The 54,625-nt window shown below is 66.0% G+C and carries 54 protein-coding genes, 1 other RNA gene and 1 pseudogene (1 of these 56 cut by a window edge); 36 read left to right on the forward strand and 20 right to left on the reverse strand.

All coding sequences use genetic code 11. The features are described 5' to 3' along the window. The 3 genes and pseudogenes from KBW98_RS03150 to KBW98_RS03160 all read right to left on the reverse strand — a co-directional run. Nucleotides 1-474, reverse strand: a pseudogene (locus tag KBW98_RS03150) (peptidase S8 and S53 subtilisin kexin sedolisin); the annotation flags it as partial. After that, complete coding sequence (locus KBW98_RS03155; RefSeq protein WP_211518642.1) at nt 471-1,136, reverse strand: zf-HC2 domain-containing protein; 666 nt, start codon at nt 1,134-1,136, stop codon at nt 471-473. The gene KBW98_RS03155 and the pseudogene KBW98_RS03150, both read right to left, overlap by 4 nt. Continuing rightward, nucleotides 1,133-1,711 (reverse strand): sigma-70 family RNA polymerase sigma factor, encoded by a 579-nt coding sequence (locus KBW98_RS03160; RefSeq protein WP_211518643.1) that lies wholly within the window; start codon nt 1,709-1,711, stop codon nt 1,133-1,135. The genes KBW98_RS03155 and KBW98_RS03160 overlap by 4 nt, the downstream gene beginning before the upstream one ends. Nucleotides 1,712-2,032: 321 nt before the next feature. Between KBW98_RS03160 and KBW98_RS03165 the strand changes: the two genes are divergently transcribed. Then, nucleotides 2,033-3,115: a S41 family peptidase gene (locus KBW98_RS03165; protein WP_211518644.1), complete on the forward strand. Its 1,083-nt coding sequence runs from the start codon at nt 2,033-2,035 to the stop codon at nt 3,113-3,115. An 81-nt stretch (nt 3,116-3,196) separates the two neighbouring features. On the opposite strand, the gene arfB is transcribed toward KBW98_RS03165, so the two are convergent. Then, nucleotides 3,197-3,595: an alternative ribosome rescue aminoacyl-tRNA hydrolase ArfB gene (arfB, locus tag KBW98_RS03170; RefSeq protein WP_211518645.1), complete on the reverse strand. Its 399-nt coding sequence runs from the start codon at nt 3,593-3,595 to the stop codon at nt 3,197-3,199. Nucleotides 3,596-3,690: 95 nt separating this feature from the next. On the opposite strand from arfB, the gene KBW98_RS03175 reads away from it, so the two are divergent. Continuing rightward, entirely contained in the window at nt 3,691-4,122 is a 432-nt protein-coding gene (locus KBW98_RS03175) for a hypothetical protein (RefSeq protein ID WP_211518646.1), read from the forward strand. A 142-nt stretch (nt 4,123-4,264) separates the two neighbouring features. On the opposite strand, the gene rpoH is transcribed toward KBW98_RS03175, so the two are convergent. The 4 genes from rpoH to ftsY form a co-directional block, all read right to left on the reverse strand. Continuing rightward, nucleotides 4,265-5,155: an RNA polymerase sigma factor RpoH gene (gene rpoH, locus KBW98_RS03180; RefSeq protein WP_211518647.1), complete on the reverse strand. Its 891-nt coding sequence runs from the start codon at nt 5,153-5,155 to the stop codon at nt 4,265-4,267. 515 nt (nt 5,156-5,670) lie between these two features. After that, nucleotides 5,671-6,591, reverse strand: coding sequence for a permease-like cell division protein FtsX (ftsX, locus tag KBW98_RS03185; RefSeq protein WP_211518648.1), 921 nt, complete (start codon nt 6,589-6,591; stop codon nt 5,671-5,673). Beyond that, nucleotides 6,588-7,262, reverse strand: a complete 675-nt coding sequence (locus KBW98_RS03190) for a cell division ATP-binding protein FtsE (RefSeq protein ID WP_211518649.1) — start codon at nt 7,260-7,262, stop codon at nt 6,588-6,590. The genes ftsX and KBW98_RS03190 overlap by 4 nt, the downstream gene beginning before the upstream one ends. An 11-nt stretch (nt 7,263-7,273) precedes the next feature. Then, a complete protein-coding gene (gene ftsY / locus KBW98_RS03195; RefSeq protein WP_211518650.1) occupies nt 7,274-8,371 on the reverse strand; it encodes a signal recognition particle-docking protein FtsY in 1,098 nt (365 codons plus the stop codon). 243 nt (nt 8,372-8,614) lie between these two features. Between ftsY and KBW98_RS03200 the strand changes: the two genes are divergently transcribed. After that, complete coding sequence (locus tag KBW98_RS03200; RefSeq protein WP_211518651.1) at nt 8,615-8,809, forward strand: hypothetical protein; 195 nt, start codon at nt 8,615-8,617, stop codon at nt 8,807-8,809. Between the two features lie 63 nt (nt 8,810-8,872). On the opposite strand, the gene KBW98_RS03205 is transcribed toward KBW98_RS03200, so the two are convergent. Next, nucleotides 8,873-10,576 (reverse strand): thiamine pyrophosphate-binding protein, encoded by a 1,704-nt coding sequence (locus tag KBW98_RS03205; RefSeq protein WP_211518652.1) that lies wholly within the window; start codon nt 10,574-10,576, stop codon nt 8,873-8,875. A 205-nt stretch (nt 10,577-10,781) separates the two neighbouring features. Between KBW98_RS03205 and KBW98_RS03210 the strand changes: the two genes are divergently transcribed. From KBW98_RS03210 to glpK, 4 genes are all read left to right on the forward strand, one after another. Beyond that, on the forward strand, nt 10,782-11,459 hold the full coding sequence (locus KBW98_RS03210) for a hypothetical protein (protein WP_211518653.1): 678 nt from the start codon (nt 10,782-10,784) through the stop codon (nt 11,457-11,459). 6 nt (nt 11,460-11,465) lie between these two features. After that, an RNA gene (gene rnpB, locus KBW98_RS03215) (RNase P RNA component class A) lies at nt 11,466-11,804 on the forward strand. A gap of 78 nt (nt 11,805-11,882) precedes the next feature. After that, nucleotides 11,883-12,473, forward strand: a complete 591-nt coding sequence (locus KBW98_RS03220) for a YdcF family protein (RefSeq protein ID WP_211518654.1) — start codon at nt 11,883-11,885, stop codon at nt 12,471-12,473. Nucleotides 12,474-12,487: 14 nt separating this feature from the next. Next, on the forward strand, nt 12,488-13,975 hold the full coding sequence (gene glpK / locus KBW98_RS03225) for a glycerol kinase GlpK (RefSeq protein WP_211518655.1): 1,488 nt from the start codon (nt 12,488-12,490) through the stop codon (nt 13,973-13,975). Nucleotides 13,976-14,008: 33 nt separating this feature from the next. Here glpK and KBW98_RS03230 read toward each other — a convergent pair whose 3' ends face one another. The 3 genes from KBW98_RS03230 to KBW98_RS03240 form a co-directional block, all read right to left on the reverse strand. Continuing rightward, a complete protein-coding gene (locus tag KBW98_RS03230) occupies nt 14,009-14,749 on the reverse strand; it encodes a PEP-CTERM sorting domain-containing protein (RefSeq protein ID WP_211518656.1) in 741 nt (246 codons plus the stop codon). Nucleotides 14,750-14,751: 2 nt separating this feature from the next. Further along, nucleotides 14,752-16,290: a sorbosone dehydrogenase family protein gene (locus tag KBW98_RS03235; protein ID WP_211518657.1), complete on the reverse strand. Its 1,539-nt coding sequence runs from the start codon at nt 16,288-16,290 to the stop codon at nt 14,752-14,754. 214 nt (nt 16,291-16,504) lie between these two features. Continuing rightward, nucleotides 16,505-17,263: a PEP-CTERM sorting domain-containing protein gene (locus tag KBW98_RS03240; protein ID WP_229428952.1), complete on the reverse strand. Its 759-nt coding sequence runs from the start codon at nt 17,261-17,263 to the stop codon at nt 16,505-16,507. A 372-nt stretch (nt 17,264-17,635) separates the two neighbouring features. On the opposite strand from KBW98_RS03240, the gene KBW98_RS03245 reads away from it, so the two are divergent. Further along, the gene (locus tag KBW98_RS03245; RefSeq protein WP_211518658.1) at nt 17,636-18,193 is read left to right on the forward strand and encodes a PH domain-containing protein; all 558 of its coding nucleotides are present in this window, start codon (nt 17,636-17,638) and stop codon (nt 18,191-18,193) included. A gap of 14 nt (nt 18,194-18,207) precedes the next feature. Here KBW98_RS03245 and KBW98_RS03250 read toward each other — a convergent pair whose 3' ends face one another. Beyond that, nucleotides 18,208-19,158 (reverse strand): AAA family ATPase, encoded by a 951-nt coding sequence (locus tag KBW98_RS03250; protein WP_211518659.1) that lies wholly within the window; start codon nt 19,156-19,158, stop codon nt 18,208-18,210. Between the two features lie 492 nt (nt 19,159-19,650). Here KBW98_RS03250 and mraZ point away from each other — a divergent pair, with 492 nt between their 5' ends. The 19 genes from mraZ to lpxC all read left to right on the forward strand — a co-directional run bounded on the left by mraZ (nt 19,651) and on the right by lpxC (nt 39,927). Then, entirely contained in the window at nt 19,651-20,079 is a 429-nt protein-coding gene (mraZ, locus tag KBW98_RS03255) for a division/cell wall cluster transcriptional repressor MraZ (RefSeq protein WP_211518660.1), read from the forward strand. Nucleotides 20,080-20,086: 7 nt separating this feature from the next. Then, the gene (gene rsmH, locus KBW98_RS03260; RefSeq protein WP_211518780.1) at nt 20,087-21,049 is read left to right on the forward strand and encodes a 16S rRNA (cytosine(1402)-N(4))-methyltransferase RsmH; all 963 of its coding nucleotides are present in this window, start codon (nt 20,087-20,089) and stop codon (nt 21,047-21,049) included. Further along, the gene (ftsL, locus tag KBW98_RS03265; RefSeq protein WP_211518661.1) at nt 21,046-21,318 is read left to right on the forward strand and encodes a cell division protein FtsL; all 273 of its coding nucleotides are present in this window, start codon (nt 21,046-21,048) and stop codon (nt 21,316-21,318) included. The genes rsmH and ftsL overlap by 4 nt, the downstream gene beginning before the upstream one ends. Further along, nucleotides 21,315-23,093: a penicillin-binding protein 2 gene (locus tag KBW98_RS03270; protein ID WP_211518662.1), complete on the forward strand. Its 1,779-nt coding sequence runs from the start codon at nt 21,315-21,317 to the stop codon at nt 23,091-23,093. The genes ftsL and KBW98_RS03270 overlap by 4 nt, the downstream gene beginning before the upstream one ends. After that, nucleotides 23,093-24,628 (forward strand): UDP-N-acetylmuramoyl-L-alanyl-D-glutamate--2,6-diaminopimelate ligase, encoded by a 1,536-nt coding sequence (locus KBW98_RS03275; protein ID WP_211518663.1) that lies wholly within the window; start codon nt 23,093-23,095, stop codon nt 24,626-24,628. The genes KBW98_RS03270 and KBW98_RS03275 overlap by 1 nt, the downstream gene beginning before the upstream one ends. Further along, nucleotides 24,628-25,998 carry a UDP-N-acetylmuramoyl-tripeptide--D-alanyl-D-alanine ligase gene (gene murF / locus KBW98_RS03280; protein ID WP_211518664.1) on the forward strand — a complete coding sequence of 457 codons (1,371 nt, stop codon included), beginning with the start codon at nt 24,628-24,630 and terminating at the stop codon, nt 25,996-25,998. Before KBW98_RS03275 ends, murF begins: the two co-directional genes overlap by 1 nt. A 1-nt stretch (nt 25,999) precedes the next feature. Further along, nucleotides 26,000-27,169 (forward strand): phospho-N-acetylmuramoyl-pentapeptide-transferase, encoded by a 1,170-nt coding sequence (mraY, locus tag KBW98_RS03285; protein WP_211518665.1) that lies wholly within the window; start codon nt 26,000-26,002, stop codon nt 27,167-27,169. Continuing rightward, nucleotides 27,169-28,668, forward strand: coding sequence for a UDP-N-acetylmuramoyl-L-alanine--D-glutamate ligase (gene murD / locus KBW98_RS03290; protein WP_211518666.1), 1,500 nt, complete (start codon nt 27,169-27,171; stop codon nt 28,666-28,668). The genes mraY and murD overlap by 1 nt, the downstream gene beginning before the upstream one ends. Further along, entirely contained in the window at nt 28,668-29,885 is a 1,218-nt protein-coding gene (gene ftsW, locus KBW98_RS03295; RefSeq protein ID WP_211518667.1) for a putative lipid II flippase FtsW, read from the forward strand. The genes murD and ftsW overlap by 1 nt, the downstream gene beginning before the upstream one ends. Further along, nucleotides 29,882-30,952 carry an undecaprenyldiphospho-muramoylpentapeptide beta-N-acetylglucosaminyltransferase gene (gene murG, locus KBW98_RS03300; RefSeq protein ID WP_229428954.1) on the forward strand — a complete coding sequence of 357 codons (1,071 nt, stop codon included), beginning with the start codon at nt 29,882-29,884 and terminating at the stop codon, nt 30,950-30,952. The genes ftsW and murG overlap by 4 nt, the downstream gene beginning before the upstream one ends. Nucleotides 30,953-30,959: 7 nt before the next feature. Then, on the forward strand, nt 30,960-32,348 hold the full coding sequence (gene murC, locus KBW98_RS03305; protein WP_211518668.1) for a UDP-N-acetylmuramate--L-alanine ligase: 1,389 nt from the start codon (nt 30,960-30,962) through the stop codon (nt 32,346-32,348). A gap of 6 nt (nt 32,349-32,354) precedes the next feature. Continuing rightward, entirely contained in the window at nt 32,355-33,323 is a 969-nt protein-coding gene (locus KBW98_RS03310) for a D-alanine--D-alanine ligase (RefSeq protein WP_211518669.1), read from the forward strand. Nucleotides 33,324-33,329: 6 nt separating this feature from the next. Beyond that, nucleotides 33,330-34,154 carry a cell division protein FtsQ/DivIB gene (locus tag KBW98_RS03315; protein ID WP_211518670.1) on the forward strand — a complete coding sequence of 275 codons (825 nt, stop codon included), beginning with the start codon at nt 33,330-33,332 and terminating at the stop codon, nt 34,152-34,154. 12 nt (nt 34,155-34,166) lie between these two features. Further along, nucleotides 34,167-35,399, forward strand: coding sequence for a cell division protein FtsA (gene ftsA / locus KBW98_RS03320; protein ID WP_211518671.1), 1,233 nt, complete (start codon nt 34,167-34,169; stop codon nt 35,397-35,399). Nucleotides 35,400-35,554: 155 nt separating this feature from the next. Then, nucleotides 35,555-36,748, forward strand: a complete 1,194-nt coding sequence (gene ftsZ / locus KBW98_RS03325) for a cell division protein FtsZ (RefSeq protein ID WP_211518672.1) — start codon at nt 35,555-35,557, stop codon at nt 36,746-36,748. Between the two features lie 307 nt (nt 36,749-37,055). Beyond that, nucleotides 37,056-37,559, forward strand: a complete 504-nt coding sequence (locus tag KBW98_RS03330) for a peroxiredoxin (protein ID WP_211518673.1) — start codon at nt 37,056-37,058, stop codon at nt 37,557-37,559. Between the two features lie 45 nt (nt 37,560-37,604). Next, on the forward strand, nt 37,605-38,054 hold the full coding sequence (locus KBW98_RS03335) for a GNAT family N-acetyltransferase (RefSeq protein WP_211518674.1): 450 nt from the start codon (nt 37,605-37,607) through the stop codon (nt 38,052-38,054). Nucleotides 38,055-38,086: 32 nt separating this feature from the next. Further along, the gene (locus KBW98_RS03340; protein ID WP_211518675.1) at nt 38,087-38,929 is read left to right on the forward strand and encodes a DMT family transporter; all 843 of its coding nucleotides are present in this window, start codon (nt 38,087-38,089) and stop codon (nt 38,927-38,929) included. Between the two features lie 62 nt (nt 38,930-38,991). Next, nucleotides 38,992-39,927 (forward strand): UDP-3-O-acyl-N-acetylglucosamine deacetylase, encoded by a 936-nt coding sequence (gene lpxC, locus KBW98_RS03345; protein WP_211518676.1) that lies wholly within the window; start codon nt 38,992-38,994, stop codon nt 39,925-39,927. Between the two features lie 70 nt (nt 39,928-39,997). On the opposite strand, the gene KBW98_RS03350 is transcribed toward lpxC, so the two are convergent. Beyond that, nucleotides 39,998-40,495 carry a DciA family protein gene (locus tag KBW98_RS03350; protein WP_229428955.1) on the reverse strand — a complete coding sequence of 166 codons (498 nt, stop codon included), beginning with the start codon at nt 40,493-40,495 and terminating at the stop codon, nt 39,998-40,000. A 170-nt stretch (nt 40,496-40,665) separates the two neighbouring features. On the opposite strand from KBW98_RS03350, the gene KBW98_RS03355 reads away from it, so the two are divergent. The 5 genes from KBW98_RS03355 to KBW98_RS03375 all read left to right on the forward strand — a co-directional run bounded on the left by KBW98_RS03355 (nt 40,666) and on the right by KBW98_RS03375 (nt 47,354). Continuing rightward, nucleotides 40,666-42,063, forward strand: coding sequence for an MBOAT family protein (locus tag KBW98_RS03355; protein WP_211518678.1), 1,398 nt, complete (start codon nt 40,666-40,668; stop codon nt 42,061-42,063). A 2-nt stretch (nt 42,064-42,065) separates the two neighbouring features. Continuing rightward, nucleotides 42,066-43,265, forward strand: coding sequence for a hypothetical protein (locus KBW98_RS03360; protein ID WP_211518679.1), 1,200 nt, complete (start codon nt 42,066-42,068; stop codon nt 43,263-43,265). A 190-nt stretch (nt 43,266-43,455) separates the two neighbouring features. Continuing rightward, nucleotides 43,456-46,242, forward strand: coding sequence for a preprotein translocase subunit SecA (gene secA / locus KBW98_RS03365; RefSeq protein ID WP_211518680.1), 2,787 nt, complete (start codon nt 43,456-43,458; stop codon nt 46,240-46,242). A gap of 401 nt (nt 46,243-46,643) precedes the next feature. Next, the gene (locus KBW98_RS03370; protein WP_211518681.1) at nt 46,644-46,910 is read left to right on the forward strand and encodes a hypothetical protein; all 267 of its coding nucleotides are present in this window, start codon (nt 46,644-46,646) and stop codon (nt 46,908-46,910) included. Between the two features lie 54 nt (nt 46,911-46,964). Continuing rightward, a complete protein-coding gene (locus KBW98_RS03375) occupies nt 46,965-47,354 on the forward strand; it encodes a hypothetical protein (RefSeq protein WP_211518682.1) in 390 nt (129 codons plus the stop codon). Between the two features lie 95 nt (nt 47,355-47,449). Here the strand turns inward: KBW98_RS03375 and KBW98_RS03380 are convergent, their stop codons facing one another. The 3 genes from KBW98_RS03380 to KBW98_RS03390 form a co-directional block, all read right to left on the reverse strand. Further along, nucleotides 47,450-47,770: a Dabb family protein gene (locus tag KBW98_RS03380; protein WP_211518683.1), complete on the reverse strand. Its 321-nt coding sequence runs from the start codon at nt 47,768-47,770 to the stop codon at nt 47,450-47,452. A gap of 76 nt (nt 47,771-47,846) precedes the next feature. Then, nucleotides 47,847-47,987: a hypothetical protein gene (locus KBW98_RS03385; RefSeq protein ID WP_211518684.1), complete on the reverse strand. Its 141-nt coding sequence runs from the start codon at nt 47,985-47,987 to the stop codon at nt 47,847-47,849. Beyond that, nucleotides 47,966-48,283 carry a DUF6404 family protein gene (locus tag KBW98_RS03390; RefSeq protein ID WP_211518685.1) on the reverse strand — a complete coding sequence of 106 codons (318 nt, stop codon included), beginning with the start codon at nt 48,281-48,283 and terminating at the stop codon, nt 47,966-47,968. The genes KBW98_RS03385 and KBW98_RS03390 overlap by 22 nt, the downstream gene beginning before the upstream one ends. Before the next feature lie 193 nt (nt 48,284-48,476). Between KBW98_RS03390 and KBW98_RS03395 the strand changes: the two genes are divergently transcribed. Next, nucleotides 48,477-48,998 (forward strand): DUF1203 domain-containing protein, encoded by a 522-nt coding sequence (locus KBW98_RS03395; protein ID WP_211518686.1) that lies wholly within the window; start codon nt 48,477-48,479, stop codon nt 48,996-48,998. Here KBW98_RS03395 and KBW98_RS03400 read toward each other — a convergent pair. From KBW98_RS03400 to KBW98_RS03410, 3 genes are all read right to left on the reverse strand, one after another. After that, nucleotides 48,938-49,990 (reverse strand): MerR family transcriptional regulator, encoded by a 1,053-nt coding sequence (locus KBW98_RS03400; RefSeq protein WP_211518687.1) that lies wholly within the window; start codon nt 49,988-49,990, stop codon nt 48,938-48,940. The genes KBW98_RS03395 and KBW98_RS03400 overlap by 61 nt on opposite strands. 93 nt (nt 49,991-50,083) lie before the next feature. Further along, entirely contained in the window at nt 50,084-51,085 is a 1,002-nt protein-coding gene (locus tag KBW98_RS03405; RefSeq protein ID WP_211518688.1) for a peptidoglycan-binding protein, read from the reverse strand. Nucleotides 51,086-51,107: 22 nt separating this feature from the next. After that, complete coding sequence (locus KBW98_RS03410) at nt 51,108-51,833, reverse strand: transglycosylase SLT domain-containing protein (protein WP_211518689.1); 726 nt, start codon at nt 51,831-51,833, stop codon at nt 51,108-51,110. A gap of 486 nt (nt 51,834-52,319) precedes the next feature. Between KBW98_RS03410 and argJ the strand changes: the two genes are divergently transcribed. The 3 genes in view from argJ to KBW98_RS03425 are tightly spaced (at most 16 nt apart) and all read left to right on the forward strand, a layout consistent with a single transcriptional unit that may run on beyond the window. After that, nucleotides 52,320-53,558, forward strand: coding sequence for a bifunctional glutamate N-acetyltransferase/amino-acid acetyltransferase ArgJ (argJ, locus tag KBW98_RS03415; RefSeq protein ID WP_211518690.1), 1,239 nt, complete (start codon nt 52,320-52,322; stop codon nt 53,556-53,558). Nucleotides 53,559-53,574: 16 nt separating this feature from the next. Further along, on the forward strand, nt 53,575-54,465 hold the full coding sequence (locus KBW98_RS03420; protein WP_211518691.1) for an ATP-binding protein: 891 nt from the start codon (nt 53,575-53,577) through the stop codon (nt 54,463-54,465). Beyond that, nucleotides 54,458-54,625, forward strand: partial view of an NUDIX domain-containing protein gene (locus KBW98_RS03425; protein WP_211518692.1) — the 5' portion only. The gene runs 255 nt beyond the window's last position; the window shows 168 of its 423 coding nt (coding positions 1-168); its start codon is at nt 54,458-54,460; the stop codon falls past the right edge of the window. Before KBW98_RS03420 ends, KBW98_RS03425 begins: the two co-directional genes overlap by 8 nt.

The raw sequence follows: 54,625 nt of genomic DNA on the forward strand, positions 1-54,625 counted from the left end.
GCGGTGCAGCTCGGCCAGGCGCCAGGCGCGCGCCGCCGGCTGCAGGGGGAACAGCGGGTCGCCGCCACGCGGGCCGTCGAGGCCGTGGAACACCTCGACCGGCTGCGCCCATTGCACGCGCGGGTCGCGCGCCAGTGCGGCGATCACGGGCGCGAGCGGTTCCGCGCCCCGGTGTTCCATCACGAAGCAGTCGACGCCGATCACGGGCATGGGCCAGTTGCTGACCAGGACCAGGCCATGGGCGCGCGCCAGTTCCTGCGCGATCCGGCGCCGCGCGGCCTGGCCGCCGTCGTTCGGGTAACTGCTGCCATAGGCGGCGTCGGGGCGGTAGTGCTGGGGCGGCAGGCGCAGCATGACCAGCACCTGGCGCGCCGCCGCTTCCTGGGCGGCATCCCGGCCGTGCTGGTCCACCTCCGCCTGTGCCGGCGCATATAGCAGGAGGATGCCGAGGAGCGCGGCGAGCAAGGCCTTCACGGCTGTCTTCCTCCTTCCGGCGGTTCCGCCAAGGGTTCTGCCAACAGCACAGCCGGCTCGGCGCGCAGGCGCGCCAGCGCCGGCGCCAGCGCGCCGTCCGGCACGGCGGCCAGATAGCCGTCGGCCGCGGTCGGCCCACCGACGATGCGCACGCCGCTGGCGCGCGCAATGCGGCGCAGCTCGCGTTCCGGCATGTCGGGCTGGAACACCAGCACCAGGCTGGCCTGGCGCGGCGTCTCGGCGCCGAGCAGGCGATAGCTGTCGTCCGGGGAAGGCTGCGTCAGCAGCAGCCCGCCCAGCAGTGCGATGACCGCGAACTGGGCCGCGGCCAGCCGGCCCAGCCATCGGGCGTCGTTGGCGGCCAGCATTTGCCGCCAGCGCTCCAGAAGCGTGACGCGCGGCGGCGCAGGTGGCGCCGCGTCGAGGGCCGGCAGCAGGCGAGCCAGCGCGCGTTCCGGATCGCAGTCCGGGTCCGGCTGGCGTGCCGCCGCGCGCAGGCCGCGCAGCGCATCCAGCTCGGCGCGGCATTGTGCGCATGCATCCAGGTGGCGCTCGACCGCGCTGCGCTCGGCGCCGGCCAGGGTGCCGTTGAGCAGCCAGGGCAGGGCTTCCTGGGCCGCCCGGTGCGCGTCCTGTGTAGCCATGCCGGCATGCGGGTTCATGTGCGCTCCTCCAGTTGATCGGCCAGCAGCTGGGCCAGCCTGCGCCGCGCATGGAACAGCCGGGTCTTGACGGTGTTGACCGGGCAACTCATCACGTCGGCAATTTCCGCGTAGCCCATGTCATGGAAAAAGGTCAGCTGGAACACCGCGCGCTGGGCCAGGGGCAGGGTGTCGAGGGCGGCGTTCACGGCGTCGCCCAGGCGCAGCTGTTCGAACAGGCGCTCGGGCTGGCAGCCGGGTTCGCTTTCCCAGGCGTCCGGGCTGGCGTCGAGCGGCTCGTCGAGCGCGTGCAGGGCCTTGCAGGCTTTCCGGTAGGCGATCGCGAAGATCCAGGTCGAGGGCTTGCAACTGCCGTCGAAGGTCGCGGCTTTTTGCCAGACGGCCAGCATCGCATCGTTGGCGACCTCCTCGATCAGCTGGGCATTGCGCGTCATGCGGTGCAGGAAGCGCGCGATGCGCGGGAAGTAGAGCCGGTACAGGGATTCGAAGGCGCAGCGGTCCCCGCCCGCCGCCCGCCGCACCAGCCAGGCTTCGTCCGGTGTTGCCAGTTCCGTGTCGTGGTTCCGGCCGTTCACGCCTTGTGCGCTCCCGTGTTCTGCTCTTGTTTCCGGTGAATACCCCGCAGGCGGGGAAAAGTTCACGGAATGCCTTGATTCTCACACGGATCGGGATGCGCCGGTTCCTGGAACGCCTGACAGGTGCGCAACCGCCGGCGATGCGCTGACTCGTCGTCAGCATCACCCAAGCCCAGTCGCGCTCCTCGGGTTGGTATTTGATATTGCTATCAAATAGAAATTATTATGCTATTCTCAATCCACTTCTCTGCTTCATGGGTGAAGTAATCGTTCGCATTCCTAAGCATCATCGAACCTGCGCGTCACAATCAGAGGAAAAAAATGAAAAAGAAATGGATTGTCATACCGTCTTTGCTGGTGCTGGGCATGGCCAGCGCAGTCGCCGCACCACCTTCGCAACCGCTTCCCGGTGAAGAAAACCGCTCCGTATCGACGATGGTGGTCGATCGCGCGTTGCAGGTGGAGGTGATCGACGCGCTGGTAAAAAAATTGAACGATCACTATATTTTCCCCGACAAGGCCAAGCAAATCGAAACGGCGCTGCGCCAGCGCCAGCGGGAAGGCAAGTACGACGCCATGTCGGATGGCAAACAGTTTGCAATACAGCTCACGGATGACATGCGCGCCGTCGTTCGTGACCTGCACATGTCGGTATTTTTCAGCCCCAGGCCGGTTCCGGCCGACGATGCGGCCGGAGCGCCACCCGCGTCGCAAGCGGAGTGGGAGCAACGCGTCCCGGCCGACAAGCGCCAGGTCCTGCGCCAGATGGCGCACCGCAGCGTGGAACAGGTCGAACACCTGACGCCCAGGATCGGCTACCTGAAGGTGTCCGGTTTCCCGCCGGCTTTCCTCATGGCCGAAAGCTACGCCGCGGCGATGAACGAACTCGCCGATACCGACGGCCTCATCGTGGACCTGCGCAACAACGGCGGCGGCGGGGCGGACTCGGTTAGCTTACTGGTCAGCTATTTCGTCGACCAGCGCACACGTCTCAACGACATCTGGGATCGCGATACCGGCATCTCCACGCAGCATTGGACGCAAGACAAGCTCGACGGTAAACGCTATGGCGGCACGAAGCCGGTCGTCATCCTGGCCGCTGCCGGCACGAAGTCCGCTGGTGAAGACTTCGCCTATACGATGCAGGCCATGAAACGCGCCACGGTGGTCGGCGAGCGGACCTGGGGCGGCGCCCACCCCGCGCGCCCCTATCGGCTCAGCAAACATTTCCTTGCCGTGATACCCGACCGGCGCACGATCAGTCCGATTACCCAGACCAACTGGGAGGGCGTGGGCGTCATTCCGGACGTCGCGGCAAAACCGGACGATGCGCTTGCTGTGGCCAAGGACCTGCTGCAGCGCCGGCTTCACGGCAGCACCCCGACCGCCGCCGCGGGACAGTGATGCTGGGGACGCACCTCCCTGCGCCGGGCGGTGCGTCGATACCGCCAGCGCCCGCCTCAAGAGAAAGGCTGTCAGGCGCGCTTAGTCGCTGACCTTGCCGCGCAGGGCCTTGATCTGGCCGCTGCGGGTCTTGGCGTCGAGCCGGCGGCGCTGGGAGGCGCGGGTCGGCCGGGTAGGGCGGCGCACGGTCTCGACCACGGACGCCTTGTCGACCAGGGCCTGCAGGCGCGCCAGCGCGTCCAGCTTGTTCTGTTCCAGGCTGCGCGACTGCTGGGCCTTGATGACCAGTACGCCTTCCTGGGTGACGCGGGCGTCGCGCATTTCGAGCAGGCGCGTCTTGACGGCATCCGGCAGCGAGGACGCGCCGATGTCGAAGCGCGCGTGGACCGCGCACGAGACCTTGTTCACGTTCTGGCCGCCCGGTCCCTGGGCCCTGATCGCGCTGAACGCCACTTCCTCTGGCTTGATCGTGACTGTCATGTTGTCGAGAGATACTCCTCGCTTGTTGCGTGGCGCTGCCTATACTCAAAGTAGCCTGATCGGTGCGATCCGGCCTTCTATGTCAGGGGGATGTCATGAAACGCATATTCATTGTCGCGGCGCTGGGCGCATTGCTGGTGGCGCCCGCCGTGACCGCACAAACCAGCCAGCCCGAGGTGCGCGTCAGCGCCAGCGCGCCGCGTATGGTCCAGCCCGGACTAGGCAATATCTGGTACGAGGAATTCGACATGGTCAAGGGCGATTATGCCCTGTCGAACGGCAAGGCCATGCAGCTTAGCATGTGGGGCAACCGCATGTACGCGAACATCGACGGCATGGGCAGGACGCAGCTGGTGGCGCTCTCGCCGTATTCCTTCGTCTCGCGCGACCAGCAGCTACGGATCGAGATCGCGGATCCGTCGCTGTCGGCTTCCACCCGGCTCGATGCCCTGGTCATGATGCCGGCGCGCTTCGCCGGACGCGATGCGGGGCCGGGAGAGTTCGTTACCTTGGTGGCGCAACGCTAGACAAGCGGATGTCACGGCCACTAGCTCAAAAACGTCATCCCCGCGGAGGCGGGGACCCAATTCAGCAAGCGTCGCGATAACGCTGGCAGAACTTGGGTCCCCGCCTGCGCGGGGATGACGGGGTTATGGGCGTATCCGTGCTTTACATATAAGCCGTCAACGCACCCTTCATCTTCTTCAGCGCAGCCGATTCGATCTGGCGGATACGCTCGGCCGACACGCCAAACTCCTCGGCCAGCGTGTGCAGGGTCGCGCCCGAGCCGTCGTCGTTGGCCAGCCAGCGCGCTTCGACGATGCGGCGCGAACGCGGGTCCAGCTTCGACAGCGCGGTCTCCAGGCCTTCCGACTGCAGGCGCGTGACTTCGCCCGCTTCGATGACCTTGGTCGGCTCGTCCAGGTCCGAGGACAGGTAGGCGATCGGCGAGAACTTGTCGTCCTCGTCGTCGGTCGGCGATTCGAGAGCGATGTCGCGGCCCGACAGGCGGGTTTCCATCTCGATCACTTCCTCGCGCTTGACGTCGAGCATCTTGGCCAATTCGTCGACCTGGGCCGGCGACATGGCGTCCAGGCTGGTCTTGTTGCTGCGCAGGTTGAAGAACAGCTTGCGCTGGGCCTTGGTGGTCGCCACCTTGACCAGGCGCCAGTTCTTCAGGATGTATTCATGCATCTCGGCCTTGATCCAGTGCATCGCGTACGACACCAGGCGCACGCCCTGGTTCGGGTCGAAACGCTTCACGGCCTTCATCAGGCCGATATTGCCTTCCTGGATCAGGTCGGCGTGCGGCAGGCCATAGCCCAGGTAGCCGCGCGCGATCGAGACCACCAGGCGCAGGTGCGAGAGCACCAGCTTCTGTGCGGCGTCGAGATCGTTATTGTCCTGCAGCCGCTTTGCCAGCGAGATCTCTTCGTCATGGGTCAGCATCGGCAGGCGGTTGACGGCCGAGATGTAGGCGTCGATATTGCCAAGATTGCCGGTGAAACCGAGTCCCAGAGCACGACTGCCGGCCGGAACCAATGCGGATTGTGCGGACATATTCATTTCCCTCTTAGTGATCCTGCTGCATCCACCGTGCCACCGATAATTGCTGAGTGGCAGTTCTATTACGGTTTGTTACGGATGCGTTTCTCTTGAAATCTGACTTTCCTTAGCTCATATATTAGCACTCTCCCGAGGTGAGTGCTAGCAACACCCCCGGTGTTTAAGACTTGCTAAAGTATTGCCTTAGAGCATCAAACTGCCGTCGGTTCCACTGTAGAGCAGGAACCGGCTATCCGATTGATTCAGCGCATACGAGCGCGGGAAAGAGCTGGAGTTTTTGCGTTCAGCGACAGGTTAAGGGCGCAGGCCGGGCGCCTCTGTTGGCTGCCGCACCTTGGGATGGCGCGGCGTGTAGGAGAATTTCGCGTGTTTGCGTAGGGAGGGACGGCTAAGCCATAAGAATGAGGCTGGTTGCGCGATGTTTCAAGGGCTGCTTGAATGCGTCGGCAGCAGAGCTGCCGACGCTACCGTAGGGTTGGCGGCTCCGCCGCCGACGCGTTCAACTGACCTCAGCGCACCCGCGCCAAGTGCCGCTGCACCGACAGCAGCGCCCCAATCAGTCCCAGCCCGGCGCTGATGGCCAGCAGCCCGGCTACCTCCAGCGCGCCCAAGGGCAGCAGCTGGAAATTCGACGCATACAGCCTGGCGAAGGCCAGGATCGCCTCGTTCAACGGCAGCAGCGCCGCCGCCACCACGCCCAGGGCCACCGCCCCGGCGCACAGGCCGAGCAGGGCGCCCGTGTAGTAGAAGGGCCGGTGGATGAAGTTGTCGGTCGCGCCCAGCAGCTTGGACACGGCGATCTCTTCCTTCTGGGTCAGCACCTGCAGGCGGATGGTATTGAACACCACCGCGATCACGACCACGCCGAGGGTCGCAGCCAGCAGCAGCAGGGCCAGGCGCAGCACGCCCAGCAGGGCGGCCAGGCGCTTGACCCAGCTCGAGTCGACCTGCACCGACTCCACCCCCGGCAGCGCGCGCAGGCGCTCGGCAATGCCGTCGACCTGTTCGGCCGCGCCGGCGCTGGCGAAGCCCTCCAGCTTGATCACATAGCTGTCCGGCAGCGGGTTCTCGCCGAGCGTGTCGATCACGTCGCCCAGGCCGCCGCGGTCCTTGAGCGAAGCGAGGGCGTCCTCGCGCGGCACGAAAACGATGCTGGGTTTCCCTTTGCCGGCGATGGCGCGGATCTGCGGCGCCAGCGCCTGGGCGCTGGCGCGCGGCGTCTCTGCTTCCATGAACAGGCTGATTTCCGGATCGACCGACAGCTGCTCGGACAGGGGGCGCACGTTGTCGAGCAGGGTGATGCCGGCGAAGGGCAGGGTCAGGGCCAGGGCCACGACCAGCACGTTGAACAGGAAGCTGCCGGGCGACTTGCGCACCGTGGACAGCGCGGCGCCGAGGGCGAAGCCGTGTTGGCGGATCCACGGGCTCATGCGGCACCTCCAGGGCGGGCCGGGTGAACCAGATTGCCATGCTCGAGCCGGATCACGCGCCCGGCCGCGTCGAGCACCTGCTCGTCGTGGGTCGAGATCACGCAGGTCACGCCGGCGGCATGGAAGGCGCGCAGGGCGTCGATCACCTTGTCGGCCGCCACGCGGTCGAGGTTGGCGGTCGGCTCGTCGGCCAGGATGATCTGCGGGCGGTTGACGATGGCGCGCGCCACCGCCACCCGCTGCTGCTCGCCGCCGGACAGTTCAAGCGGCATGGCCTTGGCGCGCTCGAGCAGCCCGACCTTGTCGAGCGCGGCGCGGGCGCGGCCCTCGGCCTGGGACTTCGGCGCGCCGGTCACCAGGAGCGGCAGCATCACGTTGGCCAGGATGTGGCGGTCGTTGAGCAGGCGCTGCTGCTGGAAGATCAGCCCGAGGTTGCGGCGCAGGAAGGGAATGCCGGCCTTGTTGATGCGGCCGATGTCCTGGCCGTTCACCAGCACCTTGCCGCTGCTGGGCCGCTCGACGGCGGCCACCATCTTCATGAGGGTCGACTTGCCGGCGCCGGAGGGGCCGGCCAGGTAGACCAGCTCGCCCTTGGCGATGTTGAGCGACACGTCGCGCAGCGCGTAGGCGTCATGGGAGTACTGTTTGGAAACAGACTGGAATTCGATCATGGGTGGTTCGCTTAGCCGAGCAGCGCTTCGACGAATTCTTCCGCGTTGAAGGGTTGGAGGTCGTCGAGCTTCTCGCCCACGCCGATGAAGTACACCGGAATCGGACGGGTGCGCGCGATCGCGGCCAGCACGCCGCCCTTGGCGGTGCCGTCCAGCTTGGTGACGATCAGGCCGGTCAGCTGCAGGGCGTCGTCGAAGGCCTTCACCTGGGCCAGGGCGTTCTGCCCGGTGTTGCCGTCGATGACCAGCAGGGTCTCGTGCGGTGCACTGTCCATGCCCTTGCCGATGACGCGCTTGATCTTCTTGAGTTCTTCCATCAGGTGCAGCTGGGTCGGCAGGCGGCCGGCGGTGTCGACCATGACCACGTCGACGCCGCGCGCCTTGCCGGATTGCACCGCGTCGAAGGCGACCGCGGCCGGGTCGCCCGAGGCCTGCGAGATCACGGTGACGTTGTTGCGCTGGCCCCAGACCATCAGCTGCTCGCGCGCGGCGGCGCGGAAGGTGTCGCCGGCGGCCAGCAGCACCGACTGCTCGAAGCGCTGCATGTGCTTGGCCAGCTTGCCGATGGTGGTGGTCTTGCCGGCGCCGTTGACGCCCGCGATCATCATCACCAGCGGGTCGTGGCGGCCCAGTTCCAGCGGCTTCTGCAGCGGCTGCAGCAGTTCGACCAGCAGTTCCTTGAGCGCGTTCTTGACGGCCGCCGCGTCCAGCAGCTTCTCGTCCTTGACCTTGCGGCGCAGCGAGTCCAGCAGGTGCTGGGTGGCGTCCATGCCGGCGTCCGACATCAGCAGCGCGGCTTCGAGTTCCTCGTACAGGTCCTCGTCGATGCGGGCGCCGACGAAGAGCAGCGACAGGTTGCTCGAGGTCTTGGACAGGCCGGCCTTCAGGCGCGTCATCCAGGAGCGTTTCTTTTCGGCCTCGGTGGTGGGACGTTCGGCGGTTTCCGGGAACAGTTCGCCGTCCTGCAGTGCTGCGGGAAGCGGCGCCGATGCCGGGACAGGTGCGGGGGCAGGGGTGGGAGCAGGCGCAGGCTCGGCCTGCACGACCGGGGCGGGCGCTTGCACTTCCGGCGTATCCGGCGCTTTTTTTCTCTTGAAGAAGCTAAACATAGTCTGGTGGCGGGGGGCTGCATGCGGCGCCAGGGTGCGGCGCGATGAAAAAAGTAGCGAATATTTTACCAGAGCAGCAATACACCCCACTGCGCGTTCCCACGCGCCGCAGCGGCCACGGTTTCGTGTCGTCAATCTGTCATCAAATCGTCACAGCTCAACAGTGCGAGACTGGAAAAACGGACGCGGCTGATATACAGTGAGACCCAGAGAGAAACCAACAGATAAAATCGGGGTTTAACCGTGAAAATCACGAACTTCCTGAAGCGCCTGGTGTTCGGTGACAACGCCCTCGAAGGCAACGCCGCTACCCTGCGCAATATCGTCGTCTGGGCTTTCATCGCCCTGGTCGCGCTGTTCCTGACCCATCCGGAACAGGCCAGTTTCTTCGATCAACCGATTCCCCTTCCAGCCGAGCTCGGCCTGGAACAGAACTGATCCGGCTCCCGCACGTGAAACCGGCCGCTGTGCGCGGCCGGCTTGCTTCGCTTACTTCGTCGTTTACTTCTTCGCTTTCGCCGCTTCCGCCGCCTTGCGGATGGTGTCCAGGGTCGCGTTCGGCGTGATCAGGTTGCCGTCGTAGCGCAGCTCGATCAGGGCCGGCAGCTTGTGCTCGTTGGCATGGGCCAGGGCGCGGCGCAGCGCCGGTCCAAATTCCTCCGTCGTTTCCACCACTTCACCATGGCCGCCGTAGGCGCGCGCCAGCGCGGCGAAGTCCGGGTTGTGCAGGCCGGTGCCGGAGACGCGGCCCGGGTATTCGCGTTCCTGGTGCATGCGGATGGTGCCGAACATGCCGTTGTTGAACAGCAGGATCACGACGCCCGCGCCGTACTGCACCGCCGTCGCCAGTTCCTGGCCGTTCATCATGAACTCGCCGTCGCCGGCGAAGGTCACCACGGTGCGTTCCGGCTGCACGATCTTGGCCGCCACGCCGGACGGCACGCTATAGCCCATCGCGCCGCTGGTCGGCGCCAGCTGGGTGCGCATGGCGCCGTAGCGGTAGAAGCGGTGCGCCCACGAGGCGTAGTTGCCGGCGCCATTGGTAATGATGGCGTCGCGCGGCAGCTGGGCCATCAGCTCCTGCATCATCTGCCACAGGTCGAGCGGAGCATTGCCCTCCTTGAAGATGGGCGGCTGGGCCTGGTAAGCGGCCAGCTCGGCCTTCGCCTCGGCGACACTGTCCTTCCATGCGGCTGCGTCGACCGGCTCCATCGCGGCCAGCATGGCGCAGGCCTGCTGCATGCCGCTGGCGACCATCAGTTCGCCCTGGTAGACGCTGCCCAGTTCCTCCGGGTCCGGATGAAAGTGGACCAGGCGCTGCTGCGGCACCGGCGAAGACAGCAGCGAATAGCCGCTGGTGGTCATCTCGCCCAGGCGCGGGCCGAGGGCGATCAGGAGGTCGGCGTCCTTGACGCGCGCGGCCAGCTTGGGATTGATGCCGATGCCGACGTCGCCCACGTAGTTCGGGTGGGCGTTATCCAGCAGGTCCTGGAAGCGGAAGGCGCAGGCCACCGGCAGGTGGTTGGCTTCGGCAAACTGGCGCAGGTCGGCGCAGGCCTGGTCGTTCCAGGTATGGCCGCCCAGCAGCACCAGCGGACGGCGGCTTTCGGCCAGCATGGCGCGCAATTGGCCGATCTGCGCGGCGGACGGCGAGCCCTGGACCGGCTGGTAGGGGCGGGTGTCGGCCACTGCGGCCTTCGACACCAGCATGTCTTCCGGCAGCGCCAGCACCACCGGGCCCGGACGGCCGCTGGTGGCCACCTGGAAGGCGCGCGCCATGTATTCGGGAATGCGGTCGGCGCGGTCGATCTGGGCCACCCACTTGGCCATCTGGCCGAACATGCGGCGGTAGTCGATTTCCTGGAAGGCTTCGCGGTCGGTGAAGTCGTTGCCGACCTGGCCGATGAACAGGATCATCGGGGTCGAGTCCTGGTAGGCGGTATGCACGCCGATCGAGGCGTTGGTGGCGCCCGGGCCGCGGGTGACGAAGCAGATGCCCGGCTTGCCGGTGAGCTTGCCGTAGGCCTCGGCCATGAACGCCGCGCCCCCTTCCTGGCGGTTGATCACGAAGCGGATATCCGAGTCGTGCAGCGCGTCGAGCACATCGAGGTAGCTTTCGCCCGGCACGCCGAAGGCGGTGTCCACGCCGTGGATGTGGAGCGCATCGACCAGGATCTGGCCGCCGGTACGGGAAGGGTGCGTCATGGTTCGGTCATCCTTGTTGGTTTGCTATCCGGGCATTCTATGTGAGCTCGTCCGGAGCGGCTTTTGAAATGGCGACATCAAATTTCAGAAAAGCCGGTCGTTTTCGCCGCTCCCCTCCCATTCTTGATAGGCGCTGGCGAATGCTTTCGACTTCGCAGCGCAAATGCTCTAATCTTGACGAATTTACATCTTTCGGAGCCTTGCCATGCAGAATGCGACTCGCCGCCGCCTGTTGGGATTGTTGGCCTTGCTGGGCGCCGGGAGCGCGCTGGCCCAAGCGCCCGCGCCGGCGCCCGTCAGGGTCTACCTGGTGCCGCTCGACGATTTCTCCGAATACCTGGCGGGGAACATGGCGAAGCAGTTGCAGCAGGAGCTGGGCATCAAGGTGAGTCCCTCGATGCGCCTGGCGCCGCTGGCGCTCCAGAACCTGCCCGAGACGAATCAGGTTGCGGGTGAGGACGTGCTGACCCTGGCGACCGAGGCCTCGGCGCGCCTGCCGAACCTGGATGCGTCGACCTACCGGGTCTTCCTGACCATGCGCGACATCAATGCCAAGGCGGGCGACTTCCGCTTCCAGTTCTCGATGCACCAGCCCGAGCTGAACAGCTCGGTGGTCTCGATGGCGCGCCTGCTCGAGCCGGGCGCCAGCCGCTACCACCCGACCGAGCGCGCCGCCCAGCGCATGTTCAAGATGGTCAAGCGGGCCGTCGGCGAGCTGCACCTCGGCTGGCGCCGTTCGACCGACCCCAACGACCTGATGTATGCGCCCCTGATGGGCGTGGTCGACATCGACATGCTCGGCCTCGACCACCGCCTGGTGGGCGGCGAAACCACACCGGTGGCCGCCAATGCTGGGAGCGCGGCTCCCCATCGGGTACAATGATGCCGTGAAGCAGGCCAGACAGTCGCTGGTCCTCATCTTCGGGTGAGGGCGGGAGGAAGGTCCGGACTCCACAGAGCGGGGTGACGGTTAACGGCCGTCCGCTGAAAGCCGCAAGGTATAAGGCGAGGAATAGGGCCACAGAGACGAGCGTATTCAGTTACGGTGAAACGCGGTAACCTCCACCTGGAGCAATTCCAAATAGGCACGCGTTGATGTTGCTCGCGGAGCGTGCGGGTAGGAAGCTTGAGCGCTGGAGTAATCCAGCGCCTAGAGGAATGGCTGTCATAGGGGCGTCCCGCAAGGGAGACCACTACACAGAATCCGGCCTATCGGCCTGCTTTACTTGAATTCATCTGCATGGCGCCGCCAGGACGTGATGCCGGGACCGCCATGTTTGCCCGGCTGACGACTGATCGAGGCGCCATGTCCCCCACCGAACTGCAGCGCATCGCCGACTACATGATGCCGGTCTTTCCGGCATCACCTTCCGACCTCGGCTTCCTCTTTGGAACCCGGCACGGTGTTCCCGAATTTTGCGATGCGGCTACTGGGCTCTGGCGCCAGGGCATGTTTCGCCGACTGCTGGTCTCCGGCGGGCGCACCCGCGGCCTGCCCGACAGCGAAGCCGACGTCATCGCCGCCGAGCTGCTGCGCCGGGGCGTCCCCGAATCGGCCTTGATCCTCGAGACCGCCGCCACCAATACCGGCGAAAACGTGCGCTTCGGCCGTGCCCGGGTCGCAGAGGTGATGGATCTCGCCGACATCGGCAGCATCCTCGTCATCGGCAAGATCTGCTCGACCCGGCGCTACCTCATGACCCTGCAACGGCATTGGCCGGGATTGCGCATGTCGGTCTGCCCCGTGAATTATTTCGGCGTGCCGCCCGAGCGCTGGCACGAGGACGAGGTCTTCCGCAGCCGCGTGCTGGGAGAATTCGGCAAGATTCCAGGCTATCTGGAGCAGGGCTACCTGCACGAGATAGGGGATATGCCGGCCGTCTTCACTACGTCTTGACGCCAGGAGAAACGATGGACCGCTTCATCCTCGCCCTCGACCAGGGCACCACCAGTTCGCGCGCGATCGTGTTCGACCACGCGGGCCTGCCGGTCGCCAGCTGCCAGCGCGAATATCCCCAGCATTTTCCCCAGCCCGGCTGGGTCGAGCACGATCCTCTCGACATCTGGCAGAGCCAGCTTGCCTGCGCGCGCGAGGCCCTGCGCCAGGCGAAGCTCCAGCCGAACCAGCTCGCCGCCATCGGCATCGCCAACCAGCGCGAGACCACGGTCCTGTGGGACCGCGCCAGCGGCGAAGCCCTGGCGCCCGCCATCGTCTGGCAGGACCGCCGCACCGCCGACGCCTGCGACCGCCTGCGCGCGGCTGGGAAGGCGTCCACCATCCAGGAACGCACCGGCCTCGAGCTCGACGCCTATTTTTCCGCCACCAAGCTGCAATGGCTGCTGGACCACGTGCCGGGCGCGCGCGCACGCGCCGAGCGCGGCGAGCTGGCCTTCGGCACCGTCGACAGCTGGCTGGTGTTCCGCCTGTGCGGACGCCATGTGACCGACGCCAGCAACGCCTCGCGCACGATGCTGTTCAACATCCACACGCTGCGCTGGGACGAGGAGCTGCTGGACCTGTTCGCGATTCCGAAAGCCGTGCTGCCGGAAGTCGTGGCCAGTTCCGAAGTCGTCGGACTGGCTGCCGATGAATGGTTCGGCCACCCGGTCCCGATCGCCGGCATCGCGGGCGACCAGCAGGCCGCCACCTTCGGCCAGGCCTGCCACCGCAAGGGGCTGGTCAAGAACACCTACGGCACCGGCTGCTTCATGCTGATGCACGCGGGCGACCGGCCGCCGGTCTCGCATAACCGCCTGCTGGCCACCGTGGGCTGGACCGTCAATGGCGCCACCGACTACCTGCTCGAGGGCAGCGTGTTCATGGGCGGCGCGACGGTGCAGTGGCTGCGCGACGGCCTGGGCATCATCAGGCACTCGGCGGACGTCGAGCCGCTGGCGCTGAGCGTGCCAGACAGCGGCGGCGTAATGCTGGTGCCGGCCTTTACCGGCCTGGGCGCGCCGCACTGGGACCCCTATGCGCGCGGCGCCATCGTCGGCATGACGCGCGGCACCAGCGCCGCCCACATCGCGCGCGCCGCGGTCGAGGCCATCGCCTACCAGAGCGCCGAGCTGCTGGACGCGATGCGCAAGGACGCCGCCTGCGCCGTCACCGAGATGCGTGCCGACGGCGGCGCGGCGCGCAACGACATGCTGATGCAGTTCCAGGCCGACCTGCTCGGCATTCCCGTGCTGCGGCCGCGCGTGACCGAGACCACGGCGCTGGGCGCGGCCTACCTGGCCGGCCTGGCGGTCGGCTTCTGGGAGTCGCGCGAGGACATCGCGCGCCAATGGCAAGTGGACCGGCGCTACGAACCGGCCATGGGGGAAGCGGAGCGCGCCGAACGCCTGGCGCGCTGGGCGAAGGCGGTCGCGCATGCGAAGGACTGGGCGGCGCCGTGATGGCGCGCGGGAAGCCGCCCAGCTTGCGCTCCCTTACAGCCGCAGGAGGCGCCGGCGCTGCAGCGTGGCGGCCGCCATGCCGGCCAGGAGCAGCATGACGGGCGCCGGTTCCGGCACTTCGATCGGACCGATGGTCTCGATCGCCACGTTGTCGACGCCGAAGTTGAAGATGTTGACGTTGTCGACCTCGGCGAAGCGCAGCCGCAGGGCCGTGTTCAGGTTGGCGTTGACCAGGCTGGTGATGTCGACCTCGATGTGGGTATAGCCGGAGATGAGTGCGTCGCCGGGATTGGTCTGGAAGGCGTTCAGCAGCAGGTCCGCCCCCAGGCTGAAGGGATCGCCGCCCGCGAGCAGGATGTCGACGCGCGCCTGCTGGTTCAGTTCGGGCGTGGCGAACTCGAGGCTGGGCAGGGAGGGCAGGTAGAAGTCCTGGGCCAGGTTGCCGATGAACAGGTCGAAGCTGAGGGTCGCCAGGCTGACCTGCTCCGTTTGCACGAAGTCCTGGTAGAGCACATGGCTGCCCGGACCCTGCGCGTCCGTCATCGCGGCCTGGACCCCTTCCGGCGGGGGCGGGACCGTGATGCCGTTGACCGGGCTGGCCGTGCCGGACTGGATCAGGAAGCCGCCGTCGCTCCCGACCAGGTCGGCGCGGGTCCAGTTCGTGAATCCTGCTTCGAAGCCGCCGTTAACGATCGGCGCGGCATGGGCGGGCAGGACGAGGCAGGCGCATACGGCGGCAAGCCCGGCGGCGAAACGCTGGAGTAAGCTCATCATTGTCATCTCCTCAGGGAAGCGGTGGCGCGGCTGATGCGGTAGACGAGTCCGTCGGTCAGGGACACGACGTAGAGGCTGCCGTCCGGTCCTTGCTCGATCGCGGGCGTAATGCCGAAACCCTTGCCGATTAACAGGGATTCGCTCTCCGCCGGATCGAACTTGAGCGCGTTGTCGGCGACCTTGTCGGCCAGGCGGGGATCGGCGCCCACGTCGACCGCCAGCCGGTTGGGCGTCAATCTGAAACGGTAGAGGCTGCCGCCGCTGCCGCCGACCTGCTGGAAGCTGCGCGCCGAGCCTATCCACAGGCTGCCGTCATACTCGGGCCCGAGCGCTGCGCCCTTCACGAAACTGGTGCCGGAGGGGCCGACCTCGTAGCGCCAGCTGAACTGGGGATCGGCATAGGCTGCGCCCGGCAACATGAACATGCGCGCCAGCGCCAGGTTGGGGGTGTAGGCGATCCGGGTCGGCGGATAGCGCCTTTGCTGCAGCGAACTATTGAACTGCGTGGTCTCGATCTGCTTGAATTGCGCGAAGCGGCTCAGCGGCCCCATGGCCTGGATCCAGCCGCCGTTCATGCCCGCGACCACCCGATTGAGTTCGCTGAACGCATCGTCGGCGTTCTCGGTCAGCCACAGGTAGGGGCTGTAGGGATCGAAGGCCATGCCGAAGCCGTTGCGGTGACCGTAAGAGAACACGGTCTGGATCATGGCTCCCACTTCGCCGCCCGTCGCCGCGCCGGCGGCGAAGAAGGGATTGTCAGGCGGCGTAGTGCCATCGTCGTTCAGGCGCTGGACCACGCCGGACAGGTGGGCGTTGTCGGGCTGGGGGCCGCCGTAGGTATCGTCGACGAAGGGGGCGGTCAGGAAGGGACCATTGGGCAGGTTCTGCATCTGCCCGCGCCGGCCGAGGTCGCCCGTGAACACGTACAGCTTGCCGTCCGGGCCGAAGCGCAAGGGGCCGCCGTTATGGTTACCTTGTTCCTGCGCGTTGGCCGTGTCGGGATGGCCCGGGACCGGAATGTTGTCGGTTTGCCGGGCGCGCAGGCGCAGCGTCTTGAAGTTGGGATCGCGGGTCAGGAAGGAACCGTTCCAGATGAAGCGGTCGACGCGGTTGCCCAGCAGCGCCACGTCGCCCACGGCGGTGCTGTCGGTCCCGCTCGCACTCTCGGTCCAGCGCAGGTAGACGAAGGGCAGGGCTGGGAAGTTGGGGTGCAGGGCGATGGCGAGCAAACCGCGTTCCGAGTTCGAATTGACCGCCAGGTCGAGGACGGGCAGGGGTTGCAGCACACCATTGATCGCCCGCTTGACCTGGCCGCTTGCCTTTTCCAGGATCAGGGCGTCGTCCGGGCCGATGAAGGCGATTCCGATGGGCTGGGCGAGTCCCTGGCCAGGGCCCACGTAGGTCGCGACTTGCAGGTTGGGATCGAGTATCTGGACCGGAATCGAATCCGCCGCGGCGAAGGGGGCGGCGAGGCCGAGCAGGATGGGCGGCAGAAAGAGCGGAATGCGCCTGCCGTGGCGCTTGGCGCGTGAAGTGGACATCGTGATCCTCCAAACGGGCAGCGAGAAGGGAAGCGGTATCGTCCTCTTGAAAGCGGACCCGGGCGCAGAGTTGCGCGGAAGTCGACAGGGTGTGCGGCGATGCGCGGCGCGCAAGGCGGCAGGAGGCGGCGGACTGGCCGTCGTCAGCGAAAGAATTCAGGCGCCGTCCTGGTCGGTGTCGGCGCGGCGCCTGAGGTAGTACCTGGCTCGTGGTTTACTTCTTTGCGTAGCGGCGGCGCAGCGCACCCATGCCCAGCGCTCCCAGGCCCAGCAGGGCGATCGAGCCCGGCTCCGGCACCTCGCCCGGATTGCCCGGATCATCGCGGTCGAAGGCGCCGACGCGCACGGTTTCCGGCGTACCCTGGGTGGTGTTTGCGGCGAACTGCACGCCGCCGCCCACCACGCATTGCGTCAGGTCGCCGCAGGCGGCCACGGCCAGCGCGGCCTGGGCGTCATCCAGCACGAAGCGGTGCAGGCCGGATTGGCCGATGCCGCCTGTGTCGGTCAGGATCAGGTCGGGGCCGGTGTACGAGAAGGTCTGCAGAAGCGTGCCGTCCAGGGCGTACAGGGCCATGTAGAGGTCGGTCAGGGTCGCGGTGTCGACACCGGGTTCGCTGATGTTCACAACGAAGCCGAGCTCGCCGGCACTCGTGATGCCATCGATATCGCTGAGCAGATAGACGCCATTGCCGCCAACAGCACCCGTGTTGTCGCCGCCTTCCAGGTTCGGCATCACACTGGCTTCGCAGGTTTGATCGGGATTGGTCATGTTGCCGCCGTTGGTATGGCGGACGCAACCCGACTCGATATCGTTCCGCGGACCATTGTTCTGCACGGTCACGACCGTGGACACGGCGCCGAGACCGGTACCGGTTTGCTGCACCCCGGTTTGATAGATCAGGTCGGCAAACGCCGGGGAGGCGCCAGTTACAAGTGCTGCACTCACTGCTAATTTCAGGATCGTGGATTTCATCACTAGCTCCTTCGGGAATATTTCGTTCTTATGGGTAACTGCCAGGTACTACATAAACGTAAGAGCAAGTTGCGGGCCAGCGTAAACACTTTGAGAAAAATCAAGTACCTATATCGGGTAAGCGTTCGCCGCGCAGGTAAAGTGTAAAAAATACCGAAAGTTTCCATTTCCCAGTTTGTACCTCCCAAGAAAGAGTCGTGCTCACATCAATCCCTCCTCCTGTCGTGCCGTGAGGAGTGCGAAACTGCTAAGGTAGGGTGTCGAACAACGAGGGAGCGCGTGCATGGGGAAGCGGACATGGTTTCTGGCGAGAATGCTGTTGCGTGGCTGGGCGTGGCGGGATGGACAGGACGGCGGGCGAAGGAGAGACGTATGAATCCGATCGCCTTCGACATTCCCGCGGTCGGCTTATCGGCCTATCTGACCCTGGCCGGCATCACCTGCCTAGCGGCGCTGCTGCCGATGCTGTTGGTGCGCAAGCGTTCGCTCGCCGCCAACCTGAAGAGCGGCGCCGCGGCCGGCGCCCTGGTGCTGCCCGTGACCCTGCTGCTCGGGCTGGGACTGTCGAACAATACCCTGGAGGTGCGCGACGGCCAGGTGCGGGTGCGCGCGAGCTACTTCTATGAATATGCGCGCGACATCGGCGAGTTCGACCTGGCCCAGGCCCGGCAGGGCAGCATGGCCTCGATCGAGGCGGCCCGCCTCGGCCCACGCGACAACGGCATCAGCCTGCCGGGCTATGCGGCGGGCCGCTTCACCAGCGCGGACCAGCGGCCGCTGTTCGTGGCCGTGACCGACCGCGAGCGGGTGGTCTACCTGCCCGCGAAACAGGGGCAATCGCTGCTGGTGAGCGTCGAGCAGGCCGACCAGCTACTAGCCCTTCTGCATGGGCGCGCGGCCGCGCAGCGCCAACTGGCGCTGCGCCCATAGAGCTAAAACAGATTCTAGAAGCCGATCCGCGATTTGCCCGGCACCGGGCGCAGGCGGATGTCGTCCACGGTGACGTGGGCGCGGCCGTCGGCCACCGCGTAGCCGAGGCTGTCGAGCAGGGTCTTGCGCAGGTCGCGCGGCGAGACCGGCGCCAGCTTGGCGAGCACGGCCTCGTTGAGGACGTCGTCGAAGCCGCCCAGGTTGAGCTCCTCGACCAGGCCGCGGACCATGCGCTGGGCGATGCCGGCCGCCTGTTCCGGCGTCGGCTTGGGCACCTCGTAGACCGCCATGCGGTTGAGCAGGGGAGAGGGAATGCCTTCGACCGAATTGGCCGTCAGCACCCAGAAGATCTGGCTGGCGTCCACGTCGACGTCGATGAACTCGTCGCGGAAGGCCTTCGAGGTTTCCGGTTCGAGTAACTGATAGAGAGCGGCCAGCGGATCGGACTGGGTGGAGCCGCTGGCCTTTTCCACTTCGTCCAGCACCAGCACCGGATTGGCATACTTGCCGCGCACCAGGCGCTCGGCCACCTTGCCGCATTTGGCGCCGCGCCAGCTGGCCGAGCTGCCGGTGATGACGAAGCCGGCCGAGAGGGCGTTCATGCTGATCAGTTCGCACTCGGTGGACATGGCCTTGGCCAGGCGCTTGGCGAAATGGGTCTTGCCCACGCCGGGGCCGCCCAGCAGCAGGATGGGCATGACGTTGAAACCCTTGTCGCCGGCATGGGCCAGGCGCAGGTAGCGCGCCAGGTCGTCCAGCACTTCATCGAAATTGGGGCATTCCTCGAACAGGGGATCGAGTGCGTCGAGGGAAGAGGGGGTGGTGACGAAGCGGTCGGCCCCGGTCTCCAGCATGCGCTCGTAAAACGCGTCGAGTTCCGGGGAGCGGCCGCGGTTGCGGTCCAGGGCTTCCTGCACTTCGGTCAGGTCGTAGACCGCGCGGGTACGGGCGAGGGTGATGCTCACTGCTACCTCCTTGGCAACGGACCGGTGGTCCGCCAGTCTGGCACGCTCCGCCTGGCTCCGCCATCCTGCCGAGCGAGCCAGAGGCAGGTGGGTCATCGCCTTGGATTCATCCTAACTCGTCCTCATGAGGCCTGCAATTCCATACAGTGTAATTCTGCGTTGCAATTGTTGTTTCCTCACATTAACTTCGCACGCGCGTTGAAATTAATCAAACGTAAACATTGTGTGTACAACTGAGGCACTACTTGCACACCGTTGTGTAAGTGCCTAATTTTACGAGACATTTTGGCATTTCATTCCATCAACAACTGTTCCTAAGTCATTGGTTTCATTAGCAAATTCCGTATTTGGCCAGTGTGAATTCGCTTGACCACCAACATTGCTTCCACTAAAGTGGGAAACAGTGTGAAAAAGTGTCGATTTGTGGGAGGAAATCCCTCCGCAAGGCGCCTACGACAACACCCCACAAACTCTCCAAAGCTAGGTAAATACGTGTTCCAGGGCGCGTCAGCGATCAATCTCGATGCAAAGGGCCGGATGTCGATTCCGGCCAAGCACCGTGACGCCCTCGTTTCCCAGTGCGAAGGCCGGATGACGCTCACCAAACACCCGCACGGTTGCCTGCTTTTCTTCCCCCGTCCCGTCTGGGAAGAGCACCGCAAGCAGATCGCCGCCTGGCCGATGTCGGCCCGGGCGTGGCAGCGCATTTTCCTTGGGAATGCCGTGGATGTCGAGCTCGACTCCGCGGGCCGCGTGCTCATTTCGCCCGAGCTGCGCGCAGCCGTCGGGCTCGACAAGGAAGTGATGATGCTCGGCATGGGCACCCACTTCGAGATCTGGAATGCCGCCAAGCTGGCCGAGGACGAGGCTGAGGCCGTCGCCGGTGGCATGCCCGATGTTCTTTCCAACTTCTCGTTCTGAGGCGCCGATGACGGAAACATTGACGGTGCCCGCATTCCAGCATCGCACGGTGCTGTTGGACGAAGCAGTCGACGCGCTCAACCTCGAGGGCGCACGCACCTCCGGTACTTATATAGATGGCACCTTCGGCCGTGGCGGACACAGCCGGCTCATCCTGTCGCGCCTGAGCGACAGCGGCCGCCTGATCGCTTTCGACAAGGACCCGCAGGCCATCGCCACCGCGCAGCAGGTGGCGGATCCCCGCTTTGCCATCGTGCATGACAGTTTCGCAACGATGCAGGACGCGCTTGCCGCGCGCGGCATCCAGCAGGTCGACGGAATCCTCCTCGACCTGGGTATTTCGTCGCCCCAGGTGGACGACGCCACCCGCGGTTTCAGCTTCCGCCAGGACGGCCCGCTCGACATGCGCATGGACACCACGCGCGGCATGCCGGCGGCCGAGTGGATCGCGACCGCGCCCCAAACCGAACTCGAAAAGGTGATACGCGATTATGGAGAAGAACGGTATGCTTTCCAGATTGCAAAGGCGATTGTTGCTCGCCGGGCAATCGAGCCAATTTCGACCACACGACAGCTTGCCGCAATCGTGGCAGACGCGGTCAAGACCCGCGAAAAGGGCAAGGACCCTGCGACCAGGACCTTTCAGGCTGTCCGGATTTTCATCAATCAAGAGCTTGAAGACCTTGAAGCAGGTCTGAGCGCGGCCTATGCCATGCTGGCGCCGGGCGGGCGCATGTCGGTGATCAGCTTCCACTCGCTGGAAGACCGCATCGTCAAGCAGTTCTTCGCGTCCAAGGCCAAGGTGGCCCAGCCGGACCGCCGCCTGCCGATCCGCGCCGTCGACCTGCCCCAGCCCCTGATGAAACTGGTCGCCAAGACCAAGCCGTCCGAGCTCGAGGTGGACGTGAACCCGCGCGCCCGCTCGGCGGTGCTGCGCGTGGCCGAGCGCCTGCCGGGAGGCGCGGCATGAGCGCCAAGCTGAACATCGTGCTGGTGACCCTGCTGGTGGGTTGCGCCCTGTCGGTGATCAACGCCCGCTACCAGGCGCGCCACCTCTTGATCGAACTCGAGCGCCTGCAGCAGCAGGCGCGCCAGCTCGACATCGACTGGGCCCAGCTCCAGCTCGACCAGTCGCGACTGGGCAAGAACGAGCGCATCGAGCAGATCGCGCGCACCGAGCTGAACATGGCCCCGCTGACCCCGGCCCGTACCCAGTACCTGACGGAAGGCGCTGAATGAGCCGAGGCGCGATGAAAGCAGGCGGCGCACGCGTGGCGGCCTCCAAGGGCGTGGCTTTTTCCAAGAGCCCGGTGCTGGCCGTGCGCCTGCCGGACTGGCGTTCGCGCCTGGTCCTGTTCGTCCTGTTCGCGGCCTTCGCCGTGCTGGGCATCAGGGCGCTCTGGCTGCAGGGCATGTCGACCCAGTTCCTGCAAAAGCAGGGCAAGAGCCGCTACGAGCGCACCCTCGAGCTGCCGGCCACGCGCGGCCGCATCCTCGACCGCAACGGCGCCGTGCTGGCGTCCTCGCTGCCGGTCAAGGCCGTCTGGGCCATCCCCGAAGACCTGCTCAAGAATCCGCCCGAGAAGATTAGCGCCCTGGCGCGCCTGCTCGAGATGCCGGAAGCCGACCTGCGCAAGAAGCTGGATTCGGACCGTACTTTTGTCTACCTGAAGCGCCAGGTCGAGATGCCGGTCATCGAGCAGATCGAAAAGCTCAAGCTGGATGGCCTGGATACCCGCAAGGAATACAAGCGCTTCTATCCGCAGGGCGAAGTGATGACCCACCTGGTCGGCTTCACCAATGTCGAGGACAAGGGCCAGGAGGGCATGGAGCTGTTCCACCAGAAGACCCTGATGGGCGTGCCGGGCAGCCGCCGCGTGATCAAGGACCGCCTCGGCCACATCGCCGAAGACCTGGGCATGTTCCGCGAGCCGCACCAGGGCAAGGACCTGACCCTGTCGGTGGACAGCAAGCTGCAGTACATCGCCTTCACCAGCGTCAAGAACGCGGTCGAGAAGTTCAATGCCCAGGCCGGCGGCGCGGTGGTGCTGGACGTGCACACCGGCGAGGTGCTGGCCATGGCCAACTACCCGACCTACAACCCGAACGACCGCTCCAAGCTGACCGGCGCCCAGCTGCGCAACCGCGTGATCACCGACACCTTCGAGCCGGGCTCCACCCTCAAGCCGGTGACCGTGGCGCTCGGCCTGGAAAAGAAGAAGATCACGCCCGACACCGTGTTCGACGTCTCGGGCGGCCGCATCACCGTCACCGGCCGCACCATCCGCGACATGCACCCGAAGGACCACCTGACCGTGGGCGGCATCATCCAGAAGTCGTCCAACGTCGGCACCGTCAAGATCGCCCAGCTGCTCGAGCCCCAGGACATGTGGGAGCTGTACACCAAGTTGGGCTACGGCCAGGCGCCGCGCTTCGGCTTCCCGGGCGCCGTCGCCGGCCGCGTGCGTCCATGGAAATCGTGGAAGCCGATCGAATACGCCAACATGTCCTTCGGCCACGGCCTGTCGGTCTCGCTGCTGCAGCTGGCGCGTTCCTACATGGTGTTCGCGCGCGACGGCGACATCATTCCGCTGTCCTTCCTCAAGGTCGAGGAAGAGCCGGTGGGCCAGCAGGTGATCTCGCCCAAGACCGCGGCCCAGGTGCGCACCATGCTCGAATCCGTGGTTGGTCCGGAAGGCACCGCCTCCAAGGCCCAGGTCGCCGGCTACCGCGTGGGCGGCAAGACCGGCACCGCCGAGAAGATCGTCAACGGACGCTATTCCAAGACCGACAACATCGGCTACTTCGTCGGCATCGCGCCGATGTCCAAGCCGCGCTTCGTCATCGCCGTCATGATCGACAACCCGAGGGGCGCCTTGCGGACGGGCGGCAGCGTCGCCGCGCCGACGGCGGCCGACCTCGGCTCGAATGCGCTGAGGGCGGCGAACGTTCCGCCCGATTCCTCGGTCACAGACATCATCATTCCGGAAAATCCCCTAGAGGAGAGCATGTGATGGCGATGAGCCTGAACGACATCTGCCAGAGGATCCGCGCCGCCGCACCAGGCGGCCGTCTCGTTTCTGATTCCCGCCGCGTCGCCCGGGGCGACGTGTTCTTCGCCTATCCGGGCGAAGCCGCGGACGGCCGCGCCTACATCGCCGCCGCCGTGAAGGCCGGCGCCGCCGCCGTGGTCTACGAAGAAACCGGCTTCACCTGGGATGCCAGCCTCGACGTGCCGCATATCGCGGTGCCGGACCTGAAGAAGAACGCCGGACCGATCGCGCATGCCGTGCTCGGGCATCCGGACCGCGCCATGTTCACCGTCGCCGTCACCGGCACCAACGGGAAGACCTCGATCGCCCTCTGGACCGGCCAGTGCCTGGCGCGCCTGGGCGAGACCGCCGCCGTGATCGGCACCCTGGGCGTGGGCATTATCAAGGGCAAGACCGAGCCGAGCTTCGACGTCACCGGCTACACCACGCCGGACGCCGTGCTGCTGGCCCAGAAGCTGGCCGACCTGCGCGCCGCGAACGCGAGCGCGCTGGCCATCGAAGCCTCGTCCATCGGCCTGGTCCAGGACCGCGCCGCCGGCATGCATTTCGACGTCGCGATCTTCACCAACCTGACCCGCGACCACCTCGACTTCCACGGCGACATGGCCAGCTACGAAGCGGCCAAGGTCAAGCTGTTCGAATGGGAAGGCCTGAAGCACGCCATCGTCAACCTGGACGACCCGGCAGGGCAGCGCCTGGTCGCCCACCTGCGCGCCAATTTCCCGGCCCTGTCCGTCACCGGCTACACCATCAAGAGCGAGGCTGAACAGCCCGCCGTGGACGGCATCGGCATCCTGCGCGCGGGCGCCATGCGCAGCCGCCACGCCGGCACCGAATTCCAGGTCGAGACTCCGCAGGGCGGCGCGCTGGTGCGCACTCAGCTGGTCGGCCACTACAACGTCAGCAACGCCCTGGGCGTGCTGGGCGCACTGCTGTCCAAGGGCGTGGCCCTGAAGAGCGCGGTGGAAGCCATCGAGGCGCTGGTCCCGGCCCCGGGTCGCATGCAGCAGATCGGCGGCCAGGATGCGCCGATGGTCGTGATCGACTACGCCCACACTCCGGACGCCCTGGAAAAGACCCTGGAAGCGCTGCGCCAGGTCGCACAGGAGCGCGGCGGCCAGCTGTGGTGCGTGTTCGGCTGCGGCGGCGACCGCGATCCGGGCAAGCGCCCGCAGATGGGCGCCATCGCCCAGGCGGCCGACCAGGTGCTGGTCACCAGCGACAACCCGCGCAGCGAGGAGCCGTCGAGCATCATCGCCCAGATCGTCGCCGGCATGGACAAGCACCACGCGCATTCGCGCTACCAGACCGTGGAAGACCGCGCCGCGGCCATCCTGCTGGCCGTGAAGCAGGCCGCCAAGCAGGACGTGATCCTGCTGGCGGGGAAGGGCCACGAGCCCTACCAGGAAATCAAGGGCCGCAAGATGCCGTTCTCGGACGCCGACCACGCTTCGCTGGCGCTGACGGCCCGGCTCACCATGTTGAGGACGCACTGATGCGCGGTTCGCTCGCACAACTGGTCTCGGCCATGCCGGGCGCGCGCCTGGTGGGTGGCGACACGGCCTTCGAGGGCGTGTCGACCGACAGCCGCAAGCTGCAGCCGGGCATGCTGTTCGTCGCCCTGCGCGGCGAGGTCTTCGACGCCCACAATTTCCTGGGGCAGGTCGCTACCCAAGGCGTCGCGGCCGTGGTGGCGGAAGAACTGCCGGAGGGCTGGACCCTGCCGGCCATCGTGGTGCCGAACACCCTCGCCGCGCTGGGCCAGATCGCCAACGGGTGGCGCGCGCAGTACGCGATTCCCGTCATCGGGGTCACGGGCAGCAACGGCAAGACCACGGTCAAGGAGATGATCGCGTCCATCCTGGCAGCCGCCTTCGGCGAGGACCATCGCCTGGCGACCCAGGGCAACCTGAACAACGAGATCGGCGTGCCGCTGACCTTGTTCCGCCTGGGCGCGCAGCACCAGGCCGCCGTGATCGAGCTGGGCATGAACCATCCGGGCGAGATCGGCCGTTTGAGCGCGATCGCGGCGCCGACCGTGGGCCTGGTGAACAACGCCCAGCGCGAGCACCAGGAATTCATGCACACCGTCGAGGCGGTGGCGCGCGAGAACGGGTCGGTGCTGCAGTCGCTGGGGGCGGATGGCGTGGCCGTCTTCCCTGGCGACGATACCTATACGGACCTGTGGCGCGGGCTCGCCAAGTGCGATGTGCTGACTTTCGGTTTGAGCGAGCAGTGCGACGTGCGCGCCGTCCATACCAGCAATGGTTTCGGCAGCGACCTCCAGGTCAGCGCACGCGGTGCGCAGCACAAGGTCAAGCTGGCAGCGGCAGGCGAACACAACGTCCGCAACGCGCTGGCTGCCTTCGCCTGCGCGCTGGCCGCCGGCATTCCGGCCGACGCCATCGTGCGCGGCCTGGAGAGCTTCGCCCCCGTCGGCGGCCGCCTGCAGCGCAAGCAGGCGTCCAACGGCGCCACCGTCATCGACGACACCTACAACGCCAACCCCGACTCCATGCGCGCCGCCATCGACGTGCTGGCGTCCTATCCCGCGCCGCGCATCCTGGTGGTGGGCGACATGGGCGAAGTGGGCGCGCAAGGAAAAGAGTTTCACGAAGAAATCGGCGCCTATGCGCACAGCAAAGGCATCGAGACCGTGCTCGCGACCGGCGAGCTGGCGCGCCACCTGGCCGCGTCGGGAGCACAGCACTACGCGCAGTTCGACGATTTATTGGCAGCACTGGATTCAGCTTTGGGCCGCGATGCCAACGCGACTGTCCTGGTGAAGGGCTCGCGCTTCATGAAAATGGAGCGCGTGGTCCAGCACCTGACCGCATCAACCCCTATTGGCAAGGACGCCCACTAACATGCTTCTCTGGCTTGCTCAGTACTTCCAGGACTACATCGGTCCACTGCGCGTATTCAACTACATCACCTTCCGCGCGGTGTTCGCGACCATTACCGCGATCACCATCGGCCTGCTGTGCGGCCCGGTCGTGATCCGCAAGCTGACCGAAATGAAGGTCGGCCAGGCGGTGCGCACCTATGGTCCGCAGAGCCACCTGACCAAGCACGGCACCCCGACCATGGGCGGCGTGCTGGTGCTGATCGCGATCGGCGTCTCGACCCTGCTGTGGTGTGACCTGTCCAACCGCCTGATCTGGCCGGTGCTGGTCGTGACCCTGGGCTTCGGCGCCATCGGCTGGGTCGACGACTACCGCAAGGTGGTCTACAAGGACCCGGAAGGCATGCGCTCGGGCGAAAAATACTTCTGGATGTCGCTGATCGGCCTGTCCTCGGCCTTCTACCTGGCGTTCTCGGTCTCGGCGGCCAACCCCTGGGAAGTGGCGCGCCTGTTCTACGCCTGGGTCGAATCCGGCTTCTCGATGGACCTGCCGCCCAAGGCCGACCTGATCGTTCCGTTCTTTAAGTCGATCAGCTATCCGCTCGGCGTGTGGGGCTTCATCGCGCTGACCTATTGCGTCATCGTCGGCACCAGCAACGCGGTCAACTTCACCGACGGCCTGGACGGCCTGGCGATCATGCCGACCGTGATGGTCGGCGCGGCCCTGGGCCTGTTCGCCTACCTGACCGGCAGCGTCACCTATTCGAAATACCTGTTCATTCCCTACATCCCGGGCGCCGGCGAACTCCTGATCTTCTGCGGCGCGATGGCGGGGGCGGGCCTGGCCTTCCTCTGGTATAACGCGCATCCGGCCCAGATGTTCATGGGCGACGTCGGCGCGCTGGCCCTGGGCGGGGCGCTCGGCACCCTGGCCGTGATCGTGCGCCAGGAAATCGTGCTGTTCATCATGGGCGGCGTGTTCGTGGCCGAGACCCTGTCGGTGATCATCCAGGTGAGCTGGTTCAAGTTCACCAAGAAGAAGTATGGCGCCGGCCGCCGTGTATTCCTGATGGCGCCGCTGCACCACCATTTCGAACAAAAGGGCTGGAAAGAAACCAAGGTCGTGGTCCGCTTCTGGATCGTGACCATGGTGCTCATCCTGGTTGGCTTGTCGACTCTGAAACTGCGCTGATGAACTACGAAGGCAAAACCGCACTGGTACTGGGCCTGGGTGAATCCGGGCTGGCGATGGCGCAGTGGCTGGCGCGCTGCGGCGCGCGCGTGCGCGTCGCCGATACGCGCACCGAGCCGCAGCGCCTGTTCGCCCTGCGCCAGGCCGTGCCGAACGCCGAATTCGTGGGCGGCGAATTCGCCGCGGCCCTGCTCGACGGCATCGACTTCGTCGCCGTCAGCCCGGGCCTGGCTCCGAACCGCGAACTGGCCGCCGTTCAACCCGCCGCGCACGAGCGCCACATCCCGGTATGGGGCGAGATCGAGCTGTTCGCCCAGGCCCTGGCCCACCTGCGCCAGGAAAACGGCTACGCCCCGAAAGTCATCGCCATCACCGGCACCAACGGCAAGACCACCGTCACCAGCCTGACCGGCCTGCTGTGCCGGCGCGCCGGCCTGTCCACCCGCGTGGCCGGCAACATCAGCCCGGCCGCGCTGGACGTGCTGCGCGAAGTCCTCGACAAGCACGAACTGCCGCAGGCCTGGGTGCTGGAACTGTCCAGCTTCCAGCTGCACACCACCTTCAGCCTGCAGGCCGATGCGGCCACGGTGCTGAACGTGACCCAGGACCACCTGGACTGGCATGGCAGCATGGACGCCTATGCACGCGACAAGGCGCGCATCTTCGGCCCCGACACCGTGCGCGTGCTGAACCGCGACGACGCCACCGTGATGCGCATGGCCGCCGCCGATGCGCCGGTGTTCACCTTCGGCACCGGCGAACCGCTTGAACCGAACAGCTTCGGCCTGCTCAGCGAGCGCGGCGTGCTGTGGCTGGCCAACGCGGTCGCCGTCGACGACGAACCGGCGAAGAAACTCAAGAAAGGCGAGCTGCCGCCCCCGGTGGAAACCACCGTGAGCCGCCTGATGCCGGCCGACGCGCTGCGGATCCGCGGCCTGCACAACGCCTCCAACGCGCTCGCCGCGCTGGCCCTGTGCCGCGCCTGCGGGCTGCCGCTGGCGCCGCTGCTGCACGGCCTGCGCGAGTACGCCGGCGAGCCGCACCGGGTGGAACTGGTCGCCAGCATCGAGGGCGTCGACTACTACGACGACAGCAAGGGCACCAACGTGGGCGCCACCGTGGCCGCGCTGGAAGGCCTGGGCAAGGCCTTCGCGGGCGAAGACCAGCAGATCGTGCTGATCGCCGGCGGCGACGGCAAGGGCCAGGATTTTGAACCTCTCGCCCTTCCTGCATCACGCCATGTGCGCGCCGTGCTGCTGATCGGCCGCGATGCGCCGGCGGTGCGCGCCGCCATCGAACCGACCGGCGTGCCGGTGTTCGACCTGCCGGGCCTGCCGGAAGCGGTGCGCCGCGCCGCCGGCCTGGCCAAGGCGGGCGACGCGGTGCTGCTGTCGCCGGCCTGCGCCAGCCTCGACATGTTCACCAACTACGCGCACCGCGCGCAAGTCTTCGTCGACGCCGTGCGCGAGCTCGCACTCGAGAAGGGGCAGGAAATCTGATGGCGTTCCAGATTCCGTTCAAGTTCTCGGGCAGCGCCAGCGATGCGAGCATCGCGGCGCGCAGCCGTCCATCGAAGATGATGGGGTACGACCAGCCGCTGGTGTGGGTCACGGTGCTGCTCATGCTGTTCGGACTGGTGATGGTGTACTCGGCCTCGATCGCGCTGCCGGACTCGCCGAAGTTCGCCTACCTGGCCGACCGGAACGAATACTTCCTGTACCGCCAGATGATGTACATCGTGGTCTCGATGACCGCCGCCGCCGTGGTGTTCCGCGTGCCGATCGCCGTGTGGCAGCGGTACGCGCCCATGCTCTTCATCGGCACCCTGGTGCTCCTGATGATCGTGCTGATCCCGGGCATCGGCGTGACGGTCAACGGCGCGCGCCGCTGGCTGCCGCTCAAGGTCATGAACCTGCAGCCCTCGGAGCTGATGAAGATCGCGGCCGTGCTCTACGCCGCCGACTTCACCGTGCGCAAGCAGGAATACATGCACAAGCTGACCAAGGGCTTCCTGCCGATGATGGTCGCGATCGGCCTGGTCGGCGGCCTGCTGCTGATGGAGCCGGACCTGGGCGCCTTCGGCGTGATCGTCTGCATCGCCATGGGCATCCTGTTCCTGGGCGGGATCAACATCGTCTGGTTCGGCGGCATCGGCGCGCTGCTGGTCGTGATCTTCACCGCGATCATCGCGCTCTCGCCGTTCCGCCGCGCGCGCATGTTCGCCTACCTCGACCCCTGGCAGGAAGACAACGCCCTCGACAAGGCCTACCAGCTGACCCACTCTTTGATCGCCTTCGGGCGCGGCGAGTTCTTCGGCGTGGGCCTGGGCTCGAGCGTGGAAAAACTGCACTACCTGCCGGAAGCCCACACCGACTTCATCATGGCCGTGATCGGCGAGGAACTCGGCCTGGCCGGCGTGCTGGTGGTGGTCGCCATGTTCTACTGGATCGTCAAGCGCGCCTTCGACATCGGCCGCCAGGCCATCGCCCTCGACCAGGTCTTCGCGGGCCTGGCCGCCAAGGGCATCGGCATCTGGATCGGCGTGCAGACCTTCATCAACATGGGCGTGAACCTGGGTCTGCTGCCGACCAAGGGCCTGACCCTGCCGCTGATGAGCTTCGGCGGCTCGGGCGTGATGTTCAACTGCGTCGGCCTGGCGATCCTGCTGCGGATCGACTACGAGAACCGTGTCCGGATGCGCGGAGGCCGCGTATGAAGAAGCTGATGATCATGGCGGCCGGCACCGGCGGCCACATCTTCCCCGGCATCGCGATCGCGCAGACCATGCGCGCGCGCGGCTGGGAAGTGAGCTGGCTGGGAACGCGCCACGGCATGGAGACCGACCTGGTGCCGAAAGCCGGCATCGCCATGGACAGCATCGATTTCGCCGGCCTGCGCGGCAAGGGTCTGGGCCATACGGTCAAGGGCGCCTTCAAGATGCTGGGTGCGTTCGCGGCCTGCCGCCGCTTCCTGGCCCAGCGCAAGCCCGACGTGGTGCTGGGCATGGGCGGCTACGTGACCGTACCGGGCGGCATGATGGCGCGCCTGCGCGGCGTGCCGCTGGCCCTGGTCAACGCCGACGCCGCGCTGCTGCTGTCGAACAAGACCCTGGCGCCGATGGCCGACCGCGTGCTGTTCGGCTTCCCGGCCGATTTCGGCAAGGCGGCCGACCGCGCCGTGGTCACCGGCAACCCGGTGCGCCAGGCGATCCTGGACCTGCCTGCGCCTGCAGCGCGCTTCGCGGGCCGCAGCGGCCCGCTGCGCATCCTGGTGGTGGGCGGCAGCCTGGGCGCCAAGGTGCTGAACGACAGCGTGCCGGCGGCGCTCAGCCTGATCGACCCGGCCGTGCGTCCGGTCGTGACCCACCAGTCGGGCAAGAAGAATATCGAGGCGCTGCGCGCCGCCTACGCCCAGGCCGGCGTCGAGGCCAATGTCGTCGACTTCATCGACGACATGGCCGCCGCCTATGCCGGGGCCGACCTGGTGATCTGCCGCGCGGGCGCGATCACGGTGTCGGAACTGACCGCGGCCGGCGTGGCCAGCGTGCTGGTGCCGTTTGTCGCCAGCACCACCAGCCACCAGCGCGACAACGCGGTCTGGATGGACGGACAACAGGCGGCGCTGCACCTGCCGCAGGGCGAACTGGAACCGCAGCGGCTGGCAAGCCTGCTGCAAACGACGAGCCGCGAACGCTGCCTGGCCATGGCCGAGGCGGCGCAACGCGTGGGCAAGCGCGACGCCAACGAGGCGATCGCGCGCGAACTAGAGAATCTGGCAAGGTAAGGGCGCGATGCAACACAAGATCAAGAACATTCACTTCGTCGGCATCGGCGGCAGCGGCATGAGCGGCATCGCCGAGGTGCTGGTCAACCTCGGCTACAAGGTGTCTGGCTCGGACCTGAACAGCAACGCCGCGAGCCAGCGCCTGGCCGACCTCGGCGCCAAGGTCTACCTCGGCCACAAGGCCGAGCACGTGGCGGGCGCCGACGTGGTCGTGACCTCGACCGCGGTCAACGAAGCGAATCCCGAAGTGGTGGCGGCGCGCGCCGGCAAGGTGCCGGTGGTTCCGCGCGCCATCATGCTGGGCGAACTGATGCGCCTGAAGCGCGGCATCGCCATCGCCGGCACCCACGGCAAGACCACCACCACCAGCCTGGTGGCCTCGGTGCTGGCCCAGGGCGGCATGGACCCGACCTTCGTCATCGGCGGCCGCCTGACCGCCGCCGGCGCCAACGCCAAACTGGGCTCGGGCGACTACATCGTGGCCGAGGCCGACGAGTCGGACGCCTCCTTCCTGAACCTGTCGCCGATGATCGAGGTGATCACCAACATCGACGCCGACCACATGGATACCTACGAGCACGACTTCGAAAAGCTCAAGGCCGCCTTCGTGCACTTCACCCACCGCCTGCCGTTCTACGGCCGCGCCATGCTGTGCATCGACGACCGCCACGTGCGCGACATCCTGCCCCAGGTGACCAAGCCGGTCACCACCTACGGCTTCTCGGAAGAAGCCGAGGTGCGCGCCCTGGACGCCTACGCCGAAGGCGTGCAGATGCACTTCACCGTGCGCCAGGAAGGCTATCCGGACACCAAGTTCGTGCTGAACCAGCCGGGCATGCACAACGTGCTGAACGCCTGCTCGGCGATCGCGATCGCGCGCGAGATCGGCATCGACGACGACGCCACCGCCCAGGGCCTGCTGGAATTCCGCGGCGTCGGCCGCCGCTTCACCCGCTACGGCGAAGTGGCCTTGCCCGCGGGCGGCAGCTTCACCCTGGTGGACGACTTCGGCCACCACCCGGTCGAGACCGAGGTGACCCTGGCCGCCGCGCGCGCCGCCTACCCGGGCCGCCGCCTGGTGCTGGCCTTCCAGCCGCACCGCTACAGCCGCACGCGCGACCTGTTCGAGGATTTCGTGAAGGTGCTGTCGACCCCGGACGTGCTGCTGCTGGCCGACGTCTACCCGGCCGGCGAGGCGCCGATCGTGGCCGCCGACGGCCGCGCCCTGTCGCGCGCGCTCCGCACCGGCGGCAAGCTGGAACCGATTTTCGTGGAGGCGATCGCCGACATGCCCGCGGCCATCATGAACGTGGCGCGCGACGGCGACGTCGTCATCACCATGGGCGCCGGCTCGATCAGCGGCGTGCCCCACCAACTGACCAATGCAAAGGCTTGATAGATCGTGAACACCACCACCACTTTTGATCCCGCGTCCCTGGGCAAGGTCGGCGTGCTGTTCGGCGGACGCTCCGCCGAGCGCGACGTCTCGATCATGTCCGGCACCGGCGTCCTGCAGGCCCTGAAGAGCCGCGGCGTCGACGCCCACCCCTTCGACCCGGGCACCCAGAGCCTGGCGGAGCTGGCCGCCCAGAACTTCGACCGCGTGTTCATCGCGCTGCACGGCCGCTACGGCGAGGACGGCAGCCTGCAGGGCGCGCTCGAGCAGCTCGGCATTCCCTACACCGGCAGCGGCGTGATGGCCTCGAGCGTCGGCATGGACAAGATCACCACCAAGAAGATCTGGATCATGCACGGCGTGCCGACCCCTAAATATGCGAGCATCGACGCGACCGCGGACCTCGACAAGGTGGTGGCGGACCTCGGCCTGCCGCTGATCGTCAAGCCGCCGCTCGAAGGCTCGACCATCGGCATCACCAAGGTCGAGAAGGCCGAGGACTTCAAGGCCGCGGTCGAGCTGGCCGCAGGCTTCGACGAAGTGGTGCTGGCCGAGGAATTCGTCACCGGCCGCGAGTTCACCGTGGCCGTGCTGGGCACCGGCGCCGGGGCGCGCGCGCTGCCGATCGTCGAGATCGTGGCCCCGGAAGGCAACTACGACTACCAGAACAAGTACTTCACCGACGACACCCAGTACCACTGCCCGGCGAACCTGCCGGCGGAGCTGACCGAAGAGATCCAGCGCCACGCCGTGAACGCCTACCGCGCGCTCGGCTGCGAAGGCTGGGGCAGGGTGGACGTGCTGGTGCGCGAGAGCGACATGCGTCCCTTCCTGCTCGAGGTGAACACCTCGCCCGGCATGACCGGCCACTCGCTGGTGCCGATGGCGGCGCGCGCGGTGGGCATCAGCTACGAGGACCTGTGCGTGGAAATCCTGCGCTCGGCACGCCTCAAGATGGGTCAGGCCAAGGGATAAGCGCGCATGTGGCATGACGTCCGGTCCCTGAATGCAAGCGCCAGCGCCTTGACCGCGCTGACGGTGCTCGCCTGTCTCGCCTCGATCGTGTGGTGGCTGTCGCAGCTGCCCATGTTCTCGCTGCGCGCGGTGACGGTGGAAAGCATGTACGGGATCGACCTGCGCCACGTGAACGAACTCACGGTGCGCAATGGCGTGATCGGCAAGATCCGGGGCAACTTCTTTACCGCCGACCTGGAGCAGGTGAGGACCACCTTCGAGACCGTGCCCTGGGTGCGCCGCGCCACCGTGCGCCGCGAATGGCCGAACCAGCTGATCGTCGAGGTGGAAGAGCACGAGGCGCTCGGCACCTGGGGCGAGGATGGCCGCCTGCTGTCGGTCAAGGGCGACGTCTTCACCGCCAACCTGGGCGAGGCCGGCGACGACCACGAGCTGCCGGCCTTCGACGGGCCGGCGGGCAGCGAGAAGGAAGTGCTGGCGCGCTTTTCCGAACTGCGCGCGCTGTTCGCGCCGGTCAAGCTGCTGCCGCAATCGCTGTCGCTGTCCGAGCGCTACGCGTGGACCGTCAAGCTGGACAACGGCATGAGCGTCGCCCTCGGCCGCGAACAGGACCGCAACACCCTGAAGCGCCGGGTGCAGCGCCTGGTCGGCGTCTACCCGCAGCTGGTCGCCCGGCTGCAGGAAGGGCGCATCGACACGATCGACATGCGCTACCCGAACGGCCTGGCGCTGTCCTCGGCGGCACTGAGCGTGCCGACGGACGCAAGCAAGCCGGTCAAGGCGGCGAAGAAAAAACCGAACACAACAAGCAAGATAACCAAGCAAACCTAGCAGGCAACAGCAATGACAAAAGACGCGAAAAACCTGATCGTCGGCCTCGACATCGGCACCTCCAAGGTGGTGGCGGTCGTGGCCGAAGTGATGTCCGACGGACGCCACGAGGTGATCGGCCTCGGTCAGCACGAGTCGAAAGGATTGAAGAAAGGCGTGGTCGTCAACATCGAGGCCACCGTCGAGTCGATCCAGCGCGCCCTGGAAGAGGCGGAGCTGATGGCCGACTGCAAGATCCGCAACGTCTATGCTGGCATCGCCGGCAGCCATATCCGCTCCTTCAATTCGAGCGGCATGGTGGCGATCAAGGACAAGGAAGTCACCGCCACCGACGTGGCGCGCGTGATCGAGACCGCCAAGGCGGTCAACATTCCGACCGACCAGCAGCTGCTGCACACGGTGCCGCAGGAATTCATCGTCGACAACCAGGAAGACGTGCGCGAGCCGATCGGCATGAGCGGCATCCGCCTGGAAGTGCGGGTCCACATCGTCACCGGCGCGGTGTCGGCGGTGCAGAACATCGTCAAGTGCGTGCGCCGCTGCGGCCTGGAAGTCTCGGACCTGATCCTGCAGCCGATGGCCTCGGCCGACTCGGTGCTGACCTCGGACGAGAAGGAACTGGGCGTGGTCCTGATCGACATCGGCGGCGGCACTACCGACATCGCCGTGTTCTCGGACGGCGCGATCCGCCACACGGCGGTGATCCCGATCGCCGGCGACCAGATCACCAGCGACATCGCGATGGCGCTGCGCACTCCGACCGGCGAGGCCGAGGACATCAAGATCCGCTACGGCGTGGCCAAGCAGGTGCTGGCCGATCCGGGCGAGACGCTCGAAGTGCCAGGGCTGGGCGATCGCGGTCCGCGCGCGCTCTCGCGCCAGGCGCTGGCGGCCGTGATCGAGCCGCGCGTCGAAGAACTGTTTGCGATGGTGCACCAGGTAGTGCGCGAATCCGGTTACGAAGGCGTGCTCTCGTCGGGCATCGTCCTCACCGGCGGCAGCTCGATCATGCCGGGCATGATCGAAATGGCCGAAGACATTTTCCTCAAACCGGCGCGCCTCGGCACGCCGGAGTACCGCGGCCAGCTGGCCGACGTGGTGCGCAGCCCCCGCTACGCCACCGTGCTCGGCCTGCTGCTGGAAGCGAAGAAGCAGTACCTGCGCGGCCACATCGTGACCCGCCAGGATGGTTCGGTGAAGGCAGTGTGGCAACGCATGAAGGAATGGATAGCTGGGAATTTCTGAAGCAGGGACGGCAGTAGAAAAATTCGTAAAAATTCGACGTAAATTCGTCACGGGATCAAGATTTTTAAATACAATCGCAGTTACCGAGCTGAGGCGTTATTTCAAGCAGAACGCCTCGTCCCGGGAACCGCATTTTGAATATTAGGGAGTTCATCATGGAGTTCGATATGGTCGATAACGCAGCACTGGGGACCGTGATCAAGGTCGTGGGCGTCGGTGGCGCCGGCGGCAACGCGGTTCAGCACATGATCAATAAAGGTGTGTCCGGTGTCGAGTTCATCGCCGCAAACACGGACGCGCAAGCCCTGGCGGCTTCGAGCGCGCACAACGTGATCCAGATCGGCCCGACCGGCCTGGGCGCGGGCATGCGTCCCGAAGTCGGCCGCCAGCTGGCCGAGCAATCGCGTTCGCGCATCGAAGACGCGCTGCGCGGCGCGCACATGGTCTTCATCGCCGCCGGCATGGGCGGCGGCACCGGCACCGGCGCCGCTCCGATCGTGGCCGAAGTCGCGAAGTCGATGGGCGCGCTGACCGTGGCCGTGGTCTCCAAGCCGTTCTCCTACGAAGGCCAGAAGTGCATGGACGTGGCCGAATCGGGCCTGGAAGAGCTGACCAAGCACGTCGATTCGCTGATCGTGATCCTCAACGAGAAGCTGGAAGACATCTACGAAGACGAGTCGATGCTGGACTGGATGAAGCACGCCGACGACGTCCTGAACAACGCGGTGGCCGGTATCGCCGAGATCATCAACGTGCCGGGCCACATCAACGTCGACTTCAACGACGTCAAGACCATCATGGGCGAGCAGGGCAAGGCCATGATGGGCACCGCGACCGCCGCCGGCGTGGACCGCGCGCGCATCGCCGCCGAGCAGGCCGTGGCCTCGCCGCTGCTGGACGGCATCGACCTGTCGGGCGCCAAGGGCGTGCTGGTCAACGTGACCGCCAGCCGTGGCCTGAAGGGTAAGGAAATCAAGGAAGTCATGGCCGCCGTGCGCGCCTTCGCCGCGCCAGACGCGTCGATCGCACAAGGCATCGCCTACGACGACGCGATGGGCGACGAGCTGCGCGTGACCGTGGTCGCGACCGGCCTGGGCAAGAACAAGAAGATCCAGCTGGTGCAGCCGCAGCCGATGCTCAAGACCGGCACCTACAACGCCCCGACCATGGCCGGCGCGTCGGCGGTCTCCGGCGGCCTGACCATGGGCAATGCCGACACCGCCGTCGGCGGTCTGAAGCAGCCGGCCGTATGGCGCCGCGAGCAGGCATCGGAGCAGGTGCAGGCGATGCAGCGCAATGGCGTCGAGACCTATGACATTCCGGCCTTCCTGCGCAAGCAGGCTGATTGATCGCTAGTCGGTGGATACTGGAAGGGCCAGCGCGAGCTGGCCCTTTTTCTTTGTGGTGGGCAGGCCGCCGAGCTTCCCTTCGCCCGCTCCTTTTGAACGTCGTCCCGGCGAAGGCCGGGATCCAAGTTTGCATGCATGTCCCTAAGTCAAGCGCTTGTGGCTGCGGCACGAACTTGGGTTCCGGCCTTCGCCGGAACGACGGGTGAGGGCAGCAGGCCGACCCATACGCCAACTTCAGGCGTCCGATGCAAGGACCTCCGCAATCGGCGATAATTGCCAGATTCTCAAAACACCTCAAGGAGCACACATGACCATCCAGATCGGCGACCGCCTGCCGGAAGGCACCCTGGCCGAATTCATCGAGACCGAAACCGCCGGCTGCTCGCTCGGCCCGAACACCTTCCAGGTGGCTGACCTGGTGAAGGGCAAGAAGATCGTGATCTTCGGCCTGCCGGGCGCCTACACCCCGACCTGCTCGGCCCAGCACGTGCCGGGCTACGTCAAGCACGCCGAGGCCCTGAAGGCCAAGGGTGTGGACGAAATCTGGTGCATCTCGGTCAACGACGCCTTCGTGATGGGCGCCTGGGGCCGCGACCAGAAAGCCACCGGCACCGTGCGCATGATGGCCGACGGCAACGCCGCCTACTCGAAGGCCCTGGGCCTGGACGCCGACTTCTCCAAGCACGGCATGGGCACCCGCTCCAAGCGCTACTCGATGCTGGTCGAGGACGGCGTGGTCAAGCAGCTGAACGTGGAAAACGCCGGCTTCGAAGTCTCGAGCGCCGAAAAGATGCTCGAACAACTGGGCTAAGCCGAGCCATCCTGACAAACGGCGCCGCGGCGCCGTTTTTTCATCATGATCATCAATACCGAAACCCCCGACCAGCCCGAAGTGCGGGCCATGCTGGAGCAGCTCGACGCCTACCACGCGGCGCTGTACCCGGCCGAGTCGAACCACCTGCTGGATGTCGATTCGCTGCTGCGCGAGGACGCGCTGTTCCTGGTCGCGCGCGACGTCGGCGGCAAGGCCGTGGGCTGCGCGGCCCTGGTCAATCGTGGCGGCTATGGCGAGATCAAGCGCATGTTCGTGAGCGAGGAGCGGCGCGGCCTGGGCGCCGGCGGCCAGCTGCTCGAGCACCTGACCATGTTCGCGCGCATGTCCGGCCTCCAGGCCTTGCTGCTGGAAACCGGCATCCACCAGGCGCCGGCCATCCGCCTGTACGAGCGCGCCGGCTTCGTGCGCCGCGAGCCTTTCGGCGACTACCGGCCCGACCCCCTGAGCGTGTTCATGGAAAAGCGCCTGTGACAAGCCGGGGAAATCTCGCCAGCATCTATGCGATGCTGCTCGCCGTCTTCATGTTTGCCCTGATGGACACGGCGATGAAACTGCTGTCGGCGCGCTATCCGGCGATCCAGGTGGCGGCCCTGCGCGCCCTGTGCTCGCTGCCGCTGGTGGCGGCCTACCTGGGCTGGCGCGGCGCCTACGCCGGCATCCTGCGCATCCGCTGGCCGATGCATCTGCTGCGCGCGCTGCTCGGCATCCTGATGCTGGCCTTCTTCGCCTACGGCCTGCAGCGCCTGTCGCTGGCCGAGGCCTATTCGATCTTCTTCATCGCCCCGGCCCTGATCACGGCGATGTCGGTGCTCTTCCTCAAGGAGCGCGTCAACCTGGCGCGCTGGATCGCCATCGGCGTCGGCCTGTGCGGCGTGCTGGTGGTGCTGCGCCCGAGCGGCGCCGGTTTCCTTACCATCGGCGGCCTGGCCGTGCTGGGCTCCGCCGCCTGCTACGCCGTGTCGGCAATCACGGTGAAATTCCTGGCGCGCACCGACCGCAGCGAGCACATGGTGTTCTGGCTGATGCTGATGATGGCCATCGGCGCCAGCGCGCTGGCGGCGCCGGGCTGGGTGGGCATGAGCATGGCCGACCTGCCGCTGCTGGCGGCGCTGGCCCTGACCGGCTTCGTCGGCCAGCTGGCCATCACCGAGGCCTTCAGCCGCGGCGAGGCCTCGAGCGTGGCGCCCTTCGAATACTCGGCCCTGGCCTGGGGCGTGGGCCTGGACTGGCTGCTGTGGCGCGCGCTGCCGGACGGCTACACCCTGCTGGGAGCGGCGATCATCATCGGCAGCGGTTTGTATCTGATTCGCCACGAAAAAGACCACGCCGAATCCGAGCACCCCTGAGGGAAGGGGCAGCCGAGGAGCCGGCGCCGGCAAGCCCGGAACAGGCGGGCTATAATCGGCGGATGCTGAAACAACGAACCATCAAAGAACTCGTCCGCACCACCGGCGTCGGCCTGCATTCCGGCCGCAAGGTGGAGCTGACCCTGCGCCCGGCCGCCGCCGATACCGGCATCGTGTTCCGCCGCGTGGACTACAACCCCATCGTCGAGATCCCGAGCAGCGCCCACGTGGTGGGCGACACCCGCATGGCCTCGGTCCTGATCAAGGACGACGCCCGCGTCTCGACCGTCGAGCACATCATGTCGGCCTGCGCCGGCCTGGGCATCGACAACCTGTACATCGACGTCACGGCCGAGGAAATCCCGATCATGGACGGCTCGGCCTCGTCCTTCGTGTACCTGCTGCAGCAGTCCGGCGTCGAAGAGCAGGACGCGCCGCGCAAGTTCATCCGCGTGCTGAAGGACGTCGAAGTGCGCCAGGGCACGGGCGCCGCCGAGAAATGGGCGCGCCTGTCGCCGCACGACGGCTACAAGCTGGACTTCTTCATCGAATTCAACCACCCGGCGGTCGACGGCACCATGCAGCGCGCGGTGGTCGACTTCGGCGACATCACCTATGTGCGCGACGTGGCGCGCGCCCGCACCTTCGGCTTCATGCAGGATGTGGAAAGCCTGCGCGGCATGGGCCTGGCGCGCGGCGGCTCGCTCGAGAACGCGATCGTGATGGACGAATACCGCATCCTGAATGCGGACGGCCTGCGCTACGAGGACGAATTCGTGCGCCACAAGATCCTCGATGCGATCGGCGACCTGTACCTGGTGGGGCACCCGCTGCTGGCCAGCTACACGGCCCACAAGTCCGGGCACGCGCTCAACAACGACCTGCTGCGGGCGCTGCTGGCGCAGCCGGATGCCTACGAGATCGTTACATTCGATTCGCTGAATGCGGCGCCGGCGTCGTATGTGAAGATGATGTCGAGGGAGTGGGCGCAGAGCTGAGGCTCTGCGGCTGTTCATCGAAATTTGGATCCTGGCCTTCGCCGGGATCCAAGTTCACGTAATTAAGCCACTAAGCCTTCCGCTTGGCCGCCAGCGCCCGCAAGGCCGCCACCAGCTCCTTGTTCTGCGTCGTCTCCGGCAAGCTCTCCGCCAGCTCCTCGAAGGCCTGCACCGCCGTCGGCGGCAGCTCCAGCGTGCGCATCTGGGGCTTTTCGTCGGCCGCGCGCGCCATCTGCACCTTCAGCCGGATCGATTCCACCCCCCATCCGCGTCCCTGCAGCGCCGTTTGCAGCTTGGGCAGCATCTGCTTGAGCCTGGCCGCCAGCGCCGAACTGGGCACGGCCAGCACCAGCACCGACTCCTGGAACGAGATCACGTCGCAGGCGCCGAACAGGGCCGGCAGCGCCGCCGCGCAGTCGGCCTGCAGGCGCGCCATGCGGTTCGCGGCCGGCAGCAGGCTGGCCATGCGATCGTTGCCGCGCAGGAAATCTGTCGCGACAAACGAGGTCTGGCGGTTCCTGGTACCGAAGATGTGGAAAGGACGTGGCTTGGGAGGCGAGGACTGCATGCCCCGGAACATACCACAGCCCGCGCCATTTGCAATGGCGGCGTGGGAAAGCCGCCATTGCACATGGCGCGGGCGCCGCGTCGCTCCTGTGCCAACCTTGCGTTGAGTTAATAATATTCCTACAATCACCGGATCCGATGGCGAGGTGCTGTCGTTCGCGCCTATCCCAGATGCTATTTTCCTCGATCGTTTTCCTGTTCTTTTTCCTGCCCGTCTTCCTGGCCCTGTACTACCTGCTGCCGTGGAAAAACGCCGTCCTGCTGCTGGGGAGCCTGCTGTTCTATGCCTGGGGCGAGCCGCGCTTCGTGCCGCTGCTGCTGCTGTCGGCCGCCATCAACTACGGCGCGGGCCTGGCCATCGCCCGCGAGGGCAGGCAGGGAAGCGGAAAGGGCAGGGCCTGGCTGGCGGCCGGCGTCGCCGCCAACCTCGCCATGCTGGCCTGGTTCAAGTACGCCGGCTTCCTGGCCGAAGCGGTCAACAGCGCGCTCGCGCTCGGCGTTCCGGTGCCGCACATCACGCTGCCGCTCGGTATTTCCTTCTTTACCTTCCAGGGCATTTCCTACCTGGTCGACGTGTACCGCGGCGACGTCGCGGCCCAGTCCAGTTTCTTCCGCTTCGCCACCTACAAGGCGCTGTTCCCCCAGCTGATCGCCGGACCCATCGTGCGCTACCGCCAGGTTGCCGGCGAGATGGGCCAGCGCGTGCTGTCCAACGAACGCCTGCTGGCCGGGTTCTCGCTGTTCGCCCTCGGCCTGGCGCAGAAGGTCCTGATCGCCAACACCCTGGCGCTGCCGGCCGACCGCCTGTTCGGCGCCGACCATGCCGGGCTGTCGGCGCCCACGGCCTGGTTCGGGATGCTGTGCTACACCCTGCAGATCTACTACGACTTCTGCGGCTATTCCAACATGGCCATCGGACTCGGCCACATGCTGGGTTTCAGTTTTCCGCCCAATTTCGACCGGCCGTATTCGGCGCGCTCGGTGACCGAGTTCTGGCAGCGCTGGCATATCAGCCTGTCGTCCTGGTTCCGCGACTACCTGTACATCCCTCTCGGCGGCAACCGCCGCGGCGCCGTCCGCACCTGGTTCAACCTCGGCCTGGTGTTCTTCCTGTGCGGGCTCTGGCACGGCGCCGCCTGGACCTTCGTGCTGTGGGGCGTCTGGCACGGCGCCTGGCTGATCGTCGAACGCATGGGCCTGCGGCGCGGGCTGGACCGCCTGCCGCGGCCGCTGGCCCAGGCCTGGACCCTGGCCCTGGTGATGCTCGGCTGGGTCTGGTTCCGTGCGCCCGACCTGGCCTCGGCCTCCAGCTACTTCGGCGCCCTGGCCGGCATGGCCGCCAACCCGTCGGGCCACCCCTGGCAGGCCGAGATCGGCTCGCTCGAACTGGTCACCATCGCCGTCGCCCTGGCCTGCGCGCTGCTGCCCACGGGACGCCCCGCCGGCGCCGTTGCGCCCCTGCGCACCGGCCGCTGGGCCAAGCTGCCGGTGGTCATGGCCTGTGTCGCCCTGTGCGCCTGCAGCCTGGCCAGCGGCACCTATAACCCCTTCCTTTATTTCCGGTTCTGAGCATGCAGACGTTTCGAGACGCCGCCCGGCGGCTGCGCAGGCACGCCGCCAAGATCGTGATCACCGGCTTCCTGGCGCTGCCCATGGTCGCCACGGTGCTGCGGCCCTCCGACGGCAGCGGCGAACAGCGCACCCTGGCGCCGGCCCCGTCGACGCCGCGCAGCCTGGAGCAGGCGCTGGCCTGGCCGGCCCTGGCCGAGGCCTGGAGCAACGACCATTTCGGCTGGCGCACCACGATGGTGAGGTTCTATGGCCGCCTGCGCCACGACCTGTTCGGCCGCTTTCCCACCAACCAGGTGATCAGCGGGCGCGAAGGCAGGATCTTCCTCACCGCCCACAACGACCACGGCGAACGCTACGAACTGCTGGTCGCCTGCGGCTGGAAGTTCGACCGCGGCGCCGCCACCATCGAGGACCTGAACCGCTTCGACAGCACCGTCAGGGCGCGCGGCATCCCGGCCAAGCTCCTGGTCGTGCCCTCGGGTCCGGTGGTCTACAGCGAAGAACTGCAGGCCTGGCAGACCGAGCGTTGCCGGCCCGAGAACGTGCCCATGGCCCGGCTGCTGGCCTCGCCGGCCTTGAGGCCGCAGGCGCGCGAGCGAATCTATTTTCCGCTGGCCGAGATGCGGGCGATGCGCGACCGCGTCATGTTCTTCCCGAAGAATTACTTCCACTGGGCGGGCGCGGGAGCGGCGGCCGTGGCCGCGATGACCGAGCGCCACTTCTGGGGCAGGGGCGAGGACACCGCGCCCCCGATCCCGCTGGTCGGCCAGGTCCAGCCCTCGGACGTGCACTGGATGTTCCCCGGCATTAAGCACGACAGCATGGTGGAGGACCCCGATTTCAAGGGCACTACGATCACGCCTTGCTATGGTCCGGCCTGTTTCCCGGAGATGCAGCCGGTCATGGAGAAACTGCAGGTGGTCGGACGCTACCGCAACAGCGCCCCCGGCCTGGGACCGCGCCTGGTGATCCTGACCGATTCCTTCGGCTACGCCGGCGGGCCGATGTTCTCGCGCTACCACCGTGAAGTGGTCCACGTGTCGACCAACTCGCTGCCGCAGCTGAACGAGGCGGAGCGCGAACAGCTGCGCAAGCTCCTGTTCGTGCCGGGCAGCGACGACGAGGTGCTGTTCCTGTATCACGATGCGACCGTGCTGTCTTACCGGATCCGGACCGACCTCGGCATGTTGTTGCCATGATGCAAGTTCTCTTTCGAGAATTATTGCTTGATTGAACAGCTTTGGGATCTTGTTATCTGTTCTATTGACCCCAAGTGTGGCCGGATCGCATGATAAAATCAGTAGCTTTTTGCCATAGTCGGTCTTCGATGCTTATCTATCTGATATCATCCCTGGCTCTTTTTTGCGGCGTATTTTCTTAGAACACAGCATGTCATTCCTGACCCAGATTTTCGGCAGCCGTAACCAGCGTCTGCTCAAGCAATACCAAAAGACCGTGCGTCAGATCAACGCGCTCGAGCCGCAGATGGAAAAGCTGTCGGACGCGGAACTCCAGGCCAAGACGCCCGAGTTCAAGGACCGCCTGGGCAAAGGCGAGACCCTCGACGACATCCTGCCGGAAGCCTTTGCCGTCTGCCGCGAAGCCGCCAAGCGCGTGCTCAAGATGCGCCACTTCGACGTGCAGCTGATCGGCGGCATGGTCCTGCACCAAGGCAAGATCGCGGAAATGGGCACCGGCGAGGGCAAGACCCTGATGGCGACCCTGCCGGTCTACCTGAACGGCCTGTCGGGCAAGGGCGTGCACGTCATTACCGTCAACGATTACCTGGCGCAGCGCGACGCCGAGCAGATGGGCCGCCTGTATTCCTGGCTGGGCCTGAGCACGGGCGTGAACCTGTCCCAGCTCGACCACGACAGCAAGCAGAAGGCCTACGGGTCCGACATCACCTACGGCACCAACAACGAATTCGGTTTCGACTACCTGCGCGACAACATGGTGTACGAGGCGCGCGAGCGCGTGCAGCGCAGCCTGAACTTCGCCGTGGTCGACGAGGTCGACTCGATCCTGATCGACGAAGCGCGTACGCCGCTGATCATTTCGGGCCAGGCCGAGAACCATACCGACCTGTATCACCGCATCAACGAAGTCCCGCCGCAGCTGACCCTGCAGGTCGGCGAGGAAACGCCGGACGGCAAGGGCAAGATCGAAGTCCCGGGCGACTACACCAAGGACGAGAAGGCGCACACCGTGCTGCTGACCGAGGGCGGCCACGAGAAGGCCGAGGCCATCCTGACCAAGATGGGCCTGCTGCCGGAAGGCGCCTCGCTCTACGACGCCGCCAACATCACCCTGATCCACCACCTGTATGCGGCGCTGCGCGCCCACGTCCTGTACCACAAGGACCAGCACTACGTGGTGCAGAACAACGAAGTGGTGATCGTCGACGAATTCACTGGCCGCCTGATGACGGGCCGCCGCTGGTCGGACGGCCTGCACCAGGCCGTCGAAGCCAAGGAAGGCGTGCGCATCCAGAACGAGAACCAGACCCTGGCCTCGATCACCTTCCAGAACTACTTCCGCATGTACGCCAAGCTGGCCGGCATGACCGGCACGGCCGATACCGAAGCCTACGAATTCCAGGAGATCTACGGCCTGGAGACCGTGGTCGTCCCGCCGAACAAGCCGTCGCAGCGCAAGGACCGCCAGGATCAGGTCTACAAGACCCCGGAAGAGAAGTACAACGCGATGCTCAACGACATCCGCGACTGCTACGAGCGCGGCCAGCCGGTGCTGGTGGGCACGACCTCGATCGAGAACTCGGAACTGCTGTCCGGCATCCTGAACAAGGCCAATCTGCCGCACAACGTCCTGAACGCGAAGCAGCACGCGCGCGAAGCGGAAATCATCGCCCAGGCCGGCCGTCCGAAGATGATCACCATCGCCACCAACATGGCGGGCCGCGGTACCGACATCGTCCTGGGCGGCAACGTCGCCAAGCAGATCCAGTTCATCGAAGCCGACGACAAGCTGTCGCCGGAAGAGAAGGCCGCGCAGTCCAAGACCCTGAGCGACGAATGGCAGTCGCTGCACGACCTGGTCGTGCGCGAAGGCGGCCTGCACATCATCGGTACCGAGCGCCACGAATCGCGCCGGGTCGACAACCAGCTGCGCGGCCGTTCGGGCCGCCAGGGCGACCCGGGTTCCTCGCGCTTCTACCTGTGCCTGGACGATCCGCTGCTGCGCATCTTCGCCGGCGACCGCGTGCGCGCCATCATGGACCGCCTGAAGATGCCGGAAGGCGAGCCGATCGAGGCGGGCATCGTGACCCGTTCGATCGAGTCGGCCCAGCGCAAGGTCGAGGCCCGCAACTTCGACATCCGCAAGCAGCTGCTCGAGTACGACGACGTCGCCAACGACCAGCGCAAGGTGATCTACACCCAGCGTAACGAGCTGCTGGAGTCGACCGACATCTCCGAGACCATCGCCAGCCTGCGCACCGGCGTGTTCACCGACGTGGTGCGCGGCTACGTGCCGGCCGAATCGGTGGAAGAGCAGTGGGACATCAAGGCGCTGGAATCGACCCTCTCGAGCGAGTGGAACCTGGACGTGCCGCTGTCGCAGATGCTGCAGGACGATCCGAACCTGAACGACGACGACATCCTGGAGCGCGTGCTGGCCGCAGCCGACAAGGCCTACGAGGCCAAGGTGGGCATCGTCGGCAAGGACGCCTTCGGCGGCTTCGAGCGCAACGTCATGCTGCAGAGCGTGGACACCCACTGGCGCGAACACCTCGCGGCGCTGGACCACCTGCGCCAGGGCATCCACCTGCGCGGCTATGCGCAGAAGAACCCGAAGCAGGAATACAAGCGCGAAGCCTTCGAGCTGTTCAGCAACATGCTGGACATGATCAAGAACGAAGTCATCCGCACCGTGATGACCGTGCGCATCCAGACCCGCGAGGAAGTCGAAGCGGCCGAAGCCGCGATGGCGGCCCAGGCGGCGCAGCTGGAAAACCTCAACTTCCAGCACGCCGACTTCAACCCGTCGGCCGACCCGGCCGAGCTGCTCAACCCGAACCCGGTGTCGGGCGGCGGCGCGGCGCCGGTGGCGGCGGAAGACCACAGCACCTACATGGGCGTGAAGGTCGGCCGCAACGACCCTTGCCCTTGCGGCAGCGGCAAGAAGTTCAAGCAGTGCCACGGCAAGCTGGCGTGAGGGCTGCTGGTGTCATGTAGAAAAGGCCGGAGTGATCCGGCCTTTTTTTCGCTGTCGCGGCCAGACCTGGAAAATCCCGGCGTCGTTGGCATGAAGTTCTCCCATGAGGAATGCGCTGCCTTCTCATGAAGATTTGAATTTGATTCTATCGAAATATTCCAATTTCATGGAATTATGAAGCGCGAATGAAATTAAAAATAAAAACAAGTGATTATTGGGTGATCATGTATGCAGGGAAATTAAAATTCGCATCCCCGCCCGGATCCTCTTTCGCGGATTTTGTAAAAGGAATATTATTTATCTGCGCCCGAATGGTGGATGATCATTATGCGGCGCAGGTAATCATCGATTACAACGGATAAACCGACCGTCAATTCGGTTACATGTTTGGAAGATGTAGAATGCAAGTATTGAATGCAGTGGAAATCGATCTGGTCTCGGGCGCGGGTGATGCGGGCGCAGCAGCGGGCGGCGTCGCCGGCGGTGTCGCCGGCCATGTGTATGGCGGCGTTGCCGGTGCGGCTATCGGTTCGGTGTTCGGCCCGGCCGGTGCAATGGGCGGCTACGTAATCGGCCGCACCCTGGGCGGGTACATCGGCGGCGGCATCGGCGCCTACGGTGGCAGCAAGCTCGAGAACATGCTGGATTCCTGGTTCAACGACGCTTAAGTCTGAATCTACCCCATAAGCCTGGAAAACGGCTTATGGGGTATGAGAATAAATATGAATAGTAAGAAGCTGAATCAAATATGCTTGCTAATTAACCTCGGCTGTCTGGTTGTCGGGGTGTTGGCGTATTCAATGGTTGCGGAGCCGAAGGCGGTTATCTCGACAATTCTTTATACACTGGCGGCTTTGGGAGGATCTTACTTCTGCTTGTCCATTCTCGCGAAAAGCGCGCGTGGGAGCGTAATGACAGAACTTGACAATCAAGCGTTGTCGCAAGATTCGCCCTTGGTTCGCAGTTTATATTTTCTCCCGATTATATTAATCAGTTTTGAAGTGCTGGCTTTGTTTGTTTTGAATGTGACGCCGCAATCCGTGAGCTGGATTCATATTGCGGCGGCTTGCGCTGCCGGGCAAAATGCCGAAGGTGCGCTAAGGAAGCAGTGAATCGTTCTTGACGGAGCCCGCGCGGACAGCGCACCGGGCATCCGCATTTCCGCAGCCCGGAGCCCGGGTTTCTCACCCGCGGCCGCGTTCACACATCAGCGCGCCCAATAATCCACCACCAGCGACTTCTCCAGGCATCCTCCCAAGGTCGACACGAAGCGCTGGTGCTCCGGATGTACCAGGTACGCATCCCTGTCCTCGAGCGACGCAAAGGACAGCGTGAAGCAATGCGAGAACCCGTCGTTCAGCCCCTCCGGACTGACGTTGGTCCCCCATTCGAAGCCGGCGATGCCGGAAATCGCCGCTTCGAGGCTTTCGAAGTCGGAAACGATGGCGTCGACCTGCTCGGCGGAGGCGCTGTCCTTGAACGAGAACAGGACGACGTGGCGCAGGGAGGCGGGGGCATTCGTGCTCATGGCGGATCCGGTGAAAAGTCAAGATCGCGCATGGTAGCGCCGCCGGCGGCATTGACGCGCACGATCGGCAAGCCTGCTATTCCTCCGGGCCCCGGGGCGGCGGGCTGGGGGCGCGCTTAGGCGATGCCGATGCCGGCTCGGCGGCGAGCCCGGCCGCCGGCTGCGCCAGGCCGAGCGCCACGGCCCAGGCCAGGATCAGGCGCACAGCGATTCCCATGCGGGCAAGCCGTGCTTCCTGCGCTGGCGGCGGTAGTAGAAGGCCATGGCCAGGCCGTAACACAGGCCCGCGCCGGCCGCCATTGCCGCGGCGACCGGCAGGCTTTTGCCGTCGCGCGACCAGAAGGCGAACCACATCACCGCGCCCCAGATGACGGCGAACCAGGCGCCGAAGGACAGCATCGTCAGCACAAAGGACATGAACTGCGGAGGCCTGGCGCGCAGGCCCAGCTTCCACAGGAGCATAAACAGGGGAGGCGCATACTGGTGGCGGGCGAGGCCGTGGCGCGCCAGCATGGCGCAGGCGAGCTCCTTCCGGGTTTGAAAATCTATGGCGTCGATCGTGAAGAAAAGAGGATCAGCTTAACAGGCGAAGTGCGCGAACAAATGCATGCTTTGTCACCAGCGAGGCGGGATTCGGCCGCAAGATGCGGGGTGCGAGCGCCGCCCGGACCGGCGACGATAGGATTTTCCACAAGGAGCGAGACCCATGCAAACAATTTCCGCACCCGCCACGCCGATCCGTATCGTCCCGCTGCCGTTCGCCTACCTGGAGCGCGCCCGCGCGGGCGTCGACGACCTGGGCCAGCCCGTCGAACGCCATGTCGCCCAGGGCGGCGAACCGCTGCGCGACCTGCTGCGCCGCGCCGAACCGGGCGAAGCCATCCTGCTGGCCAGCTACTGCCCGTTCACGCAAGCCGGCCCCTTCCGCGAATACGGTCCGGTGTTCCTGTCGGCGGCGGGGCAGGGCGCGGCGCCGCCCGGCGCCTTGCCGTTCGAGGGCGAAACGCCTTACCTCGGGGCCAGCTTCGTGCTGCGCGCCTACAGCGCAAGCGAACGCATCGTCGACGCACGCGTCAGCTCGCCGGACGCCGCGGCGGGCGACCTGGACGCCCTGTTCGCACGCGCCGACACGGACTTCGTGCTGGCGCGCTTCACCGCCTACGGCTGCTACGCGCTGCGCATCGAACGGGCCGCGCCCGCCGGCGCCGGCATGGCCTTGCGCAGGTAGTCGAGCAGATCGTCGCCGATGCCGCTGCCCATGCGCAGCACCGGCTCGTTCGCGCTGGCCCGGCGGAAGGCCTCGACGGTCACGGGATCGGTGCCCACCATGTCCTGGAACATCGCCATCCAGCGCCGCGCCAGCGCGCGCGCCTCGGGGCCTTGTGCGCCGGGATCGCGTCCCATTTCCTCGCGCACTGCGGCGATCAGGCCCGGCCATTCATGTCCATGTTCCGCCTGGTGGCGGCGCATGCGTTCCAGCACCTCGGGCGCCAGGTAGCGCGCATACACGTCGTGGCGCAACTCGGCGACCGACAACATGACATAGCCCATCAGTTCCGGCGTCATCCCCTGGTTTCCCATGGCCTGCTGTTCCCGTATCGCCATGGTATTGATGCGTGTGATGATGGCGTCGTCATTGCCAGTGCTGCGCTGGAAGGCGTCCAGCCAGCGCTGGGCAAAGGACTTGGCGGCGCTCGACGAGGGCGCGACCTGCGAGCGCATCAGGCCTGTTCCCTGCTCGACCAGCCGTTGCCAGTCGCGCCGCGCCTCCGGGCTGCTGAAGATGGGGATGTGTTCCAGTTCGTCCTTGGTGAAGTATTGTTCGTACACGGTCATCTGCTCCAAAGTGGTGAGCCACTCGGACAGGTCGGGCGCCGCGCCGCGCAGCAGCTCGCCGCGCAGGTGCAGCAGCTGCTTGCGCATCTGCGTCGCCTCAAGGATCTGGCGGTCGACGGCGGCGAGCTGGCGTTCGACCACCGCCAGCGCCGTGGCGCCCGGACTGTCCAGCGGGTTGTCCAGATAAAGCCCGATGTCGGCCAGCCCCATCCCGAGTACGCGCAAGGCCTGGATCTGCTGTAGCCGGGCCACGTCGTCGCGGTCGTAGAGCCGGTCGCCGGCATCGGAACGCGCGGAAGGGCGGAGCAGCCCGATGCTGTCGTAGTGGTGCAGCGTGCGGACCGTGAGGTTCGCGAGCGCGGCGAGTTCTCCAACTTTCAGCATGGGGCGGCTCCTTTCTTCAGCGTGGCGCCAGTCTCGACCCTCACGCGGCGTGAGGGTCAATAGGGCGATGACGCGAGATGATACCGCGCAGGCTTACCAGGCCATCTTGTTCCAGGTGTTGTCGCCGACCACGCCGTCCGCGCTCAAGCCTTTCGACGTCTGGAAGTTTTTCACCGCCGTCGCCGTGGCCGGGCCGAAGGCGCCGTCGACCGCGATGCCGGCCCCGCTCTCGTTGAGCTGGCTCTGCACCGCGCGCACCTTGGCGCCCGCGTCGCCCTGCTGGGTGAGGATGACCAGCACCGGCCAGGTGGCGTTGCCGACGATGCCGTCCGCGCCCAGGCCGTGCGAGGACTGGAAGTTCTTCACCGCGTTCTGGGTGGCGGTGTCGAAGCTGGCGTTGACCGTGAGCGCATAGCCCCATTGCTGCAGCAGGTACTGGATGGTGCGCACGCGCTCGCCCGTGTTCCCGTACTGGACCAGCGGCCAGGTCGTGGTGGTGGTGCCGCCGCTGCCGCCTGCGACCAGTGACTTGTAGCGCGGCCAGTCCCAGCCCGAGCCCGGGTCGGTGTGGCTCTGGCTGGCGTAGTTGACGTGGCCCTTGACGTTGTACAGCGAGTCGGAAGGCACCGCGCTCCAGCCGGCGCTGCCGTCGTAGACCTTCTGCGACAGCGAGCGCGAGGCCAGGATGTCGCGCGTCAGCGCGGCCGAGGCGTTGTACATGGCCGTCGTATACCAGGCGGACGGGTTGGCGATATAGCCCTCGTGCTCGATGCCGACGGTGTAGCCGTTTGAGTTGCCCACGTGCCAGGCCTTGTCGGCCTCGCGCACCATCTGGGTCACCTGGCCGTCCGACGAACGGATCACGTAGTGGGCGCTGACGCCGGCGCTGCAGTTCTGGAACCAGGAGATCGAGCCGGCGTAGGAGCCCTGCGTGGTGTGTACGGTTACGTGGCTGACGGATGCGGTGCGCGCCGAATAATTACAGCTTGCGGCGGGGTTCCAGATGGCCGGCGGATAGTCGGTCGAGGCCAGCGCCGGCTGGACGGACGTAGCAAAGCAGAGGCTTGCGACCAAGCCGCGAAACAAGTTCTTCATGAGTGTCTCCGTAGATGCTGCTTTATTTTTTATTCGGGGTGTCGGCGAAGTCCGGCGCCGAGATCTTCGGGTCGGGTACGCCGGTTTCCACGGTGATGCGGCGCGCGGACAGCTTCCTGAGCTTGTCCTTGCCGTAGATGCGCTCCATCTCGACGTGCTTCTGGCCGACGCGATACTGCTCGCTGCCGCGGCCCTGGCGGATGGCGGTGTAGATTTCGTAGGAGTAGATCTGCGCGATCTCGCGCTGCGGGATGCCGCTGTAGCGGGCCACGGCGTCTTCCCAGTCCTCGAGCGGGAAGGCGCGCGTCTTGCGGTTGCCGTACTGGGCGAGCAGGGCGGCGGCGGCGCGGATGTTGCTGCGGGTGTCCGAGGCCGCCTGCTCCGGCGTGACGCGGATCAGGGCCGCGCCTTGCGCGAGCGAGTGGCCGAAGTGCGGGTCGTCACGCAGGCCCATGATGCCGTAGCTGATCGGCATGCCGTGGTGCGATTCCACCTCGACTTCCGGCTCGCCGTTCTTCTTCATTTTTCCTTTCGGCACATGCGGATGCCAGCGCGTCTCGGCATAGGCGATCGACTCGAGCAGTTCGACCGGCACGTTGAATTCGCTTGAGGCTTCCTTGAAGTACTGCTTGTACTGCTTTGCCGACACGCTCAGTTCGGCGGGTTTGCCGTCGGCGAAGGCCGGCGGTAGGGTGGCAAGTCCTGCACAAAGCGCGACGATCAGCTGTGCCTTTACGGTTAACTTCATCGTTGTCTCCTGTGGTTATGTGCCCCGCAGCGGGGGAGTGCCGAATCGGCCCGCCGAGTATATGCATGGTTTTCCGTAGGAAATCGTAAGGCTTTGATCTGCAACAGGAAAATGAACAAAGTTCAATTGTGCGCGGCTATTGCGTGAAACGTGCTTATGAGGTGGGGTTAACGGGGTAAAAGCTAAAGCTATCGAGTGGACGGGCGTGCGGTGTGTGCGATGTGGTGTGTCTGCTTATGCGGTACCTGCTAGGTTCGATCCGTCATCCCGGCGAAGGCCGGGATCCAAGTTTGCGTGCGTGTCTCATCCGTTTGCATGTGCCACGTCTATGCAATGAACCCGGGTTCCGGCCTCCGCCGGAACGACGGGCATGGGCAACGTGTCGATTTTCAGAAGCGCGGCAGATCTCGGCATGAACACCCCGGCACTCCAGTTTTTCCTGTGGCGGTACAATAACGAATTCGACACAATTCCAACGAGATCGCCATGGCCGTCAATTCCCCCCTGCCTGTCGCAGCCGACCTGAAACCCGTCAACGGCATTGAAATCGGCTTCGCCGAAGCCGGCATCAAGAAGCCCAATCGCAAGGACATCCTGGTGATGAAGCTGGCGGAAGGCGCGACCGTATCGGGCGTGTTCACCTTGAACCGCTTCTGCGCCGCGCCGGTCCAGGTGAGCAAGGCCAACCTGGAAGCGGTCAAGGCGGGCGGTGCGCCGATCCGCGCGCTGGTGGTCAACACCGGCAACGCCAACGCCGGCACCGGCGAAACCGGCCTGGCCAACGCCCAGGCCACCTGCGCCGAGCTGGCGGGCCTGCTCGGCCTGCAGCCGCAGCAGGTGCTGCCGTTCTCCACCGGCGTGATCCTGGAACAGTTGCCGATCGAGAAGGTCAAGGCCGGCCTGCCGGCCGCGGTCGCGAACCTCAAGGCCGACAACTGGTTCAACGCCGCCGAGGCGATCATGACCACCGACACCCAGCCGAAGGCGGCCTCGCGCACCGTCACCATTGGCGGCCATACCGTGACCCTGACCGGCATCAGCAAGGGCGCCGGCATGATCAAGCCGAACATGGCGACCATGCTCGGCTACGTGGCCTGCGACGCCAAGGTGGCCCAGCCGGTGCTGGACGAACTGGTCAGGCACGCGGCCGACCACTCGTTCAACAGCATCACCATCGACGGCGACACCTCGACCAACGACTCCTTCATGCTGATCGCCACCGGCGCAGGCGGCCTGGAAATCAACAGCGCCGGCGGCGCCGAGTACGAGGCGCTGAAGGAAGCCGTCACCGAGATCTCGCGCAACCTGGCGCAGCAGATCATCCGCGACGGCGAAGGCGCGACCAAGTTCATGACCATCACGGTGGAAGAGGGCCGCGACGTCGCCGAGTGCCGCAAGATCGCCTACGCCATCGCCCATTCGCCGCTGGTCAAGACCGCCTTCTTCGCCTCCGACCCGAACCTGGGCCGCATCCTGGCCGCGGTTGGCTATGCCGGCGTGGACGACCTCGACGTCACCAAGCTCGACCTCTACCTGGACGACGTGTGGGTGGCCAAGAGCGGCGGCCGCAACCCGGACTACAAGGAAGAAGACGGCCAGCGCGTGATGAAGCAGTCCGAGATCACGGTGCGCGTCAAGCTGGCGCGCGGAGACGCCACCGCCACCGTCTGGACCTGCGACCTGTCGCACGACTACGTGTCGATCAACGCCGACTACCGCTCCTGATCTTCCGCACCAGGCAATGACACCACTGGAACAGTTCCTGCACCGCGCCGAAGCCCTGCTGGCGCGCGTGGAGGCGGTGCTGCCGCCGCCCGTGCCGCGCGAGCCGGACTGGAAGCGCAGCTTCGCCTTCCGCTGGCGCAAGCGCGCCAATGGCGGCGGCAAGTACCTGCAGCCGGTGCTGCATGCGTCGACGATCCGCCTCGAAGACCTGCAGCACGTGGATGCGCAGAAGCGCCAGATCGAACAGAACACGCGCCAGTTCGTGGCGCGCCGCCCGGCCAACAACGTGCTGCTCACCGGCGCGCGCGGCACCGGCAAGTCCTCGCTGATCAAGGCCTGCCTGAACGGCTTCGCCGGCCAGGGCCTGCGCCTGATCGAGGTCGACAAGGAAGACCTGGCCGACCTGCCGGACATCGTCGACCTGGTGGCGGGCCGGCCGGAACGCTTCGTGATCTTCTGCGACGACCTGTCCTTCGAAGAAGGCGAGGCCGGCTACAAGGCGCTCAAGGTGGCGCTGGACGGCAGCATCAGCGCGCAGTCGGACAACGTCCTGATCTACGCGACCTCGAACCGGCGCCACCTGATGCCGGAGAAAATGTCGGACAACGCGGGCTACCGCCACAGCGACGAGGGCGACCTGCATCCGGGCGAGACGGTGGAAGAGAAGATCTCGCTGTCGGAGCGCTTCGGCCTGTGGCTGTCCTTCTATCCCTTCCGCCAGGACGACTACCTCGACATCACCGGCCACTGGCTGGCGAGCTTCGGCTGCACGCCGGAACAGATCGAGGGCGCGCGTGCGCAAGCCCTGCAATGGGCGCTGCAGCGCGGCTCGCGCTCGGGCCGCGTGGCCTGGCAATTTGCGAAGGACTATGCCGGCAAGCTGCCGGATTTTGAAACAAATGAGTGAAGTTAAACCAAAGGCGCGGCCGGTCGACGTTGCGGTCGGCATCCTGATGCGTCCCAACGGCGACGTGCTGCTCGGCCAGCGGCCGGAAGGCAAGCCCTATGCGGGCTACTGGGAATTCCCGGGCGGGAAGGTCGAGGCGGGCGAGGACATCTTCGTGGCG

This window comes from Massilia sp. ST3 (genome assembly GCF_018119405.1).
Classification (GTDB): Bacteria; Pseudomonadota; Gammaproteobacteria; order Burkholderiales; family Burkholderiaceae_D; genus Telluria.

Excerpts from the sequence above, each read along its gene's own strand:
- KBW98_RS03155 (WP_211518642.1), bottom strand. The coding sequence starts at position 1,136 with ATGAACCCGCATGCCGGCATGGCTACACAGGACGCGCACCGGGCGGCC.
- KBW98_RS03165 (WP_211518644.1), top strand. The coding sequence starts at position 2,033 with ATGAAAAAGAAATGGATTGTCATACCGTCTTTGCTGGTGCTGGGCATG.
- arfB (WP_211518645.1), bottom strand. The coding sequence starts at position 3,595 with ATGACAGTCACGATCAAGCCAGAGGAAGTGGCGTTCAGCGCGATCAGG.
- KBW98_RS03175 (WP_211518646.1), top strand. The coding sequence starts at position 3,691 with ATGAAACGCATATTCATTGTCGCGGCGCTGGGCGCATTGCTGGTGGCG.
- rpoH (WP_211518647.1), bottom strand. The coding sequence starts at position 5,155 with ATGTCCGCACAATCCGCATTGGTTCCGGCCGGCAGTCGTGCTCTGGGA.
- ftsX (WP_211518648.1), bottom strand. The coding sequence starts at position 6,591 with ATGAGCCCGTGGATCCGCCAACACGGCTTCGCCCTCGGCGCCGCGCTG.
- KBW98_RS03190 (WP_211518649.1), bottom strand. The coding sequence starts at position 7,262 with ATGATCGAATTCCAGTCTGTTTCCAAACAGTACTCCCATGACGCCTAC.
- ftsY (WP_211518650.1), bottom strand. The coding sequence starts at position 8,371 with ATGTTTAGCTTCTTCAAGAGAAAAAAAGCGCCGGATACGCCGGAAGTG.
- KBW98_RS03205 (WP_211518652.1), bottom strand. The coding sequence starts at position 10,576 with ATGACGCACCCTTCCCGTACCGGCGGCCAGATCCTGGTCGATGCGCTC.
- KBW98_RS03210 (WP_211518653.1), top strand. The coding sequence starts at position 10,782 with ATGCAGAATGCGACTCGCCGCCGCCTGTTGGGATTGTTGGCCTTGCTG.
- KBW98_RS03220 (WP_211518654.1), top strand. The coding sequence starts at position 11,883 with ATGTCCCCCACCGAACTGCAGCGCATCGCCGACTACATGATGCCGGTC.
- glpK (WP_211518655.1), top strand. The coding sequence starts at position 12,488 with ATGGACCGCTTCATCCTCGCCCTCGACCAGGGCACCACCAGTTCGCGC.
- KBW98_RS03230 (WP_211518656.1), bottom strand. The coding sequence starts at position 14,749 with ATGATGAGCTTACTCCAGCGTTTCGCCGCCGGGCTTGCCGCCGTATGC.
- KBW98_RS03235 (WP_211518657.1), bottom strand. The coding sequence starts at position 16,290 with ATGTCCACTTCACGCGCCAAGCGCCACGGCAGGCGCATTCCGCTCTTT.
- KBW98_RS03240 (WP_229428952.1), bottom strand. The coding sequence starts at position 17,263 with ATGAAATCCACGATCCTGAAATTAGCAGTGAGTGCAGCACTTGTAACT.
- KBW98_RS03245 (WP_211518658.1), top strand. The coding sequence starts at position 17,636 with ATGAATCCGATCGCCTTCGACATTCCCGCGGTCGGCTTATCGGCCTAT.
- rsmH (WP_211518780.1), top strand. The coding sequence starts at position 20,087 with ATGACGGAAACATTGACGGTGCCCGCATTCCAGCATCGCACGGTGCTG.
- ftsL (WP_211518661.1), top strand. The coding sequence starts at position 21,046 with ATGAGCGCCAAGCTGAACATCGTGCTGGTGACCCTGCTGGTGGGTTGC.
- KBW98_RS03270 (WP_211518662.1), top strand. The coding sequence starts at position 21,315 with ATGAGCCGAGGCGCGATGAAAGCAGGCGGCGCACGCGTGGCGGCCTCC.
- KBW98_RS03275 (WP_211518663.1), top strand. The coding sequence starts at position 23,093 with ATGGCGATGAGCCTGAACGACATCTGCCAGAGGATCCGCGCCGCCGCA.
- murF (WP_211518664.1), top strand. The coding sequence starts at position 24,628 with ATGCGCGGTTCGCTCGCACAACTGGTCTCGGCCATGCCGGGCGCGCGC.
- mraY (WP_211518665.1), top strand. The coding sequence starts at position 26,000 with ATGCTTCTCTGGCTTGCTCAGTACTTCCAGGACTACATCGGTCCACTG.
- murD (WP_211518666.1), top strand. The coding sequence starts at position 27,169 with ATGAACTACGAAGGCAAAACCGCACTGGTACTGGGCCTGGGTGAATCC.
- ftsW (WP_211518667.1), top strand. The coding sequence starts at position 28,668 with ATGGCGTTCCAGATTCCGTTCAAGTTCTCGGGCAGCGCCAGCGATGCG.
- murG (WP_229428954.1), top strand. The coding sequence starts at position 29,882 with ATGAAGAAGCTGATGATCATGGCGGCCGGCACCGGCGGCCACATCTTC.
- murC (WP_211518668.1), top strand. The coding sequence starts at position 30,960 with ATGCAACACAAGATCAAGAACATTCACTTCGTCGGCATCGGCGGCAGC.
- KBW98_RS03315 (WP_211518670.1), top strand. The coding sequence starts at position 33,330 with ATGTGGCATGACGTCCGGTCCCTGAATGCAAGCGCCAGCGCCTTGACC.
- ftsA (WP_211518671.1), top strand. The coding sequence starts at position 34,167 with ATGACAAAAGACGCGAAAAACCTGATCGTCGGCCTCGACATCGGCACC.
- ftsZ (WP_211518672.1), top strand. The coding sequence starts at position 35,555 with ATGGAGTTCGATATGGTCGATAACGCAGCACTGGGGACCGTGATCAAG.
- KBW98_RS03330 (WP_211518673.1), top strand. The coding sequence starts at position 37,056 with ATGACCATCCAGATCGGCGACCGCCTGCCGGAAGGCACCCTGGCCGAA.
- KBW98_RS03335 (WP_211518674.1), top strand. The coding sequence starts at position 37,605 with ATGATCATCAATACCGAAACCCCCGACCAGCCCGAAGTGCGGGCCATG.
- KBW98_RS03340 (WP_211518675.1), top strand. The coding sequence starts at position 38,087 with ATGCTGCTCGCCGTCTTCATGTTTGCCCTGATGGACACGGCGATGAAA.
- lpxC (WP_211518676.1), top strand. The coding sequence starts at position 38,992 with ATGCTGAAACAACGAACCATCAAAGAACTCGTCCGCACCACCGGCGTC.
- KBW98_RS03350 (WP_229428955.1), bottom strand. The coding sequence starts at position 40,495 with ATGCAGTCCTCGCCTCCCAAGCCACGTCCTTTCCACATCTTCGGTACC.
- KBW98_RS03355 (WP_211518678.1), top strand. The coding sequence starts at position 40,666 with ATGCTATTTTCCTCGATCGTTTTCCTGTTCTTTTTCCTGCCCGTCTTC.
- KBW98_RS03360 (WP_211518679.1), top strand. The coding sequence starts at position 42,066 with ATGCAGACGTTTCGAGACGCCGCCCGGCGGCTGCGCAGGCACGCCGCC.
- secA (WP_211518680.1), top strand. The coding sequence starts at position 43,456 with ATGTCATTCCTGACCCAGATTTTCGGCAGCCGTAACCAGCGTCTGCTC.
- KBW98_RS03370 (WP_211518681.1), top strand. The coding sequence starts at position 46,644 with ATGCAAGTATTGAATGCAGTGGAAATCGATCTGGTCTCGGGCGCGGGT.
- KBW98_RS03375 (WP_211518682.1), top strand. The coding sequence starts at position 46,965 with ATGAATAGTAAGAAGCTGAATCAAATATGCTTGCTAATTAACCTCGGC.
- KBW98_RS03380 (WP_211518683.1), bottom strand. The coding sequence starts at position 47,770 with ATGAGCACGAATGCCCCCGCCTCCCTGCGCCACGTCGTCCTGTTCTCG.
- KBW98_RS03385 (WP_211518684.1), bottom strand. The coding sequence starts at position 47,987 with ATGGGAATCGCTGTGCGCCTGATCCTGGCCTGGGCCGTGGCGCTCGGC.
- KBW98_RS03390 (WP_211518685.1), bottom strand. The coding sequence starts at position 48,283 with ATGCTGGCGCGCCACGGCCTCGCCCGCCACCAGTATGCGCCTCCCCTG.
- KBW98_RS03395 (WP_211518686.1), top strand. The coding sequence starts at position 48,477 with ATGCAAACAATTTCCGCACCCGCCACGCCGATCCGTATCGTCCCGCTG.
- KBW98_RS03400 (WP_211518687.1), bottom strand. The coding sequence starts at position 49,990 with ATGCTGAAAGTTGGAGAACTCGCCGCGCTCGCGAACCTCACGGTCCGC.
- KBW98_RS03405 (WP_211518688.1), bottom strand. The coding sequence starts at position 51,085 with ATGAAGAACTTGTTTCGCGGCTTGGTCGCAAGCCTCTGCTTTGCTACG.
- KBW98_RS03410 (WP_211518689.1), bottom strand. The coding sequence starts at position 51,833 with ATGAAGTTAACCGTAAAGGCACAGCTGATCGTCGCGCTTTGTGCAGGA.
- argJ (WP_211518690.1), top strand. The coding sequence starts at position 52,320 with ATGGCCGTCAATTCCCCCCTGCCTGTCGCAGCCGACCTGAAACCCGTC.
- KBW98_RS03420 (WP_211518691.1), top strand. The coding sequence starts at position 53,575 with ATGACACCACTGGAACAGTTCCTGCACCGCGCCGAAGCCCTGCTGGCG.